This window comes from Arenibacter sp. F20364 (genome assembly GCF_023015905.1).
GTDB lineage: Bacteria > Bacteroidota > Bacteroidia > Flavobacteriales > Flavobacteriaceae > Arenibacter.
Genome location: NZ_JALKBD010000002.1, coordinates 57,672 through 115,342 on the forward strand (window position 1 = coordinate 57,672; position 57,671 = coordinate 115,342).

At 39.1% G+C, this 57,671-nt stretch carries 45 protein-coding genes (2 of these 45 cut by a window edge); 31 read left to right on the top strand and 14 right to left on the bottom strand.

The genetic code is table 11. The annotated features are described in order from the left end of the window. Both MWU84_RS01770 and MWU84_RS01775 read right to left on the bottom strand, forming a co-directional pair. Window positions 1-1,778 carry the 5' portion of a TonB-dependent receptor gene (locus tag MWU84_RS01770; protein ID WP_246897533.1) on the bottom strand. It extends 1,294 nt beyond the left edge of the window, so 1,778 of the gene's 3,072 nt are visible here — the first part of the coding sequence; its start codon is at window positions 1,776-1,778; its stop codon lies beyond the left edge, outside the window. Between the two features lie 453 nt (window positions 1,779-2,231). Continuing rightward, on the bottom strand, window positions 2,232-3,206 hold the full coding sequence (locus MWU84_RS01775; protein WP_246897535.1) for a nitronate monooxygenase: 975 nt from the start codon (window positions 3,204-3,206) through the stop codon (window positions 2,232-2,234). A 132-nt stretch (window positions 3,207-3,338) separates the two neighbouring features. On the opposite strand from MWU84_RS01775, the gene MWU84_RS01780 reads away from it, so the two are divergent. Further along, entirely contained in the window at window positions 3,339-3,815 is a 477-nt protein-coding gene (locus MWU84_RS01780; RefSeq protein WP_246897537.1) for an acyl-CoA thioesterase, read from the top strand. Here the strand turns inward: MWU84_RS01780 and MWU84_RS01785 are convergent. Together MWU84_RS01785 and MWU84_RS01790 are read right to left on the bottom strand one after the other, a co-directional pair. Then, on the bottom strand, window positions 3,799-4,692 hold the full coding sequence (locus tag MWU84_RS01785; RefSeq protein WP_246897539.1) for a DMT family transporter: 894 nt from the start codon (window positions 4,690-4,692) through the stop codon (window positions 3,799-3,801). The genes MWU84_RS01780 and MWU84_RS01785 overlap by 17 nt on opposite strands. Next, complete coding sequence (locus tag MWU84_RS01790) at window positions 4,689-5,042, bottom strand: ArsC/Spx/MgsR family protein (protein ID WP_246897541.1); 354 nt, start codon at window positions 5,040-5,042, stop codon at window positions 4,689-4,691. Before MWU84_RS01790 ends, MWU84_RS01785 begins: the two co-directional genes overlap by 4 nt. A 210-nt stretch (window positions 5,043-5,252) precedes the next feature. Here MWU84_RS01790 and MWU84_RS01795 point away from each other — a divergent pair, with 210 nt between their 5' ends. Further along, window positions 5,253-5,711 (top strand): DinB family protein, encoded by a 459-nt coding sequence (locus MWU84_RS01795; protein ID WP_246897543.1) that lies wholly within the window; start codon window positions 5,253-5,255, stop codon window positions 5,709-5,711. 9 nt (window positions 5,712-5,720) lie between these two features. On the opposite strand, the gene MWU84_RS01800 is transcribed toward MWU84_RS01795, so the two are convergent. Continuing rightward, a complete protein-coding gene (locus MWU84_RS01800) occupies window positions 5,721-6,464 on the bottom strand; it encodes a DUF3298 and DUF4163 domain-containing protein (protein ID WP_246897546.1) in 744 nt (247 codons plus the stop codon). A gap of 88 nt (window positions 6,465-6,552) precedes the next feature. Here MWU84_RS01800 and MWU84_RS01805 point away from each other — a divergent pair, with 88 nt between their 5' ends. The 4 genes from MWU84_RS01805 (at window position 6,553) to MWU84_RS01820 (ending at window position 12,420) form a co-directional block, all read left to right on the top strand. Next, the gene (locus tag MWU84_RS01805) at window positions 6,553-7,707 is read left to right on the top strand and encodes a cystathionine gamma-synthase (RefSeq protein ID WP_246897549.1); all 1,155 of its coding nucleotides are present in this window, start codon (window positions 6,553-6,555) and stop codon (window positions 7,705-7,707) included. A 104-nt stretch (window positions 7,708-7,811) separates the two neighbouring features. Next, window positions 7,812-9,155, top strand: coding sequence for an NADP-specific glutamate dehydrogenase (gene gdhA / locus MWU84_RS01810; RefSeq protein ID WP_246897552.1), 1,344 nt, complete (start codon window positions 7,812-7,814; stop codon window positions 9,153-9,155). 135 nt (window positions 9,156-9,290) lie between these two features. Beyond that, the gene (gene recO, locus MWU84_RS01815) at window positions 9,291-10,010 is read left to right on the top strand and encodes a DNA repair protein RecO (protein WP_246897555.1); all 720 of its coding nucleotides are present in this window, start codon (window positions 9,291-9,293) and stop codon (window positions 10,008-10,010) included. Between the two features lies 1 nt (window position 10,011). Continuing rightward, on the top strand, window positions 10,012-12,420 hold the full coding sequence (locus MWU84_RS01820) for a TonB-dependent receptor (protein WP_246897558.1): 2,409 nt from the start codon (window positions 10,012-10,014) through the stop codon (window positions 12,418-12,420). A gap of 56 nt (window positions 12,421-12,476) precedes the next feature. Here MWU84_RS01820 and MWU84_RS01825 read toward each other — a convergent pair whose 3' ends face one another. Further along, a complete protein-coding gene (locus MWU84_RS01825) occupies window positions 12,477-12,830 on the bottom strand; it encodes a hypothetical protein (protein WP_246897560.1) in 354 nt (117 codons plus the stop codon). Between the two features lie 296 nt (window positions 12,831-13,126). Here MWU84_RS01825 and MWU84_RS01830 point away from each other — a divergent pair, with 296 nt between their 5' ends. From MWU84_RS01830 to MWU84_RS01850, 5 genes are all read left to right on the top strand, one after another. Beyond that, a complete protein-coding gene (locus tag MWU84_RS01830) occupies window positions 13,127-14,074 on the top strand; it encodes a DUF4382 domain-containing protein (protein ID WP_246897562.1) in 948 nt (315 codons plus the stop codon). A 126-nt stretch (window positions 14,075-14,200) separates the two neighbouring features. Next, window positions 14,201-17,602 carry an isoleucine--tRNA ligase gene (ileS, locus tag MWU84_RS01835; protein WP_246897564.1) on the top strand — a complete coding sequence of 1,134 codons (3,402 nt, stop codon included), beginning with the start codon at window positions 14,201-14,203 and terminating at the stop codon, window positions 17,600-17,602. A gap of 4 nt (window positions 17,603-17,606) precedes the next feature. After that, window positions 17,607-17,990: a TraR/DksA C4-type zinc finger protein gene (locus MWU84_RS01840; RefSeq protein ID WP_031445713.1), complete on the top strand. Its 384-nt coding sequence runs from the start codon at window positions 17,607-17,609 to the stop codon at window positions 17,988-17,990. Window positions 17,991-18,026: 36 nt separating this feature from the next. Beyond that, entirely contained in the window at window positions 18,027-18,647 is a 621-nt protein-coding gene (locus tag MWU84_RS01845; RefSeq protein ID WP_246897566.1) for a hypothetical protein, read from the top strand. A 34-nt stretch (window positions 18,648-18,681) separates the two neighbouring features. Continuing rightward, entirely contained in the window at window positions 18,682-19,332 is a 651-nt protein-coding gene (locus MWU84_RS01850) for a lipoprotein signal peptidase (protein ID WP_246897569.1), read from the top strand. Here the strand turns inward: MWU84_RS01850 and MWU84_RS01855 are convergent. After that, on the bottom strand, window positions 19,304-19,864 hold the full coding sequence (locus MWU84_RS01855) for a 5-formyltetrahydrofolate cyclo-ligase (protein ID WP_246897571.1): 561 nt from the start codon (window positions 19,862-19,864) through the stop codon (window positions 19,304-19,306). The two genes, MWU84_RS01850 and MWU84_RS01855, sit on opposite strands and share 29 nt — an antisense overlap. Window positions 19,865-20,433: 569 nt before the next feature. Here MWU84_RS01855 and uvrC point away from each other — a divergent pair. The 10 genes from uvrC to MWU84_RS01905 all read left to right on the top strand — a co-directional run bounded on the left by uvrC (window position 20,434) and on the right by MWU84_RS01905 (window position 35,028). Further along, on the top strand, window positions 20,434-22,221 hold the full coding sequence (gene uvrC / locus MWU84_RS01860) for an excinuclease ABC subunit UvrC (RefSeq protein ID WP_246897573.1): 1,788 nt from the start codon (window positions 20,434-20,436) through the stop codon (window positions 22,219-22,221). A gap of 17 nt (window positions 22,222-22,238) precedes the next feature. Continuing rightward, complete coding sequence (locus MWU84_RS01865; RefSeq protein WP_246897576.1) at window positions 22,239-24,494, top strand: patatin-like phospholipase family protein; 2,256 nt, start codon at window positions 22,239-22,241, stop codon at window positions 24,492-24,494. Between the two features lie 259 nt (window positions 24,495-24,753). Beyond that, window positions 24,754-25,896 carry a 4-hydroxyphenylpyruvate dioxygenase gene (hppD, locus tag MWU84_RS01870; protein ID WP_246897579.1) on the top strand — a complete coding sequence of 381 codons (1,143 nt, stop codon included), beginning with the start codon at window positions 24,754-24,756 and terminating at the stop codon, window positions 25,894-25,896. Between the two features lie 425 nt (window positions 25,897-26,321). Continuing rightward, window positions 26,322-27,149, top strand: coding sequence for a DUF3108 domain-containing protein (locus tag MWU84_RS01875; RefSeq protein WP_246897582.1), 828 nt, complete (start codon window positions 26,322-26,324; stop codon window positions 27,147-27,149). Between the two features lies 1 nt (window position 27,150). Then, window positions 27,151-28,110: a tryptophan 2,3-dioxygenase family protein gene (locus tag MWU84_RS01880; protein ID WP_246897584.1), complete on the top strand. Its 960-nt coding sequence runs from the start codon at window positions 27,151-27,153 to the stop codon at window positions 28,108-28,110. Window positions 28,111-28,117: 7 nt separating this feature from the next. After that, complete coding sequence (locus MWU84_RS01885; protein WP_246897587.1) at window positions 28,118-29,386, top strand: peptidoglycan DD-metalloendopeptidase family protein; 1,269 nt, start codon at window positions 28,118-28,120, stop codon at window positions 29,384-29,386. A gap of 1 nt (window position 29,387) precedes the next feature. Next, complete coding sequence (gene pgi / locus MWU84_RS01890) at window positions 29,388-31,025, top strand: glucose-6-phosphate isomerase (RefSeq protein ID WP_246897589.1); 1,638 nt, start codon at window positions 29,388-29,390, stop codon at window positions 31,023-31,025. A gap of 172 nt (window positions 31,026-31,197) precedes the next feature. Continuing rightward, the gene (locus MWU84_RS01895; RefSeq protein WP_246897591.1) at window positions 31,198-33,768 is read left to right on the top strand and encodes a TonB-dependent receptor; all 2,571 of its coding nucleotides are present in this window, start codon (window positions 31,198-31,200) and stop codon (window positions 33,766-33,768) included. Between the two features lie 92 nt (window positions 33,769-33,860). Further along, the gene (locus tag MWU84_RS01900; protein WP_246897593.1) at window positions 33,861-34,319 is read left to right on the top strand and encodes a hypothetical protein; all 459 of its coding nucleotides are present in this window, start codon (window positions 33,861-33,863) and stop codon (window positions 34,317-34,319) included. A gap of 115 nt (window positions 34,320-34,434) precedes the next feature. Then, entirely contained in the window at window positions 34,435-35,028 is a 594-nt protein-coding gene (locus MWU84_RS01905; protein ID WP_246897595.1) for a DUF1080 domain-containing protein, read from the top strand. 4 nt (window positions 35,029-35,032) lie between these two features. Here the strand turns inward: MWU84_RS01905 and MWU84_RS01910 are convergent, their stop codons facing one another. Next, window positions 35,033-36,076, bottom strand: coding sequence for an endonuclease/exonuclease/phosphatase family protein (locus MWU84_RS01910; RefSeq protein WP_246897597.1), 1,044 nt, complete (start codon window positions 36,074-36,076; stop codon window positions 35,033-35,035). Window positions 36,077-36,198: 122 nt separating this feature from the next. Between MWU84_RS01910 and MWU84_RS01915 the strand changes: the two genes are divergently transcribed. Both MWU84_RS01915 and MWU84_RS01920 read left to right on the top strand, forming a co-directional pair. Further along, window positions 36,199-38,940, top strand: coding sequence for a TonB-dependent receptor (locus MWU84_RS01915; RefSeq protein ID WP_246897600.1), 2,742 nt, complete (start codon window positions 36,199-36,201; stop codon window positions 38,938-38,940). A 41-nt stretch (window positions 38,941-38,981) separates the two neighbouring features. Beyond that, the gene (locus MWU84_RS01920; protein ID WP_246897601.1) at window positions 38,982-40,352 is read left to right on the top strand and encodes a DUF5689 domain-containing protein; all 1,371 of its coding nucleotides are present in this window, start codon (window positions 38,982-38,984) and stop codon (window positions 40,350-40,352) included. Between the two features lie 7 nt (window positions 40,353-40,359). Here the strand turns inward: MWU84_RS01920 and MWU84_RS01925 are convergent, their stop codons facing one another. Together MWU84_RS01925 and MWU84_RS01930 are read right to left on the bottom strand one after the other, a co-directional pair. Further along, window positions 40,360-40,761 (bottom strand): response regulator, encoded by a 402-nt coding sequence (locus MWU84_RS01925; protein WP_246897603.1) that lies wholly within the window; start codon window positions 40,759-40,761, stop codon window positions 40,360-40,362. Window positions 40,762-40,793: 32 nt separating this feature from the next. Continuing rightward, entirely contained in the window at window positions 40,794-42,989 is a 2,196-nt protein-coding gene (locus MWU84_RS01930) for a PAS domain-containing sensor histidine kinase (RefSeq protein WP_246897605.1), read from the bottom strand. Between the two features lie 668 nt (window positions 42,990-43,657). Between MWU84_RS01930 and MWU84_RS01935 the strand changes: the two genes are divergently transcribed. Genes MWU84_RS01935 through MWU84_RS01945 form a run of 3 tightly spaced genes read left to right on the top strand, consistent with a single transcriptional unit; the run spans window position 43,658 to window position 45,546 of the window. Next, window positions 43,658-44,128, top strand: coding sequence for an ankyrin repeat domain-containing protein (locus tag MWU84_RS01935; protein ID WP_246897607.1), 471 nt, complete (start codon window positions 43,658-43,660; stop codon window positions 44,126-44,128). A 9-nt stretch (window positions 44,129-44,137) separates the two neighbouring features. Beyond that, complete coding sequence (locus MWU84_RS01940) at window positions 44,138-44,758, top strand: NUDIX hydrolase (protein ID WP_246897608.1); 621 nt, start codon at window positions 44,138-44,140, stop codon at window positions 44,756-44,758. A gap of 11 nt (window positions 44,759-44,769) precedes the next feature. After that, on the top strand, window positions 44,770-45,546 hold the full coding sequence (locus MWU84_RS01945; protein ID WP_246897610.1) for an amidohydrolase: 777 nt from the start codon (window positions 44,770-44,772) through the stop codon (window positions 45,544-45,546). Here MWU84_RS01945 and MWU84_RS01950 read toward each other — a convergent pair. After that, on the bottom strand, window positions 45,530-47,167 hold the full coding sequence (locus tag MWU84_RS01950; protein ID WP_348647826.1) for an Ig-like domain-containing protein: 1,638 nt from the start codon (window positions 47,165-47,167) through the stop codon (window positions 45,530-45,532). The genes MWU84_RS01945 and MWU84_RS01950 overlap by 17 nt on opposite strands. A 29-nt stretch (window positions 47,168-47,196) precedes the next feature. Beyond that, entirely contained in the window at window positions 47,197-47,850 is a 654-nt protein-coding gene (locus MWU84_RS01955) for a phosphoribosyltransferase family protein (RefSeq protein ID WP_246897612.1), read from the bottom strand. A gap of 93 nt (window positions 47,851-47,943) precedes the next feature. Between MWU84_RS01955 and MWU84_RS01960 the strand changes: the two genes are divergently transcribed. From MWU84_RS01960 to MWU84_RS01970, 3 genes are all read left to right on the top strand, one after another. Continuing rightward, window positions 47,944-48,840, top strand: a complete 897-nt coding sequence (locus MWU84_RS01960; RefSeq protein ID WP_246897614.1) for a hypothetical protein — start codon at window positions 47,944-47,946, stop codon at window positions 48,838-48,840. 37 nt (window positions 48,841-48,877) lie between these two features. After that, a complete protein-coding gene (locus MWU84_RS01965) occupies window positions 48,878-50,422 on the top strand; it encodes a glycine--tRNA ligase (protein WP_246897616.1) in 1,545 nt (514 codons plus the stop codon). 238 nt (window positions 50,423-50,660) lie between these two features. After that, complete coding sequence (locus MWU84_RS01970; protein WP_246897618.1) at window positions 50,661-52,313, top strand: S41 family peptidase; 1,653 nt, start codon at window positions 50,661-50,663, stop codon at window positions 52,311-52,313. Window positions 52,314-52,318: 5 nt separating this feature from the next. Here MWU84_RS01970 and MWU84_RS01975 read toward each other — a convergent pair whose 3' ends face one another. Continuing rightward, entirely contained in the window at window positions 52,319-54,400 is a 2,082-nt protein-coding gene (locus MWU84_RS01975; RefSeq protein ID WP_246897620.1) for a TonB-dependent receptor, read from the bottom strand. Between the two features lie 248 nt (window positions 54,401-54,648). Here MWU84_RS01975 and MWU84_RS01980 point away from each other — a divergent pair, with 248 nt between their 5' ends. Both MWU84_RS01980 and MWU84_RS01985 read left to right on the top strand, forming a co-directional pair. After that, window positions 54,649-55,410, top strand: a complete 762-nt coding sequence (locus MWU84_RS01980) for an exodeoxyribonuclease III (protein WP_246897622.1) — start codon at window positions 54,649-54,651, stop codon at window positions 55,408-55,410. A gap of 53 nt (window positions 55,411-55,463) precedes the next feature. Beyond that, window positions 55,464-56,504, top strand: coding sequence for an NADP(H)-dependent aldo-keto reductase (locus MWU84_RS01985; RefSeq protein WP_246897624.1), 1,041 nt, complete (start codon window positions 55,464-55,466; stop codon window positions 56,502-56,504). A gap of 130 nt (window positions 56,505-56,634) precedes the next feature. On the opposite strand, the gene radA is transcribed toward MWU84_RS01985, so the two are convergent. After that, window positions 56,635-57,671: the 3' portion of a DNA repair protein RadA gene (gene radA / locus MWU84_RS01990; RefSeq protein WP_246897626.1), read on the bottom strand. Its footprint extends 325 nt past the window's final position; 1,037 of the gene's 1,362 nt are visible here — the last part of the coding sequence; its start codon lies beyond the right edge, outside the window; it ends in the stop codon at window positions 56,635-56,637.

A 57,671-nucleotide genomic window follows, 5' to 3' on the forward strand; every position in this document is an offset into this window, starting at 1 on the left:
TAATTAATTCTCCCCATGAAGGAGTTCAAAGTCCATTCCGATAAGGAGGAATCTACAATACTGTTATCTGCAGATCCTAAATTATAAAAAGATTGTGACTCATAAGGTATACCTGTCACGGATGCAATAGAAAATTCTGATCGCGAATTTTGAGTACTCTGCAATAAGGTTACTTTCAAATTATGACTGTCTGTAATCGCCTTATCGAAGGTCAATAAATTTTCCAAGGTATATCCAAAAGTGTCAAAATGCGTAATTGAAGCATCTCCTGGGCCACCTCTGTTGTCATTGGTTAAACTACCCCTAAATTGTCCACGTCTTCCAAGACGAATATCAGGGCCAAAAGTGGTGGTCCAATTTAATCCTTCTGCAATATCTATATTTAAAAAGATGGGCGCAAAAATACGTGTAAACTTTCTTTCATCAATGTAGGCGCCATCCACAAGTTCGTTCAAGGGGTTGGTTCGTATCCCATCATTGGTGGGCAAGAATAATAGATTGCCCTCATCATCATAGGGAACTCCCAAAGGATTTATGGCCAAGGCTTCACCCATAGTGGCGTTGGAACCCCAATTCTGAACAGAATTTGAAATTAAAAATGATGCTCCAACTTTAAATATATCATTGATTCTGTGATCGATATTGATCCTACCGGAAAATCGCTCATAATCTTGGTTACTTATAATACCTTGCTCTTTAAAATAACCAATTGAAGAGTTGAAAGTGGTATTTTCTGATCCTCCGCTCACTCCTAATTGGTGATTGGTCTGATAACCATTGCCTACTACCAAATCAATCCAATCTGTTGATCTTCCTTCTTCGATGGACTTTAGTTCTACTGGATCAAAAAACACGTCTACATCTGCAGGGATGGTACCGTTCCAGGATGAACGTCTAGCTTCCCTTTTCATTTCCGCGTACTCTTGCCCGTTCATCATGTCTACCAGTCGGGCGGCCGAGGTAAGTCCAATCTGGCTACTGTAACGAACCTGTGTCTTACCTACTTTTCCACGGTTGGTAGAAACTAGTATAACACCGTTCGCCCCTCTAGACCCATAAACGGCTGTAGCCGCGGCATCCTTTAGAATTTGCATAGAAGCAATATCTTGGGGGTTGATATCCGACATTGATTCGGAACCATCAATTAATGGAATTCCATCTACCACATATAGCGGGTCATTGGAGGCGGTTATAGATCTTCTACCCCTAATCCGCACAGTTGAGGTTTGTCCTGGTCTTCCTCCCGAAGCCTGAATGTCTACCCCGGAAATTTGCCCTTTAACGGCATCAATACTGCTCGAGGTTTGGACAATGCCCAATTGTTCGGCATCCACAGAGGCAATTGCCGCTGTAACCTCGCCCTTCTTTTGGGTACCATAACCCACAACTACCACTTCATCCAATAAGCTGGAATCAATTTCCAAGGAAGCGTTAAGGGTGGTTTTGCCGTTTACGGCGATTTCTTTGGGCGTAAAGCCCACATAACTGAATACCAATACGCCATTGGAAGCAACATTAATGGTATAATTGCCATCAAAGTCGGCTACCGTACCAACGGTCGTTCCTTTAACCACAATACTTGCACCAGGCAAAGGTACGCCCGAATCATCGGTTACGGTACCACTGACCTGTTGTTGAACGGACAGGTCGGAGTCCGCAATTGCATAAGAGGTGCTGAACACACCTAAACACGCCAGCAAGGATAGCTGCAGAAAGATTTTCTTCCAAACAGGAACACCCCGTCGAGCATGAATTGCTTCATTCATTTGTTTTTTCATAATTAGAGTTTTGAAGAGTTAGTTAAACGTTAAATATTAAGTTTTTGTTCGTTAACGTTAACGAATATAGTAATATATTTTTACAAGAAAAGGGTTTTAATAAAATTACAATGTTAAATTTCATTTATACTTAACAAAAATCACATTATATTAATGTATTGATATTTTTTAACATAAATTAACGTAATGTTTTATTGGGGTGCTTTAGGCGTTCTTTTTATCAGGAATCTATAGCGTGTATGGGACTTTATTAAGAAATTATACCTAAGATGGGTATGAATTTTAGGGCAAATTAGCTTCCCCAAAAATTAAGATCAACAAATTTATATGTAAAAACTGCATTCCTTAATTTGGATTGGGAACGCTGCATTTATACAGACTCAGTTAAAAAATAAGGAATAGCCTTTAATTTAAATAAACAGAAGGAAAGAACGAATAATGCTGTAAAAATAATTATTTAGGATATATTTCCAGGATCTTGATCTGTTCTTCAATAGCTGACTTGAATTCAGATTTTAGGTTTGTTACCAATTCTGCTACGGATGCTACATTGTCAATGGTCGTAACTCCCTGTCCGGCAGACCAAATGGTTTTCCACGCTTTAGCTTCCGTATTCAATTCCTTTCCGAAATCTATCTTCCTGTCTTTTTTTAAATCTTCTTCCGTAATTCCTGCAGCCTCTAAGCTGGCTCCCAAAAAGTTGGCGTGTACGCCGGATATGGCCGCAGTGTAGACTACATCGCTCGCCCCGGCGTTTATAATCATTTTTCGATATTCCTCAGTTGCTTTACTTTCTTTGGTATTTATAAATCGAGTGCCCATATAGGCCAAATCTGCGCCCATTTGTAAGGCCGAGGCTATATCCCTGCCCGTGCTAATGCAGCCGGAAAGTAGTATGGTCTTATCGTAGAATTTCTTTACCTCTGCAATTAAGGACATAGGATTAATAGTCCCAGCATGTCCGCCTGCCCCAGCGGCAACCAGAATTAATCCATCTACCCCGGCATCGGCAGCTTTTTCCGCGTGTCTTTTTTTTATGATATCATGAAATACAAGGCCACCATAACTATGTATGGCATCAACGACTTGGGCCACAGCGCCCAAAGAGGTAATGATCAGGGGAACTTTATGTTTTATACAAACTTTTAAATCGGCTTCCAAACGTGGATTGGTAGGGTGAACAATAAGATTCACACCATAAGGAGCTGCTTTCTTTCCAGTTTCCTCTTCATATTTCCTTAATTCGGTTTTAATTTCTAACAACCATTCCTCAAAACCTTCCGTAGTGCGCTGATTTAGCGCAGGAAAGGTTCCGACTATCCCGTTTTTACAACATTCAATGACCAATTGCGGGCCAGATATCAGAAACATAGGTGCTGCTACCGCAGGTAGTGTTAGGTCTTTTATGAAAGCGGCTTTTTTGCTCATTTGGATTTTTTTAAGATAAAGAAATTCGTGGATTCCCTATAATTGGCAATTAAAATATTTATTTACTTACAAAAAATGGTACTTTTGAAATTATTATGCATGCATAATAATTTCAAAAGTACTAAAAAAACGATGTATATAAAAGAATTCGAAATTCGATGGAGCGATGTAGATGCCAATCGCCATATGGCCAATTCGGCCTATTTAAATTTTATGAGCCACACAAGGATGTCTTTCTTGTTGGAAATTGGCTTTAACCAAAAGACGATGTCACAGAACAATATTGGCCCCGTGGTATTCCATGAGCATGTCTATTATTTTAAGGAAGCGTTTTTAGGGAAACCTGTAAAGGTTTCCTTGGAGTTGGTGGGACTTAGTGAGGACGGTATGTTCTTTGAATTTCACCATAATTTTTACGATGGCAACGGAAAGAATTTTGCCCATTGCCAGATTATGGGTGCATGGATAGATTTAAAAGCAAGAACCCTTACCGGTTTGGGTCATGAGTTTCTTGGGGCTTTTAACAAGGTGCCAAAGGGAGACGGATTCAAGGTGCTTACCAAAGAGGATACCCGGAAGTTTTCGGTAAGGCCTAAGGACCTGGTCTAACTTTTTTGCTTACCAGATATACGCCTATCAGCACCAAGACTATTGCCAAAAACTTGACCAAAGTAAGATGATCCTTGCCCGTTACAATGGCAAATATGATGCCTATCAATGGTTGTAGGTACATAAAAACACCAACTGTTGAAGCCTTTAATTGGGTCAGGGCAAAAACATTGAACAAATAGGTCAAAAAGGTAGTCCCAATGATTACAAATGCAATGGCTCCAAGGGCTTCTACAGGGAGATGGCTCCATTGTATCTCTGTAAATTCTGTATATGTTATGGGCAGTGTTATGGTGAAGCCAATTCCAAACATCCATTTCATAAGGGTGAAAGGGTGGTATTTTTCCAGTAATTTCTTTACTAAAATAAGGTACAGCCCGTAGGAAGTGGCATTAACAATAAAAAGCATGTTGCCCAAAGGTATATTGGTAGCATCCTGTCTAATTTCAGCACCAAATAGAATTAATGCCAAGGCTCCTATCAAGCCCATAAAAACACCAATGCCCCGCTGAAGGGTAATTTTTTCCTTAATAAATAGTGCAGATAATATCACTACAAGGATTGGGGTAATCGTAATAAGCACGGCACTATTGATAGGGGTGGAAAGGTCCAATCCCTTAAAGAACGATAGCATATTAATACCCATTCCAAAAAAGGCGCAAACGAGTAATCTGCCCCAATCCCTCCGTTCCAGTTTTTCTTTGGGACCTAAAAAAGAAATGCCCCAAAATAACAGGGTTGCTCCGAAAAGTCGTAGGAAAATAAATCCAAATGGTTTTACGTAGGTAGGCATCACCCCCTTGGCAATGGTGTGGTTTATCCCATAAATGGTGGTCGCCCCCAAGGCGGCCAAGATAGCAAGGGTTCGTCTACTCACGAATTTATTCTTGCTTTGGCTTCAGCCACAACAGCCTTGCTATTACCTATAAAAATATCGTTGTCTATAATGATAACCGGGCGTTTTAAAAAAGTATAGTGCTCAAGGATAAGGGCCTTGTAGTCTTCTTCGGATAATTTTTGTTCCTTTAAATTTCGCTCTTTATAGAGTCGCGCCCGCTTGCTGAACAAGCTTTCGTAACTCCCTGATAATTGGGCCATGCTTTCCAGTTGGTCCGGTGTAATAGCCTCGTTTTTTATATCTTGAAGTATAAAATTGCTGGGTGGCTTCAATTCTTTTAAAATCCTTTGGCAGGTATCACAAGTACTCAGGTGAAATATTTTTTTCATTTTTTCATTTTTTTCAGTGGTCATTTCTATCCTTTTTTAATTGAGCCAATGATTCAATGCTAGAGGAAAAGATAATGTAATTCCTCAAGGGTTTATTTTTGTAAAGCTATTCCGTTAAATAATTATTGCCGTACAAAGAAACCCAATTACATTGAATTGTACTATTTTTAGCAGCAATTGTAAAAAATAGTCATAAATAACTACTGGATTTTGGAAAAAGCATTTGATATCACCCTTCAGAATAGAAAAATATTGTACAAATATCTAAAGGAGACGCCTAAAGAGGCTCTTCTGCAAATTCCCGATGGCTTCCGTAACAATATTTGGTGGAATATTGCCCATGTTGTGGTAACCCAACAACTCTTGGTGTACAAATTGAGTGGACAAACCATGCGGGTGAATGATTCATTGGTAGAAAAGTATAAAAAAGGAACTGTGCCTGATGGGACGGCTACAGACGAAGAATTAGAGCTTGTAAAGCGGCTTCTATTTTCCACCATGGAGGCCACCCAGCAGGATTATGAAAAAGGGATTTTTAAGAACTACAATGAATATACTACCAGCGCCAATGTCACCTTAAGATCGGTGGAGGATGCCATATTGTTCAATGTATTTCATGAAGGTCTTCATCTTGGGGCCATATTGTCACTGCAGAAAGCTATATCCTAAGCTACGTATTTATGGTTCCTTCTTAAATTTTAAATAGTGCTCTAATTCCTTATAGTTCAACGTTAAAATAATAGGGCCATCCGCATAGGAGGCCACCTCATACTGTTCGTAGAACAATTGTAGGCCTTCTTGGGTAAATCCAATATTTTGGGGAAGGTAAAATTCATCGTCTTCAAACATAAAGCCAGTGGCATTTATTGAGCCTGCAGCTGGAATTTTTTCTTGATTTCTAAATTTGCCCTCCGCAAATTTTTGAAATTCCAAGGGGTCTTTAAATAATTCCATGGTTTCCATTTCCAACCCTTTTGCCTTATCAAAATTTAAAAATCTAGTAGAGGAAAAACCGTGCGCCCCACCTGTATAGGAATAGGCATTGACCTGGATGGTCAGTATGTTTTTATCCTCATAGGTTACTTTGCCGTCAATATTGGCCTCCCAGCCTACTGGCTCATCGGGATACATTTCTTTTAGTTCCAAATATCCATTCTTAAAGGATAGGATGGCCTCCTCTATAGTGCTAGCTTCTATTTCATCATCATAAATGAGCAAGGATATTACCTCTTCCCGTACCGAATTGTTTATGACGCTGCTTATGGGCTTGTCATCCAAAGCTTTGGGTATGTGGATAGTGACCTTTGGGCAATGGCTGCAGTTTTCTGATATAAATTCAAGCGGTTCAAAAGTGAGCCGATTATCCTTTTCACAACTCCATAAAAATAAAACGATCAATAAATAGGCGAATCTAATCCTCATAAAAGCAATTGTATTGGAAAGATGCAAAGCTACAATATCATTGTATTCCCAAAAAGATAAAGGTACATTTGTGTATAGAAATTTAGATATGGGTAAAAAACAATTGAAATTCAATAGCAGGACAATTCATGGCGGACAGGTTCCCGATGCAGCCTATGGCGCGGTTATGCCCCCTATTTATCAGACTTCAACCTACGCTCAAAGTACACCGGGCGGTCATAAAGGATACGAGTATTCCAGAAGTGCCAATCCAACAAGGACGGCACTGGAAAATTCATTGGCCAGTATTGAAAACGGGAATTATGGTCTGGCTTTTGGTAGTGGATTGGCGGCTATTGATGCGGTTATGAAATTATTGAATCCTGGGGATGAGGTTATTTCCACCAGTGATCTTTATGGTGGTAGTTATCGGATTTTCAAAAAAATTTTTGAAAAGTTCGGTATCGTTTTCCATTTTGTTGGGATGCAGGATACTGGGGAGATTGGGAAACACATTAGTGCAAAAACCAAACTTATTTGGGTAGAGACCCCTACTAATCCAATGATGAATATCATTGATATTAAGTCGGTTTCCCAACTGGCCAAAAAACATAAAATCCTACTCGCCGTAGACAATACTTTTGCAACGCCTTATCTTCAACTTCCTTTGGAATTAGGGGCGGACATGGTAATGCACTCCGCCACCAAATATCTTGGCGGACATAGTGATGTAGTTCTGGGAGCACTCGTGGTTAAGGATAAGGAACTGGCGGACCAACTGTATTTTATTCAAAATGCAAGCGGTGCCGTGTGTGGACCTATGGACAGTTTTTTGGTGCTTAGGGGAATAAAAACCTTGCATGTTAGGATGCAGAGACACTGTGAAAATGGAAGGGCAGTGGCGGAATATCTGGCGAATCATCCCAAAATTGAAAAAGTGTATTGGCCAGGATTCCAAAATCACCCAAATCATGAAGTGGCGAAACGTCAGATGAAAGATTTTGGCGGAATGATTTCCTTTATTCCAAAGGGGGGTAATTACCAAGAAGCCATAAAGATTGTTGAAAAACTACAAATTTTTACACTGGCCGAATCGTTGGGCGGGGTAGAGAGTTTGGCAGGACATCCGGCCAGTATGACCCATGCCAGTATTCCTAAGCCTGAGAGGGAAAAAAGTGGTGTGGTCGACGCTCTTATCAGACTTAGCGTGGGCATAGAGGATAAGGATGATTTAATAGATGACTTGGGACAAGCGTTGGAATAAATATTTTATCAAATTTTGAAAAAAGTAGGGTTTAAATTATAGAAATACTATAATTTTGCCCTCAAACTCAATATTTATCAACAATTAGCAATTAATTAAATTTTATGGAAGACAAAATAAAAGCTTTTATGGACGAGGTTAAAGGGCGTAATAGCCACGAGCCGGAATTCATACAAGCAGTGCAGGAAGTTGCAGAAACGGTTATTCCCTACATTAGTAATAATGAAATTTATAATGGTAAGAATATTTTATTAAGGATGGTAGAGCCGGAAAGGTTAATTTCCTTTAGGGTTTCCTGGGTGGATGACGACGGTGAAATTCATGTAAATAGAGGGTATAGGATTCAAATGAATTCTGCCATTGGCCCATATAAAGGAGGGCTTAGGTTTCATCCTACCGTAAACGCAAGCGTTTTAAAATTCTTGGCCTTTGAACAAGTTTTTAAAAATAGCTTGACTACCCTGCCTATGGGTGGTGGTAAAGGGGGGTCCGATTTTGATCCAAAAGGCAAATCGGATGACGAAGTAATGCGTTTTTGCCATGCATTTATGACAGAACTTTGTAGGCATATTGGGCCTAATACGGACGTTCCGGCCGGTGATATAGGTGTTGGTGCAAGGGAAATAGGATTCCTGTTCGGAATGTATAAAAAGATTAGAAATGAGTTTACCGGGGTCTTAACCGGAAAGGGTCTTTCCTGGGGCGGGTCTAAAATACGGCCAGAAGCAACAGGATATGGTACGGTCTATTTTGCCCAAAATATGTTGCAATCCAAGAAGGAGGATGTTAAAGGTAAGACCGTGGTAATTTCCGGATCTGGAAACGTAGCCCAATACGCCGCCGAAAAAGTGCTTCAATTGGGTGGTAAGGTAGTCACACTTTCGGATTCCGGAGGTTATGTTTACGATAAGGAAGGCATTGATGAGGAAAAATTGGCCTTTGTTATGGAAATTAAAAACAAGAATCGCGGAAGAATTTCCGATTATCTGAACAAGTATAAATCAGCGGAATTCCATAAAGGAAAAACACCATGGGAGGTTCCATGTGAAATAGCTTTGCCTTGTGCAACCCAAAATGAGTTGGATGGGGAAGATGCCAAAACATTGCTAAAAAATGGATGTATCTGCGTGGCCGAAGGAGCCAATATGCCATCGACCCCAGAAGCCATACATGCCTTTCACGAGTCTAAAATACTCTTTGCCCCAGGAAAGGCGTCCAATGCCGGTGGGGTGGCGACCTCAGGTTTGGAGATGTCCCAAAATTCATTACGTATAAGTTGGACTAGGGAAGAAGTGGACGAGCGACTTAAAAAAATAATGAAAGATATTCATGATTCCTGTATAGAATACGGAATAGACGATGATGGCTATTGCAACTATGTTAAAGGAGCAAATATTGCCGGGTTCGTAAAAGTTGCCGACGCCATGTTGGCGCAGGGAGTAATTTAAGGTTTGATTCTTCTAAATTAAGTCGAGCCGTTTGTCGCTATTTATAATTCTATTCGAAGCAATTTTCGAGACCCTTGAGGTTTTCATAACCTTAAGGGTCTCTTTGTACTATCTTTGTTCCCAGATATATTTATAATGCAGGTTGCCACTAAGGGAATTGTTTTAACGTCTATTAAATACGGCGATACTAGTTTAATTGTTCGGATATTTACTTTTTCGGATGGTATAAAATCGTATCTGTTGAGAGGAATTCTTGCCTCAAAAAAAGGGAAGTTAAAAACGGCCTATTTTCAACCTTTGCTGCAATTGGATCTGATTGCCTCGCATAAGAACAAGGGAACCTTGGAAAGCATTACCGAAGCCAAGGTTAGTTATCATTATCAGTCGTTGCACACGGATATTGCCAAGAATGCCCTAACATTTTTTTTGGCTGAAATGTTGAGCAATAGTATCCACGAGGAGGAGTCCAATGAAAGTCTATTCAACTTTATCGAAGCGGCTTTGCAGTGGTTGGATACCCATGATGAATTTTCAAATTTTCACCTTTATTTTTTACTGTCTTTGACCAAATATTTCGGTTTTTACCCGGACACCAAAAATATGGATCTTATGTATTTTGACCTTCTGGAAGGGGAGTTTATTACTTCGCCATCATTAAACCCGATTATGGAGGGGGACAATTTAAAACACTTTAAAGAGCTCTTGGGCATAAATTTTGATGCAATACATTCTATTAAACTTAACAAAAGGAACCGTCAGGAGCTCTTGAAAAATCTTGTCCTTTATTATGAATTACATTTGCAGGGATTTAGAAAACCAAAGTCATTGGCCGTGTTAAATGAAGTTTTTAGCTGATATGCAAAAGATAGTTTTCATAGTTGTCCTTCTAATATTTAAGGGTTTAATGGGGCAGGAAATTGTTATTTTGGATGAGGAAGACCATCAGCCGATTCCCAATGTAATTGTCTATAATTCCGATAAATCCAGAACGGCCCTTTCCAATTTTGACGGTAAATGCGACCTTTCAAAATTTGATCAGGGCGAGCGCATTACTTTTACGCATATTGGCTATCAAAATTTTAGAAGTACTAAGGCCAATGTACTAAGAAAAGGAAAGCTCTATTTGGCATTAAATGCCGAAGAGTTGGAGGAAGTGGTTATGTCTATCTCCAAATGGGAGCAACAGAAAAAAGATATACCTCAGAAAATAGCGGTAATAAACGCTAAAACTATTGACTTTACGGCGTCCCAGACCTCCGCCGATCTCCTTCAAAATAGTGGAAAAGTATTTGTGCAGAAAAGTCAACTTGGAGGGGGGAGTCCCATGATAAGGGGCTTTGCAACAAATAGATTATTACTTTCCGTAGATGGAGTACGTATGAATAATGCAATATTTAGGGGTGGTAACATACAGAATGTAATTTCAATAGACCCCTTTTCCGTAAAAAGCACGGAAATAATATTTGGGCCCGGATCGGTAATCTATGGTTCCGATGCCATTGGTGGGGTTATGAATTTTTATACCAACAACCCGCAATTCTCCAAAACGGATAGTTTAAATTTTTATGGTAAAGGGAACTATAGGTACTCCACTGCCAATAACGAGAACACTTTTCATGTCGATTTCAATCTAGGCAAAAAGAAATGGGCGTTTTTAAGTAGTGTAACTTACAGCGATTTTGACGATCTAAAAATGGGGTCAAATGGCCCGGCATCCTATCTAAGAAATAGTTATGTTGTCACGGAAAACGGGCAGGATAGGCTCTTGGAAAATGAAAGTCCTGAAAAACAGCTGCCTTCTGGATACGATCAAATTAATTTAATGCAAAAAGTGGTTTTCAAGCCGAATAATAGCTGGAATATTAATTTGAGCACTTATTATTCCGAAACCTCGGATTACTCTAGATATGACAGGTTAATTAGGCCTTCCAGTGACGGACAGGGCCTTAGGTCGGCTGAATGGTTTTACGGACCGCAGAAGTGGTTTATGGGAAACCTTCAGTTTAATAAAAATGGTAAGGGAAAGTTTTATGACGGACTAAAAATAACTACGGCCTACCAAAATTTTGTGGAAAGTAGAAACGATAGAGGCTTTCAAGACCCCATTAGATATAGTACTGAGGAGAATGTAGATGCCATATCTGCGAACATCGATTTTGAAAACAAGCGTATTGGGAATCTTAGGTTATATTATGGCGGGGAATATGTATTTAATAGAATCGGCTCCAGTGGAAAGGAGTTTAATATACAGTCCTCGGCTTCATCCCCTTCCGCATCGAGGTATCCTGACGATTCCACTTGGCAAACGCTCGCGGGCTACATTAGTGGAGAACTAAGGGCCAAGCCCAACTTTACCTTTATGTCCGGGCTGCGATATAGCCATGTTTGGATCGATGCCGTTTTTGACCAAACTTTCTATTCTTTTCCCTTTACTGACGCCGATCTAAGTACAGGTGCCTTAACAGGAAGCTTGGGGTTCAGTTGGTTTCCAAAGGCGGATTTACAGCTGACCTTTAATGGATCTACTGGATTTAGAGCCCCCAATATAGATGATGTTGGCAAGATATTTGATTCCGAACCGGGTTCCGTAGTTGTGCCCAATCCAGATTTGGAACCGGAATATGCTTACAATATAGAGGTCGGCATCCAAAAGAATTTCAATGATAAATTAATGCTCAAGGGGGCCTCCTTTTATACTTATTTGGTAGATGCCCTGGTCAGAAGGGATTTTCAATTTAATGGGAGTAATGAAGTGGAGTATAATGGGGAGCTAAGTAAGGTCCAGGCCATACAGAATGCAGCAAAGGCTTATGTGTACGGTTTTGAATTTGGATTGGATGCGTTTGTTACGGAAAGCCTATCGATAAATGCTAACCTTACCCTTACCGAAGGTATTGAGGAAGAAGAGGATGGTACCGACACTCCAGGGAGACATGTGGCACCAACTTTTGGGGATTTTCACACAATTTGGAGGAATAATAAACTGAAAGCAGATTTATTCATCAACTTTAATGGCGAGATCAGCTATAGCGATATGTCCATGTCCGAAAAAACCAAAGACTATATTTACGCCTTGGACGCAGAAGGAAATCCCTATTCCCCGTCTTGGTATATATTAAACTTCAGATCCCAATATCAACTCTCCCGTGCCTTAATGGTTAACATGAACCTAGAAAATATCACCGATCAAAGGTATCGTTCCTATTCTTCGGGTATTGTTGCCCCTGGAGTAAATTTAATTTTAGGGGTTGCCTATACCTTTTAGACAAAAAAGCCCGGTTATGAATACCGAGCTTAAATTTTAAAGGAAAATAGCCATAGCTATTCCTCTACTTTTTCTTTTACATCCTTGGCGGTGGCCTTGGCCTTTTCTGCCGCTTTGGTGGCAGCATCCTTTACATCTTGGCCAACTTCTTTGGCAGCTTCCTTAGTTATCTTGGCAGCTTCACCGGCTTTATCCATTGCCTTATTACCGGCTTCTTTCATTTCATCTCCCATTTCTTTTGCTGCGTCTTTGGCTTCTTCGCCAACTTTTTTCATGTCCTCGCCAACCTCTTTCAAAGCTTCATTTGTTTCTTCCATGGCATCCTTGGCCTTATCCTTTGTTTCTCTACATGATACAAATGAAATACTCAGGGCAAGCATCAAAATAGCGCTTAAAATTACTTTTTTCATGTTTTTAGTTTTAGAGTTTAAATAGCTTTTAATACCGATATATACGAAAAAATGGGTGTTTTAGACTATTTGGGCCCTAACGGAAAAGTAGCGCTTAGTGACAAGCATAAATGGCAAAATGAATGACTGTTCTAATTTCTGTTGCTTAAAACGTGAAAAAAAATGTAGGAAAATTAATCGATTATAATTCTGGGAATCAGTAGTCTAGATGGTGATCTAAAGATATCGAAAATTTTTCGGGTAGGGTTATAATGGCTTTGATTGTTATAAAGGCAAATGTTTAAAACTAAATTATTATGAAGAATTATTTAAAGATTTCAGGATTGGCTTTTATAGCTTTAGTAGGGATGATGTCGTGTAATAAAGATGATGATTCTGTTATGGAGGGGGAATCGTATAATACATCTTTTGAAGTTACGGATGCACCAATAGATAATGCCGAAGTAGAGGCCGTTTTTGTTACTATTGCCAATGTTTCCGTTGACGGAAAGTCTTTGGAAGGGTTTAGTGCAACAACAGTAAATTTGGCAGCCTTGGTCAATGGAAAAACCGCCGCATTGGGGAATTTGGACCTTCAGGCAAAATCTTATTCGAGTATCGTTTTTGAAATGGATTTTGATAAGGATATTAATGGCGATGCCCCTGGGTGTTACGTGGAAAAGGCCAACGGGGAAAAAGATGCTTTGGTTGCCGCTTCCAACAAGATCACGATAAATGACAAGTTCGAGGTGCTTGCAAATGCGACCAATAAGATTGTAGTGGATTTCGATCTTAGAAAAACTATTAAAGAAGAGCAGGACGGTTTGTCCAGCGACTTTAATTTTGTGACCATGAGCGAGCTTGCCGCGGGCATCAGAACAGTTAATGCCGAGTTGACCGGCAAAATTTCTGGAACCGTTAACGATGGCAATAATACCTCCGACAAGATTATTGTTTATGCATATGAAAAAGGCACTTTCGATGCGGATGTTGAAACTAAGGGAAAAGGAGAGAGTGGAGTAACATTTGCGAATGCGGTAACCAGTGCTGAAGTAAAAGGCCTTAATGGTTCTTACAGTCTGGATTTCTTGGAAGAAGGGGAGTACGAATTAATTTTTGCCTCCTACAAGGAAAATGAAGGTAGTGGTTTCTCTTTCAACGCTTTGTTGAATGTGGAGTCGACCACAGGGCTTAATTTGGGAGCTATTAGCGTAAGCTCGGCCATCCAAATAAGTGCAAATGTTACCGTAACCGGAACAAAATAATTTCATCTAGTTGTAAAATTTCTAAAAAGCTCCTTTTTAAAGGGGCTTTTTGCTTTTAACGGAATATTTTTACACTAAAAATCATTACTTTTGCAAACTTAAAATGTAGCATTAGAAGCTGTTATTATGAAGTTTGCAGAATACAAGGGTTTAGATTTACCGAAAGTTGCTGAGGAGGTATTACACTATTGGAAAGAGAACAATGTTTTTGAGAAAAGTGTAACAAGTAGGGAGGGCAAGGATAGTTTTGTTTTCTACGAAGGACCACCTTCGGCCAATGGATTGCCTGGTATTCACCACGTAATGGCCCGTACCATCAAGGATATATTTCCTCGATATAAGACCATGAAAGGTTTTCAGGTTAAACGTAAAGCAGGTTGGGATACCCACGGACTCCCCATTGAATTGGGCGTTGAAAAGGAACTCGGAATTACAAAGGAAGACATAGGTGCCAAAATATCGGTGGAGGAATACAATGCGGCCTGTAAAAAGGCTGTAATGCGTTATACCGATGTTTGGAACTCCATGACCGAAAAAGTGGGGTATTGGGTAGATATGGAGGATCCTTATATAACCTACAAGTCCAAATATATAGAATCTGTATGGTGGTTGCTTAAACAGATTTATGATAAGGGATTGATATACAAAGGGTATACCATTCAACCCTATTCCCCAAAGGCAGGAACCGGATTAAGTTCGCATGAGCTAAATCAGCCGGGCACTTACCAAGATGTAACGGATACTACTGTAGTGGCACAGTTTAAGGCAATTAAAGCAACCTTGCCACAGAATTTGGAGGAATTAAGTGGTGATGTATTCTTTCTGGCATGGACGACCACTCCATGGACCTTGCCATCCAATACGGCATTGACAGTAGGGCCTAAGATTGATTATGTTGTTGTGAAAACCTTCAACCAATACACCTTTGAGCCTATGCATGTTGTTTTGGCCAAATCTTTAGTGGGAAAACAATTTGGTAGTAAGTTTTATGTAGCGGAAAGCGATGCCGATTTTGAAAAATATACATCCAAGGACAAAAAAATACCTTATCAAATTATTGCCGAAGCAAAAGGACAGGACCTAGTAGGGGCTAAATATGAACAACTTTTGAATTATGTGCTGCCCTATCAGAATCCCGAAAATGCCTTTAGGGTAATTGCCGGGGATTTCGTTACTACGGAAGACGGTACGGGTATTGTACATACAGCACCAACTTTTGGTGCAGATGATGCCATGGTTGCAAAATTGGCGGAACCGGAAGTACCGCCCATGTTGGTTTTGGATGAAAATAACAATCCAGTTCCCTTGGTGGACCTGCAGGGAAGATTTAGACCTGAAATGGGAGAGTATGCCGGCAAGTACGTAAAGAACGAATACTATGTGGATGGGGAAGCTCCAGAGCGGTCTGTAGATGTTGAAATTGCGATAAAATTAAAGGAAGAAAACAGGGCCTTTAAGGTGGAAAAATATGTTCACAGCTATCCCAACTGTTGGCGTACGGATAAACCTATTCTCTATTATCCATTGGATTCATGGTTTATTAAGGTTACGGATGTAAAAGATAGGATGTTTCAATTAAACCAATCTATCAATTGGAAACCAAAGGCAACAGGGGAAGGAAGATTTGGAAATTGGTTGGCCAATGCCAATGATTGGAATCTATCCCGTTCCCGTTATTGGGGAATTCCGTTGCCAATATGGCGTACTGAGGATGGCAAGGAAGAGTTAATGATAGGTTCTGTTGCTGAACTCAAGGAAGAAATGAAAAAGGCGGTGGCAGCAGGTATGTTGGGAGAGGATATCTTTTCAGACTTCGTTGTTGGAGATATGAGTGAGGACAATTATGACAAAATAGATCTGCATAAAAATATTGTGGATCAAATAATTCTGGTGTCTGCCTCTGGAAAACCAATGAAGCGTGAGAGCGATCTTATAGATGTTTGGTTCGATAGTGGTTCCATGCCATACGCCCAATGGCACTACCCTTTTGAGAATAAGGATTTGATAGATGAAGGAAAAACCTTCCCGGCAGATTTTATAGCTGAGGGAGTTGATCAGACCCGCGGCTGGTTTTATACTTTGCACGCCATAGCAACTATGGTATTCGATTCGGTGGCTTATAAAAATGTTGTTTCCAATGGTTTGGTGTTGGACAAGGAGGGTAAGAAAATGTCCAAGCGTCTAGGCAATGCCGCAGATCCTTTTGAGACCATGGATGAATTTGGCGCGGATGCCACCCGGTGGTACATGATATCCAATGCAAATCCCTGGGATAATTTAAAGTTTGATGTAGAAGGTATCGCTGAGGTAAAACGAAAGTTTTTTGGCACTTTGTACAACACCTACTCATTCTTTGCCCTGTATACCAACATAGACGGTTTTGATTATTCGGAAGAGGATATTCCTTTAAATGAAAGACCGGAAATAGACCAATGGATTTTGTCGGAATTACATTCCTTGATCAAAACAGTGGATCAGGCCTATGAAGATTACGAACCCACCAAGGCAACAAGGGCCATATCGGACTATGTACAGGAGAATCTAAGCAATTGGTATGTGCGTTTAAGTAGAAGGCGTTTTTGGAAGGGAGATTATCAAAAGGATAAGATATCGGCATACCAAACGCTGTATACGTGTTTAACCACGGTTGCAAAGCTTTCGGCCCCGGTAGCACCATTTTATATGGATAGACTGTACAAAGATTTAACAATTACAACACAGAGAGAGCCTTTTGAAAGTGTACATTTGGCCGATTTCCCAAAATACGATGTGTCGTTGGTGAATAAGGAATTGGAAAGTAAAATGGCAAAGGCCCAGACCATTTCATCCCTAGTTCTGTCCATTCGTCAAAAGGAGAAGATTAAAGTTCGCCAGCCTTTGCAAAAGATAATGATTCCGGTATTGGATAATAAGCAAAGGTCGGAAATTGAAGCTGTGGCCGGTTTAATTAAATCTGAAGTGAACGTAAAGGAGATAGAATTGCTGGATGACGCTTCAGGCATCTTGGTGAAGCAGATAAAGCCAAACTTTAAAACTTTAGGGCCAAAGTTCGGGAAGGATATGAAGTTGATTGCCAGTGCTGTAGCGCAGTTAAATCAAAATGATATCCAGAAAATTGAACAGGAAGGCGAAATTTTACTGCATTTTGATAATAAAAGTATTAATTTACAGTTACAAGATGTAGAAATTTCCTCCCAAGATATAGAGGGTTGGTTGGTAGCAAGTTCAGGTCCAATAACGGTGGCCTTGGATATTTCTATTAATGAGGACCTTAGAAAGGAAGGTATTGCTAGGGAACTAGTCAATAGAATTCAGAACCTGAGAAAAGAATCCGGTTTTGAAGTGACAGATAAAATAGATATTAAATTATTGAAAAATGGATTTGTCCAGGAGGCGGTAGAAAGTAATATTGCATATATTAAAACCGAGACCTTGGCAGCAGAACTTAATTTTGAAGAGAGCTTGGACATGGGAATTGAAATAGCTTTTGACGAAGTTAATACTAGATTGTTTATAGTAAAACACTAAGATTATGGCCGAAGAATTAAAAGTAAGGTATGCGGATAAGGATTTAAACGAGTTTAAAGTCCTGATCGAGGAAAAAATTGAAAAAGCAAAAAGTCACTTGGAACTTTTAAAGAGTTCGTATATGAATGATGGCAACAACGGAACGGATGATACATCGCCAACGTTTAAGGCTTTTGAAGAAGGCTCAGAAACAATGAGCAAGGAAGCAAATACCCAATTGGCCATTCGTCAGGAGAAATTTATTAGGGATTTAAAGAACGCTTTGTTGCGCATTGAGAATAAAACCTATGGCATTTGCAGAGTTACGGGGAAGCTGATCAGTAAAGAACGACTTAAGCTAGTGCCGCATGCAACGCTGAGTATTGAAGCAAAGAATATGCAATCCTAAAATTTGAAAACGCCTTTTAAGGCGTTTTTTTATTAAATGAGACTAGTTGTAGTTGTTATATTCCTAATGGGCAGTTGTGTTTTACAGGCTCAAAAAATGGTCGTCAAAACCATTGACAATCCCAATACCTCCTATATTCAGATCGATGGCAAAAATTGTTTTTCCCTATCTCTGGAGACTGTGGAAATTCCTAGGATAACAGTAGCGGCATCAATAGATGGCGAGTATTTGCAAGATTTATTGTTAAATGTAAAACAAGAGGGAACAAGGGTTCTGGTCAGTGCTGGTTTTCAACCCAATTTTGTTTTCCCCAACGATAAATTAAGTGCTCACAAGGTTGTTTCCATTTCCTTAAAAATATCAATTCCCCAGAACCTAAATGTTACCGTATACGGTACCAGTACCAATGTTGGTGCTGCAGGGGATTATGCCAACCTAAAAATTAGTTTGTCCGATGGCAATTGCACCTTAAATGGTAGGGGAGGAAATGTGGGTATCAATACCCAAAGCGGAAATATTGGGTTAATTACAACAAGTGGTCAAATAAACGCCACTACTAAATATGGCAAAATTAAAAGGGAAGTGTTGGCCTGGGGAGATGATCATTTTACCTTGAATTCGGTAACAGGAAATATCAGCATAAGGAAAACCGAATAATATGTTTATTTTTGCCGAATCTATTTTTTAAATAATGAGTTTAAAGAAATCCCTAATAATCATAATAGCAATTCTTGCTATAGACCAGATAAGCAAAGTATATATTAAGACAAACTTTGTTTTGGGCGAGTCTGTAGATGTCTTTAGTTGGTTCAAGATTTTATTTATAGAAAACGAAGGTGCCGCTTGGGGAACTAAGCTAAGTGACTTACTGCCAATATCGGATGTAGCAGGGAAACTGATACTCACCATATTTCGATTGTTTGCCATTGTTGGGATAGGATATTGGTTGTACGATACCATAAGAAAGAACTCTTCCAAAACCTTAATACTGGCTGTATCCCTTATATTCGCCGGAGCATTGGGTAACATACTGGATTCCGTTTTTTATGGAATGATCTTTAATGATAGCTATTCTCAAGTAGCTACGGCTTTTTCTTCGGAACCTTATGGTAGCATGTTTCACGGAAAGGTGGTAGATATGCTTTACTTTCCTATGATAGACTCCGTTTGGCCAGATTGGGTACCAGTGGTTGGGGGGAATAATTTTCGTTTTTTCGAACCCGTTTTTAATATTGCGGACACCGCAATTAGTACTGGGGTAGGGATACTAATAGTTTTTAATAAGAGGGCTTTTGGGGAGAGTTCCGAAGAAATTAAAACGAATAAATCCGATCAGGAGTAACGCAATAGTTCAAGGGTATATCGTGGGTATCGATATCCACTATTTTTTCTTCCGCCTTAAAGAGGGAGAGTCCAACCTTTATAACATCTGGTCTACACTTGCTTAGTAGTACATCATAAAAACCCTTTCCGTAACCTACTCTGTGTCCTTTTTCATCAAAGGCCATTAACGGCAGGAAAACAACATCTATTTTTTTGGCAGACACTTCAATGCCATCGACTGGTTCAGGTATGTTCCAGCTATTTTTTTTAATAAGGGTACTATCGGTAAGTAAATAATTGACAAGATTTAGGTCATCCAACATCTTAGGAAGAAGGATGTTTTTGTCTTTACCCTGTAAAATGGACATTATAAAACTGGTATCGACTTCCTTTTTATCCGTAATGGAAAGGAATAAATGGTAAAAAGAATAATCCCAAATGGGTAATTGAAGTAGCCGGTTGGCTATCAGTAAACTTGAATCTAAGATGGATTGCGAGGTAAGATTTTCACGGCGCTTAGAGTAGATCAAACGCAAATCTTTTTTCAACATAGGTTAACTTGAGACTTTTGGGGGCAGGGGGTTAATAAGGAGAACTATTCCTTGGAGGCCACTGCGTAGTAAATTTTGAAAAAAAGCATAAGAATTAAATATGTGCCCAAGGTTATTATATAGTTGTCCATTTGTTAAATGTTTTAATTTTTTAAATATAACTAAAAAAATATAGAATCCTCCACAAAGGGTATCGTTTTATCGATGAAATACATCATTTTTAACAAATATTTTGGATTATGAATTATTTGTTAAAGCTATTTGGCTGTCCGTTTTTTGTAAAGTACTGAAAATCAATAATTTGAAAAATAGTGTACGTCAACGATAAATTTTGGCAAGGCTGCACTTAATCGATATTTTTTTTGGACTTATCGAATTTTATTGGATTTGATGTTAATTTTAGACCTGGGAAGTGTCCTTTTTTGTCCTTTTGTGAATAGCTGTAAAATGGTTGGTTTACAAGATTTCATGGTAAGGATCTTAACAAGCGAGTTAAAAAACTATAAACTTTGTGTCTTTTGACAAAAACACAGTAATTTTCCTTGGTAAAGAAAAATTTACCTGAATACATGTCCCAAATACCTATTGAAGTACAGTTAAGTTCACTGCCTACCACTCCTGGGGTATATCAGTTCTATGATCTGGAGGACAAAATTTTATATGTGGGCAAGGCCAAGAATTTAAAAAAAAGGGTCAGCTCCTATTTTAACAAAACTCACGAGCAGGGAAAGACCCGTGTTCTGGTAAAGAAAATTAAAAGCATTAAACATATAGTGGTGCCCACCGAGTCCGATGCGCTATTGTTGGAGAATAATCTAATTAAAAAATACCGTCCTAGGTACAATGTTTTACTTAAGGACGATAAGACATATCCGTGGATTTGCATTAAAAAAGAAAAGTTCCCAAGAATTTTTCCTACTAGGAAATTTATCAAGGATGGGTCGGAGTATTTTGGTCCGTATACAAGCATGAAAACCATTCACACCTTATTGGATCTGATTAAAAGTGTATATCCTTTGCGCACCTGCAACTATGATCTTGCACAAGATAAAGTATCGGCAGGGAAATATAAGGTTTGTTTGGAGTATCATTTGGGAAATTGCAAAGGTCCTTGTGAAGGGTATCAACAGGAGGAAGATTACAATCGTCAAATACAAGAGATCAGGGAAATTATCAAGGGTAATTTTAAGTCCTCTCTGCACTATTTTAAAAGTCGAATGAAATTACTGGCCCAGGATATGAAGTTTGAGGAGGCACAGCTTATTAAGGACAAGATAGATGTTTTGGAAAACTATCAGGTTAAGACCACTATTGTAAATCCCAAGATCAATAATGTGGATGTTTTCACCATAATTTCTGATGAGGTTTTTGCCTATGTTAATTTTCTGCAATTGTCCCATGGCTCCATCATACGTTCCCATACCATGGAAATCAAGAAAAAATTGGATGAAACGGACGAGGATTTGCTTCAATTGGCAATCATTGAAATTAGACAGCGCTTTAATTCCCAGTCGACCGAGATATATGTTCCCTATGAGGTTGCCCTGGAGCCGCACCTAAAAGTGGTCGTTCCCAAGTTGGGGGATAAAAAAAAGATATTGGAGCTTTCGGAACGCAATGCCAAATTCTTTAGGCAGGATAGGTTTAAACAAATAAAGATTATAGATCCGGACAGGCATACCAATAGAATAATGGGGCAAATGAAAAAGGATTTACGGCTATCCCTGGAACCAAGGCATATTGAGTGTTTTGATAATTCCAACATTCAAGGAAGCAATCCTGTGGCGGCCTGTGTGGTTTTCAAGGATGGAAAACCTTCAAAAAAGGAATATAGGCATTACAATATTAAGACCGTTGAAGGTCCCGATGACTTTGCCTCGATGGAGGAGGTTGTTTTTAGGCGCTATAAGCGCCTTTTGGAGGAGGGGGAGGCATTGCCCCAACTTATAGTTATTGATGGCGGTAAGGGCCAGCTGTCATCTGCTCTTAAAAGTCTTGATGCACTGGAATTAAGGGGTAAAATAGCTATTATAGGTATAGCTAAAAGATTGGAGGAAATATACTTTCCGGAAGATCCGATTCCTTTATATTTGGATAAAAAGTCCGAATCCTTGAAAATAATTCAACAATTGCGAAATGAAGCCCATAGATTTGGGATAACCTTTCACAGAAACAAGAGAAGTAAGGCGGCCATCAATTCGGAATTGGAAAGTATAGAGGGTATAGGGGAAAAAACCGTGGAAGAGTTGTTGAAAAACTATAAATCCGTAAAAAGGATCAAAGAGGCCAGTTTGGAAAATTTGGCCCAAACCGTTGGAATGTCCAAAGCCAAGAAAATTTATGAAACCTTTCATTAAACCGCTATATTAACTTTATGCTAAAGTCGCTTCTCATATATTGTCTGCTAATTTTTCCGCAATTGATCCTTGCACAGGAACAGTTGGAAAATAAGGATGTAAAGGTCGGGCTTGTCCTGAGTGGGGGTGGTGCCAAAGGCTTGGCACATATTGGAGCCCTAAAGGTGATTGAAGAGGCTGGGGTCAAAATTGACTATATAACCGGTACTAGTATGGGCGCCATTGTTGGGGCACTCTATGCTTCGGGATATTCCGCCAAGGAATTGGACTCCATTTTTAAAAGTACAGATTTTGAGTCATTGATTCAGGACAATGTTCCCAGAAGTGCCAAAACATTTTATGAGAAGGAAGATTCTGAAAGATATGCCCTTACCCTTCCGTTCAACAAGTTTAAAATTTCCATTCCCCAGGCCATATCGGGGGGACAAAGTATTTACAACGAGTTCGTTAGATTATTGTACCACGTTAAGGATGTTAGCGATTTTAATAAACTGCAAATCCCTTTTTTATGTGTTGCCACAGATGTGGAAACGGGGGATCAAATACTGCTGGAAAGAGGCTATTTGCCAGAGGCAATTTTGGCCAGTGGTACCTTTCCCTCACTTTTTAGACCCGTTGAGATCAATGGGAGAATACTTATTGATGGCGGGGTGGTAAATAATTATCCCATAGGCGAATTAAAGAAAATGGGCGCCGATATAGTAATAGGTGTGGATGTACAGCACGGGCTGTCCGATAGGGAATCTCTGTTGAGCGCCACGGAAATACTACTACAGATCAATAATTACAGAACAGTAAGGGATATGGAAAAGAAATCGGCCCAAACCGATATTTATATCACTCCTGATATCAAGGATTACTCGGTGATCGATTTTGATATGGGAAAATCCATAATAGAAAAGGGGGAGGAAGCGGCGAGATTGCATATGGGGGAATTATTGAAAATTGCCAAAGCCCCTATCCTTAAAAGGCCCAAGATCTTGGCTGCCGGAATAAAGGATACGTTGTTGATCAATGAATTGATGATTCAAGGGAATTACAATTATTCCAGGGCATATATCAAGGGTAAATTAAGATTTAACGTAGATGATAATATAACTTTTGAAAAATTACAGCAGGGGATCAACAATTTGTCCGCTACTGGTAATTTTAGATCCATTAAATATGAATTGCTCAATAATGGGGACGGGGTGGGTCTGCTTTTGAATGTTAAGGAGAATCCGGACAAAATGTTTATTCGTCTAGGGGTTCACTTCGATGATCTCTACAAAAGTGCTGGAATCGTAAATCTGACTAGGAAAAATGTTTTAATGGATGATGATGTTGCCTCCATAGATTTTGTCATTGGGGACAACCTAAGGTACAATTTTGAATATTATGTAGACAAGGGTTTTTATTGGAGTTTTGGAATAAATTCCAGGTTCGACGATTTTAATAAGGAAATAAATTTCGATCTCATAAAATCCAATTTTGATGTCGATAACAGTTCCAATGTTAGAAAAATAAACCTTAGTTCCTCAGATCTAACGAATCAGGTGTACCTACAAACAGTTATAGAGGAAGAGTTTGCCTTTACCCTTGGGTTGGAACATAAATTGCTGAAATATAGTACTAAGACATTAGGGCAGTTAGATACTATTAGTCCGTCTACCACGGCAAATAAGAGAACCTATTTTGAAAACAGTAACTATTACAGTACCTATGGGCAGCTTACTTTTGATACTTATGATGATGTTTATTTCCCTACCAAAGGTCTATTCTTTGACGGCGACTTTCATTTTTATGTACTCTCATCGGATTTTAACGATAATTTCAAGGAATTTTCAATAGGAAAGGCTAGGATGGGTGGAGCTTTTTCCTTGGCTAGAAACCTTTATCTCAACCTGGAAACGGAAGGAGGCTTTAAATGGGGTATATCTCCTGTTACCTCTCTCGATTTTGTAATGGGGGGATATGGTAACCATTTGGTAAACAACTTAGTCCCTTTTTACGGATATGATTTTTTAAGTTTGGTGGGGAACAGCTATGTAAAGGCTTATGCCAGATTGGATTTTGAGTTTGTTCCCAAGAACCATGTGTTGTTGGCAGCAAATTTTGCCAATGTGGGAGATGATCTTTTTAGAACGGCAGATTGGTTTGAGGCTCCGGAGTTTTCCGGTTATGCACTTGGTTATGGGTTTGAATCCTTTATTGGTCCTATTCAAGTGATTTATTCCTATTCCCCCGAAATTAAGGAAAACCACTTCTTTTTTAGTATTGGTTATTGGTTTTAAGTATTGCTAATAGAAGGTTTTTTTGAATCAAAATGACAGCTATTAACACTTTAAGCCAACATTTATTGCGATATTTGTTAGACAGGATTTTGATCATGCTACAATTTAGGATTGATGTTACTGCCCATCTTAGGGCTATGTGGTAATTTATCACAGTTTGCAAGTTGTCCAGACATAGACTTATGGGATATGGGCGGCTTTGATACGCGAGTAAGAATTTGGCTACATATGTATTAAATCAATTCAAAAATCTATTACTATGGCATCAACCGATAAAACATCTTTAAAATTAACAAAGGAAAATTTGGAAGCTCAGGATTTTCTGCCACTTCTGGGTACGGATTATGTAGAACTTTACGTGGGCAACGCAAAACAGGCGGCACATTACTATATGTCGGCATGGGGTTTTCAACCCGTAGCGTATTCAGGACTGGAAACCGGATCAAAAGATAGGGTTTCCTATGTGGTACAACAGGACAAGATTAGATTGGTATTAACTTCACCGTTAAAATCGGGAGGAGATATCAATAGGCATATTGATGCCCATGGTGATGGCGTTAAGGTCATTGCATTGTGGGTAGATGATGCCAGGGAAAGTTACGTGGAAACCATGAAACGTGGAGCAGAGAGTTATTTTGAGCCCAGGGCCAAAAGGGATAAAGACGGGGAGGTGGTTACATCCGGTATCCATACTTATGGGGAAACGGTGCATGTTTTTGTGGAACGCAAGAATTATAAGGGGGCATTTATGCCGGGATTTAGGCCTTGGGATCCGTTTTATAAACCTTCGGATGTTGGGTTGAAGTATATAGACCATATAGTAGGCAATGTGGGGTGGAACGAAATGAACAAATGGTGTCAGTTCTACGCTAAAGTAATGGGATTTGCCCAATTGGTATCCTTTGATGATAAGGATATTTCAACGGAGTATACGGCATTAATGAGCAAGGTGATGAGCAATGGGAACGGGCGTATTAAATTTCCTATAAATGAGCCGGCGGACGGCAGAAAGAAATCGCAAATTGAGGAATATATTGAGTTTTATAATGGCGCTGGGGTGCAGCATGTGGCACTGGCCACCGACAATATTATTGAGACAGTAACCGCTCTCAAAAATAGAGGGGTTGAGTTCTTGACCGTTCCTTCCAGTTATTATGAAGATGTTTTGGATAGAGTGGGTACAATAGACGAAGATTTAGCGCCTTTAAGCGAACTTGGGATACTTATAGATCGAGATGATGAGGGCTACTTGTTGCAGATTTTTACCAAGCCTATTTTGGATAGGCCTACCATGTTCATTGAAATTATTCAGAGGAAGGGTGCGAAATCTTTTGGGAAGGGGAATTTTAAGGCATTGTTCGAAGCGATAGAGCGGGAACAAGAGTCTCGGGGAACATTATAATATGACCCCTTTTCTTAACTTATTGCCAATTTTAGGCACCCAATTATTAAATAGTGTTAATAGAATCGTTAAAGTAAGTTAAATCTTATTTTTAAAGGTAATCTTGTATTAAATTTGTACTCGTAAGGGGTGGTTCCCTTACAACTTTAAGTATTGGTTTTTCATAATTTAAAGTTTGGTTGGTTATTTAGGAAAAGCCCAGTTTTGCGACTGGGCTTTTTTTGTGGGCCAAATTCTGGAACAAATTTTGTTTAAGTATTATCAAATAAAAGAAAAGTAAAATCGTTTTTATTAATTTTACAGGAGTAAAGAGGTGTTATTTAGACTATTGTGATTGATCGGCATAATCCTCAACATCAATTTGGCCTATACGGGTGATGGGCGTAAAGTACATTTACCTACTGTAATTATATATAATTGAACAGATGAAAAAAATTTGCGTTGTACTGGTTTTAATTTTTGGATTTACTATCAATTCCCAGGTTCAAGAACTGGAAAATGAAGGTGGGGTTCATATGCCTGAAAACACCGGAAATGCGTCTGCTTTTGATATAGGGGAGTGGTTAAAGTTTAGGATTCATTACGGATTTCTAAATGCTAGTTACGCTACACTACAGGTAAATTCCCATAATTTGGATGGAGTTCCGGTCTATCATGTAGTTGGTAATGGTAAAACAACGGGTTTCGCAAGTATATTTTTTAAGGTGGACGACACCTACGAAAGTTATTTTGATAAAAAGGATGGCAAACCCTATAAATTTATCAGAAAAATAGATGAAGGCGGATATACCAAGGATATCGAGGTAAATTTTGATCACAAAAAGGATATTGCGGTATTAAACGATAAAAAAAAGGATAAAAAGTTTAATTTTACCATTCAAGAGGGTATTCAGGATTTGGTTTCGGCCTTTTATTACCTCCGTAATAACTACAAGGTAGAAGATCTGGTTGAAGGGGAATCCATTGAATTAAATCTCCTGTATGACGATGATGGGGTTTTTCGGTTTAAGCTTAAATACCTTGGGATGGAGGTTTTAAGAACAAAATACGGTAAGGTAGAATGTCTGAAATTTAGACCTTATGTGCAATCCGGACGAGTATTCAAGGAGCAGGAAAGTTTGTCACTTTGGGTATCCAATGACAATAATAGAATTCCCATAAGGATACAGGCCGACTTGAGTGTTGGGTCCATAAAAGCTGATTTGGACGGATACAACGGACTCAAGCATCAATTTAAAATAATAATGGATTAAAATGAATAAAGAGCATATCGATTCCCAGATTTCCAAACTAGAAGAAAAATACAAGGATTCTGGACAAGACTTAAGCTCTTATTTGGATGGTCTTTTATATCAGCGATATCTCACTTATTGGGATTATATCCATCTAGATACCTTGCTCAGTATCCAAGTGCCCAGGACACATTTTCCGGACGAGGAAATATTTATAATGTACCATCAGATTACCGAATTGTATTTTAAGCTTATCCTTCACGAGCAAAAGCAAATTGTGGATGATAAGACCCAAGATGTAGAATTTTTTATTGAAAAGGCAAATCGCATCAATAGTTATTACCAGGTCTTGATCTCTTCATTTAGTGTTATGATCAAGGGGATGCAACGGGAGCAGTTTATGCAATATAGAATGGCCTTGCTGCCGGCCAGTGGATTTCAGTCCGCACAATACAGAATGATAGAGCTTTACGCCACCCCCTTGGAGAATTTGGTGCAATTTTCTGAAAGACATAATTTCTCCTCAAAAAACACTATTGAGGAATTATACGAACACATATATTGGAAAAAAGGGGCTACCGATCTGGTTACAGGCGAGAAAACACTTACCTTAAAGCAATTTGAGTACCGTTATACGCCGAGATTGATACGAATAGCCAATCAAGTGAACAACAGCACCATATATCATAAATACCAACAATTACCACAGAAAAGTAAGGATAATAAAACCTTGGTTGAAGCGTTAAAGGCTTTAGACGTTAATGCCAACATAAATTGGCCATTGATGCACATGGGGTCGGCATATCGTTATTTGACCAAAGACAATGCACAAATTGATGCTACTGGTGGAACAAATTGGAAGGAATATCTGCCTCCAAGTTTTCAAAAAGTTGTATTTTTTCCGGAATTGTATACAAAACAAGAGTTAAATAATTGGGGGAAACAGTGGGTAGACCATATCTTTAACCCAGAAAAAGTTTAGAAGAACAATGCAAAAATATTGGGGCCTAGTTTTTAGTTTGGTATTTATAATTTCCTGTAAGGACGATAAACCTGTTAAGGAGGAAATAGCGGAAGTGGTAACTATAGAAAAACCTGTAGTGGTAAAAGAGTTTGGATTTAATCTGGACGACTTTGAAGTCTTGCGAGATACCGTTAAAAATGGGGACAGCTTTGGCGAGCTGATGTTAAGGAATAGCGTGGAATACCCCAAAATTGCCAGAGTTTCGGAACACTTTAGGGATACCTTTGACGTCCGAAAAATAGTGGTAGGTAAACCTTACCTAATTCTAAAATCTAAGGACACTATTAATAATGCCCAGGTTTTTATATATCAAAATGACCCTATCAACTATACAGTGGTAGATTTTAGGGACAGCGTCTTGGCCTACAAGAAAAAGCAAAAGGTAAAATATGTGGAGCGCGAAGCTTCCGGTATTATTGAATCTTCTTTGTCCGAAGCAATATTAAAGCAAGGTATAGATTATAATATTACCAATAGTTTATCCGAAATCTACGCATGGACTATCGATTTCTTTAGACTTCAGAAGGGGGATAGGTTCAAGGTAATCTACAAGGAAAAGTATATCAACGATACTATTTATGCGGGTGCCAGTGGTATTGAGGCTGCCTATTTTGAGCACAATGGAGAACCTTTTTACGCCTTTAACTATGTGGCGGACTCCACAAAGAATATTAATGATTATTATGATGATCAAGCCAAAAATCTTAGACGGACCTTTTTAAGGTCACCGGTGCAGTTTAGTAGAATTTCATCTAGGTACAATTTAAATAGAAGAATAGCTTATTACGGTTATAAGGTAAGGCCTCATAAGGGTACCGATTATGCCGCGCCAATTGGCACCCCTATCCTAGCTACCGCCAATGGTACCGTTACGGAATCTACAAGAAGAGGAGGCAATGGCAAATACGTCAAAATTCAACATAACGGCACTTACAGTACCCAGTATCTCCATATGAAAAATCAAAAAGTGAAGAAAGGTGATTTTGTGAAGCAGGGCGATGTTATAGGATGGATAGGAATGACAGGTAATACAGGAGGCCCGCACGTATGTTATCGTTTTTGGAAAAATGGGAGACAAGTAGATCCGTTAAGGGAAAAATTACCGGCTGCCGAACCCATAGCGGATAGCCTTAAAACGGATTATTTGGATTTTGTAGGCCCTAAGAAAAGTCAATTGGACTGTATTGAATATATAGAATTACCAGAAGAAGATTTGCTAACACTCAATGAATAAAATGGCCTTACAAAGTACTGACCCGACCAAAACAGAAGCTTGGAAAAAACTTTCACAACATTATAAAGGGAATACCCATAAAACTATAAAGGAGTTGTTTGCCCAGGACTCCGATCGGGCAAAAAAACACAGTATACATTGGAACGACTTTCTGGTAGATTTTTCAAAGAATAGGATTACCCAAGAAACATTACAGCTTCTTGTACAATTGGCGGATGAGGTTGGATTAAAGGACGCTATTCAAAAGCAATTTGAAGGAGAAATAATAAATATAACCGAAGGCAGGGCAGTACTTCACACAGCCTTAAGGGCAAAAGAGTCCGATATAATTAAAGTTGAGGGTGAAAACATTGTACCCGAAATTTATGAGGTAAAACAAAAATTAAAATCTTTTACGGATTCGGTAATATCAGGATCTAAAAAAGGTTATACCGGTAAGACATTTACCGATGTGGTCAATATAGGTATCGGGGGATCCGATCTTGGTCCTGCCATGGTTGTGGAAGCTTTGAAATTTTACGGCAACCATTTAAAAATGCATTTTGTGAGCAATGTAGATGGCGATCATGTCTACGAAACCCTGAAAGGTTTAGATCCCGAAACAACACTGTTCGTAGTGGTTTCCAAGACTTTTACTACACAGGAAACCTTGAGCAATGCCACTACCATAAAGAAATGGTTCTTAAAGACTGCTGCCCAAAAAGATGTGGCCAAACATTTCGTTGCGGTATCTACCAATACGGAGAAAATATCGGAATTTGGAATTGCGCCCGAAAACGTATTCCCTATGTGGGATTGGGTCGGCGGTAGGTTTTCACTGTGGAGTGCCGTTGGACTTTCTATTGCATTGGCAGTAGGTTACGAGAATTTTGATAGTATGTTGACAGGGGCCAATGAAATGGATCAGCATTTTAAGACGGCCAGTTTTTCGGAGAATATACCTGTAATTTTGGCTTTGATAAGTATTTGGTACAATAATTTTCACGGGGCCGAGACAGAAGCCATTATTCCCTATACCCAATATTTAAGTAGGTTTTCTGCATATCTACAACAGGGAATCATGGAAAGTAATGGAAAAAGCATGGACCGAAACGGAAATAAGGTAAACTATGAAACGGGAACCATTATATGGGGAGAGCCCGGAACAAATTCCCAACATGCCTTTTTTCAATTGATCCATCAAGGTACCAAATTAATTCCTACAGATTTTATCGGTTTTAAGGAATCCCTACATGGCGACAAAGACCACCATAATAAATTAATGGCCAATTTCTTTGCCCAAACCGAGGCATTGATGAACGGAAAGACCGCTGAGGAGGTTAGAACGGAATTACAGGCCAAAAAAGTGTCTGAAAACGAAATAGCGGAAATATTGCCATTTAAGGTTTTTGAGGGTAACAAACCTACCAATACCTTTTTATTGGATAAACTAACACCTAAGAGCCTAGGGTCTCTTATAGCCATGTACGAACATAAAATATTTGTTCAAGGGATAGTTTGGAATATATATAGTTATGATCAATGGGGTGTGGAATTGGGCAAGCAATTGGCTACTGCCATATTGAATGATATTCAAGGGTCCACAATTGCGAATCATGATGCTTCTACGTTAAATCTTTTAAATTTATTTAAGAAATAATTGGCAATTTTGCCAATTCCTAATAAACAGTATTAACTTGCTGTATTTCAGGAGTTATTAAGGTTTTTAATGTTAAATTTGCACCTACTAATTTAACATTATAGTAATGTATTGTTGTAAAAAAAATACTCACTTTTGCAGCCATTATTAAAACTAATTAACTCTTAGAAATATGAAAAAAATGTACTTTGCTGTTGCCGCATTTTTGTTAACGGCAATAGGGTTTTCCCAAGGAACCATTACTGGTTCTGTAGTAGATGGTGATTTTGGCGATCCCTTACCGGGAGCAAATATTTTGGTTCAGGGAACCACAAATGGGGTTGCAGCAGATTTTGATGGTAACTTTTCTATTGAAGTATCCCAAAGTTCAGGAACTTTGGTAATTTCCTATATCGGATTTATTAGCAAGAAAGTAAATTTTACAACATTCGGTAACATCGGTACCATATCCCTAAATCCGGACGCACAGGAATTGGAAGGGGTGGTTATTGTGGGCTCTGGAATTATAGATTTGGCCGAAGATAGACAAACGCCCATAGCAGTTTCTACAATTAAGGCCAGGGAAATTAGGGAGAAAACAGGAAACTGGGATTTACCAGAATTATTAAAGTCCACTCCTTCAGTTCAGAACGTTAAGGGAGGTGGATTTGGAGATGGTCAAATGTTCTTAAGGGGGTTTGATCAGACCAACACGGCATTCCTGTTAAACGGACAGCCTATCAACGGGATGGAAGATGGAAAAATGTACTGGTCCAACTGGTCTGGAGTATTGGATATTGCCAATGCGGTACAGGTGCAGAGGGGATTGGGATCCTCTAAATTGGCCATTTCATCTGTAGGAGGTACGGTAAACATTGTGACCAAAACCTTGGACAAGCGTGAAGGAGGTTTTTTTCAATCTATGCTTGGCAATGATAATTATATTAAGACCACCGGATATTACTCGACCGGGATAATGGAAAATGGCTTGTCCGTTGCTGCGATGTTGGGACATTGGCAAGGAGATGGTTATGTTAATAATACCGGAGGTCAAGGTCAAACCTATTTCTTGTCCTTTGGTTATGTTCCCAATGAAAATAACATCTTCAACTTTTTGATAACAGGTGCTCCACAATGGCATGCTGCCGCAGGGTCTGACGATCTTAGGACTTTTTTGGATAATGGAAGAAAATACAATTCTTGGAATACTCCAAATGTTAACAGTCCTAACACCTTAAATGGTGGCGCCTACCCTGGAGGTAGAAATATTTACCACAAACCGGTAGCCAACCTAAGCTGGGACTTAACCTTTAACGATACGGCCTCTTTGTCTACCGTATTGTACGGTTCAATAGGAAGGGGAAGTTTTGCTCAATTAATTACAGATAGAAATACAGGGGAGGCGCTCTATGCCAGAGGTTCCAACAACAACCATAACTGGGGAGGTTTGGTAACCAACTTTAATAAGCAAATTAATGAAAACCTAAATTTCAATTTTGGTGCCGATGTCCGTTTGTATAACGGAATCCACTTTAGGGATGTAAGGGAGTTCATTGGGGTTAATTCTGTTTCAGCTTCCAGTAATTACAACGGAGGTGCCTACGAACTTACCAATGCGTATGGCGGTATTAATCCTTGGAATATAACTTTTAACCCTAATGATGACCACTCCCAAAGATTTGGTTATGATTATGAGGAAAGGATAAACTACGCAGGGGTCTTTGGACAATTGGAGTATTCCAAGGGTGCTTTTTCTACCTTCTTTCAAGGGTCTGCCTCTACCCAATCCCATATCAGGGAGGAATTTTTGAATGCAGCCAATGAAGGGCAATCCGAAGAATCGGAAAAAGTAAACAACCCAGGATTTAACGTTAAGGCAGGTGTGGCCTATAACCTATCCGAGCAAAACGCAATATTTGCCAATGCAGGTTACTACTCGCGTCAGCCCTATCACAGTGATTTGTATATAGACGATAGAAATTCAAATGATTTGAATCCTTTGGCAACCGAAAATCAGAAGATTACAGGATTGGAAGGTGGATATAAATTTATGGGAGATATTTTATCTGCCAACCTGAACGTGTATTACACTATTTGGGATAATAGGATACAATATAGTTCTGATGATACCAATAATGACAATATCGTGGACGAGTTCACTCAGACGAGTCCTTTAAAGCAGGTACACTCCGGGGTGGAATTGGAAGTGTTTGCACGCCCTACGGACGGGTTGAATTTTCAGGGATTTGTATCTATTGGTAATTGGGAGTATGACGGTAATGTTACTACCACCACCTCTGATGAAAACGGAAATATACTTTCTACGGGAGACCCAAGTTATATAGATGGTGTAAAAATAGGTCAGGCTGCGCAGTTTACTGCCGGTATTAGTGGAGACTACGAAATATTGCCAAGACTTAAATTGGATGCCAACTGGAATCTTTATGACAATTTATACGGGTCTACCCTTTTTGGGGATTCCGAATTTTCAACTGCCAACAACAGAGGTGCTATTAAATTGCCATCTTATGACACCATGGATGCTGGTCTTTCTTACCGCATGTTGGTCGGAAAGGAGAACAACAAATCCATTCAGTTCCGTTTAAACATTAACAATGTCTTTGATGAGGTATATTTGGAAAGCTCTAGTGATAACACACATGTTGAACCAGGAGATGACGTTTGGAATGGCGTAAATACTGATAACCGGGTTAGGTTTGGTTACGGTAGGACCTGGAATGTTAGTTTGCGTTACAACTTCTAAGTACCAATAAAAGTAAAAAATGATGACCCCGCTATTTAGCGGGGTTTTTTTATTCCTAAAAATCCTTACATTTATAAATTAAAATAAAAACTATGGAAGATTACGGATTAGCACATCAATGGATTCTCGCCTTACATTCTTATTTTGCCTATGTGGTATTGGCTGTTTTATTTTTAGCCGTTGCCAATGGTATTTTGGGGTGGACAGGAAATAAGGATTTCACTCTGAAAAAGGATTTTAGAATTAGCCTGTTTGCGCTCATTTTATCACATCTGCAACTCTTGGTGGGGCTGGTACTCTTTTTTGTTTCTTCCAATGGGTTGAATGCCATTAAAACCTTGGGCATGGGCGGCTTGAACTCCGCATCCCGCTTATTGGCGGTAGAACATCCCTTTATCAATATAATTGCGATAGTGTTTATTACTGTTGGCTGGTCCAAACACAAGAAAGTAATGGAAGGAAAAAGAAAGTTCAAGACCATCACTATTTTCTATGGTTTGGGATTGATTCTTATCCTTAGTAGAATTCCTTGGGCACAATGGCTTAATTAAGTAATTCTAGTGGGAATGGTTAAGCATCTTTTGCTACAGGCTGAACTATTTACAACTGTATCCAACTGTGCGAATTAAAAACAATAATCAATCATAAACCTTATTTGTGTACAAAATGAAAAATCTATTAGTTGTTTTTCTGGCCCTTTTGGCCTTGCCTGCGGTATCTCAGGAATTATCTTTGTTTAACGGAAAAGACCTGAGTGGTTGGACAGTCTACGGTACTGAAAAATGGTACGTGGAAGACGGCCTACTAGTGTCTGAAAGTGGTCCTGATAAGCAATATGGCTATCTGGCCACCGATAAATATTACGATGATTTTGAACTTACCTTGGAGTTTAAACAGGAAGCCAATGGTAACAGTGGTGTATTTGTTAGATCTACAGTAGATGGCACCAAGGTTAGTGGCTGGCAGGTAGAGGTTGCACCCCCGGGCCATGATACTGGAGGTGTTTACGAATCCTATGGCAGAGGATGGCTAATTAAGCCCGATCCTGAAAAGGATAAGGTGCTTAAGGAAGGGGAGTGGAATACTATGAAAATAAGGCTCTCCGGTAATAAATTAACTTCTTGGCTAAATGGGACCGAAATGGTGTCTATTACCGATGATAAAATTGGTGAAGGTAAAGGCTCCATTGCCCTTCAGATACATGACGGTGGCGGTATTAAGGTAAAGTGGAGAAATATCAATATTGTTCTTCCGCAATAATTGTCTAGTTTACAGCCTTAATTAGGTGGATATATACGGGAAAATGGTCGCTGTAACCTCCAATATAGTTTCCACCTGCATAGGTACGTAAGGGATATCCTTTGTATTGGCCCTTTTTATCAATTAGGTAAGACGGATTATATACTCCGGCCTTCCAGAAGTGGTATTGGTCCGGGGTTTTGTGAATAATGTTGGCAGTAAAATATATTTGATCAAATAGATTCCATTGGTCCCTATAGGCTAAGGACCCTACACCTTTTTTGTGGAGCATTTCCATAGGATTATATAGGTCGCTTGGTTCCAAATCTGCCATCTTTCCTTTCGTTTTCAATATTTTTTTTAAGCTGTCATCTATTGGGTCGTCATTGAGATCGCCCATGCTAATTATTTTTGCTTCCGGGCTCAACTTTGAAATGGAATCTATGATCCTCTTGTTTAATCGGGCCGCCTTTATTCTATTAGGTTTGCTTCTGGCTTCCCCTCCACTTCTGGAAGGCCAATGGTTAACAATGAAATGCACTTCCTCTCCGTCTAAAAGTCCGCCTACCACCAATTGGTCCCTTGTATAATCACGGAAATCTTCCTCATTAGTGAGCAATAGTCTCATACTGGCAAATGAAGTAGGCAGAAAAACAGTCTTTTTATATATAAGGGCTACGTCTATACCCCGCTCATCTGGGGAGTCAAAATGAATTATTCCGTAGTCTTTCTCCCTTAGATTGGGATGGTTAATAAGGTCTTCAATTACCTGTCTATTTTCCAATTCGCAAAGTCCAATAATGTCAGGTGAGGTTTGGGCATCGGGGCTGCCAATTTCGGACAACACTTTGGACATGTTATTTATTTTTCGGCCATAACGCTCAAGGGTCCATTTGTCCTTTCCGGTCGGGGTTCTATCGTCGTCCAAAGTAAGGGAGTCATTAACGGTATCAAATAGGTTTTCCAAATTGTAAAAGGCCACGGTTCTTATTTTATACGTCTTAGTCTCCTGTGCTTTGGCACCGCTAATTATAAAATAGAATACTAATAATTTGTAAGCTATACCCATGGATTACATAAATACTTTAATAGTGTAAGTCGAAATACTAACTTTTCTTGGAATAAATTAAGAATAAACTGTTAATTATTAATATCTTATAACCAAATTGTTAAAATATTTCATCTTGATCAATGAAAAATGGTTTGGCAATATCCTTTTTACTACTGCAGTGCATCTGGGGATATGCACAGGAAAACTATCATATATCGGGTGTTTTAAAAGATATGGTTACCCAAGAAACCATAGCATTTGCTGAAATTGAAATTATAGGGTCTGCAGTCGTAGAACCTGATCCTGCCGATGGAAAATTTTTAATTTCACTAAGACGGTCCGGCGATTATATACTATCGATTACTGCCCAAGATTACCTACGCAAAAGAATGCCCATTTCCGTAGAGGATAAGCAGTTGGATTTGGGAATTATTTTTTTGGATCGGGATATCGCCCAGGAGAAGACGGACAACTTAATTACATTAACGGATTCAGACCTGTTAGAAGATGAGAGTGTTTCAATGACCTCTGGGATGTTGCAGGCTACCAAGGATATTTTTCTAAATAGGGCGGCTTTCGATTTTGGCCAGGCATTTTTTCGCACACGGGGCTATGGATCGGAAAATGGTGTAATTCTTGTAAACGGAATTCCAATGAATAAATTGATGGACGGGCGTCCTCAATGGAATAACTGGGGCGGCCTTAACGATGTAACAAGAAATCAGGAATTCACCCATGGGTTACAGGCATCGGATTATTCTTTCGGAGGCATTTTGGGAACCACCAACATTAATACAAGACCTTCCACTTTTAGGAAAGGTCTGCGCTTATCTACCTCGGCCTCCAATAGAACTTATGCTGGGCGACTAATGGCCACCTACTCCTCGGGGGTGCCACAGAAGGGTATCAATTATAGTGTTTCTGCCTCGAGGAGATGGGCAAAGGAGGGTTATATTGATGGAACTTTATACGATGCTTATTCTTTTTTTGGTGCTTTTGAATATCAATTGGATGACAAAAATAGTATTGCTCTAACAAGTATTTGGGCTTCTAACCGCAGAGGAAGGTCTTCCGCCATAACCGAAGAAGTTTTTCAATTGGCCGGGAATAGATATAACCCTTATTGGGGCAATCAAAATGGCAAAATTAGGAACTCAAGGGGAAGAAAAATTGCAGAGCCTATTTTTATGCTGAATCACTATTACAATTCCAAAAGCTTTACTCTGAACACCGGAGTTTCCCATCAATTTGGAACAAATTCGAAAGCTAGGTTGGGATATTATAATGCGCCCAATCCAGACCCGACCTACTATAGGTATTTGCCAAGTTTTTATATCAATAGTCCAATTGGCGCCAATTTTATAGGGGCTAATATGGCTAAAGAGGGATTTTTGAAAAACCCCCAGTTAAACTGGAACAACCTATACCAAGCAAATTCCAGTTTGTCTATGCAGGGCAAAGCAGCTTATATTGCTTATGAAGATATATCTGAGGATCAGCAGTTTAATGTGGTATCCATTGGCAATTACGTTGTAAGCGACCACTTCAAAATTGATTTTGGTGGCCTTTATACCAGTTTGGATTCGGATAATTACGCAAAAATAGACGATTTGTTGGGCGCTGATTATCATGAGGATATAGACCCATTTTCCAACACTAATAACGATTTGGATGGAAATCTCAATAAAACAACGGCCAATCTATTCAACTATTTTTATAATATCAGAGCTGGAGTCGGTAATGCCTTTGTCCAATGGAGTTTGACATATCCTAAATGGGATGCGTTCTTGGGGGCTAATTATACTTCCACGAACTACCAAAGGGATGGTAAATTTAGGAACGAGCGATTTTTGAATACTTCCTTCGGGAAGGGTGAAAGGGTTGAATTTTCCAATTACGGTGCTAAAGGAGGTTTTACCTATAAATTTAGCGGTAGGCATTGGGTGGTATTGAATGGTGCATATTTAACCAAACCCCCGGTTTATCAGAATGTATTTATAAACCCAAGGGAGAATAATCAGTTAGTAAATAATATCCAAAGTGAAAAAATTACAACTACAGATATTAACTATTATATAAGACTACCAAATTTAACGGGACGTGTATCTGGCTATTACACACGCTTTCAGAATATTACCGATATCAATTTTTTCTTTGTGGATGCAGGGGTGGGCAGCGATTTTGTGCAGGAAGTCCTTACGGATTTGGACAAACTTCATTTGGGAACGGAACTAGGATTGGAGTATCAGCTTTCATCGGCCGTGAAATTATCCCTAGTGGCCGCCGTGGGTAAATTTCTTTATGCCAGTGATCCTTTTGTCAGTATAAATTTTGATACGGCCGGCGCTGAGGAAGATATCATTAATCCTGAAGGCAATATAGATCTGGGGATAGCCAAAGTAAAAGATTACAAACTGGCTCAAGGTCCACAAAAGGCTTTTGCCCTAGGGATGGAATATAGGGATCCCAAGTATTGGTGGATCGGTGCCACTGCCAATTATTTGGGGAATAATTATGCCGGTATTTCTACCATAACCAGAACGCATAGTTTTTATTTGGATCCCGATACCGGATTGGAGTTTCCAGATGCCACTGATGAAAATGTAAATAGCCTATTGTCCCAGAATAGATTGGACAATTTTTATTTGTTGAATATGGTAGGGGGTAAATCATGGTTGAAAAAGGGAAAGTATATCAGTGTATTTGCGAGTATTAATAATGTTTTTGATGCCGTTTTTAGAACTGGTGGCTATGAACAGAGTAGAAATGGCAATTTTGGACAGTTGCAACAGGATAATTTAAGTGGTAACCCATCTTTTGCTCCCAAGTATTGGTATGGCTATGGGCGGACGTATTTTATAAATTTTGCTTTTAGCTTTTAAATAGTCTCTTTGTTATGGAACCGGGGATAAATAATGGAACAATGAATTTTAGGATCAAAAAGAAGAAATGCGTTGTTGCCCTCTTAGGGATATACCTTGTAATGTCCTGTGTTAAGGACAAAAATTTTGAGGCTCCCAAAACCAATTGTAGCTCGGATCTTTCGGCCAATATGACAATAGGGGAATTAAAAGGACTTTACGTTGACGAGTTGTTGCAGATTCAGGAAGATTGGATCATAGAGGGCTATGTTATATCCTCCGATCTGGCAGGAAATTTTTTTGGGACCCTGCACATTCAGGACAATCTAACGAACCCTACGCAAGGCCTGCAAATGGAAATTGACCTAAGGGACTCGCATTTGTTTTATGAAATGGGATCAAAAATTCTTGTAAAAACTAAGGGGCTATATCTGGGTATGAGTAAAGGGGCAATTAAATTAGGCAGCGTTTTTAGTGCTTTTGGAAACCTTTCCGTTGGCCGTTTACCTGCTGCCGTGGTTGGAGAGCATTTATTCAGTTCGTGCGATTCGACTGGTTCGCTTCAGCCTAAAAATGTGGGGATTAATCAGTTGGACGATTCCATGATAAGCACCCTTGTTCAGTTTAGCAATATGGAAATTTCGGTGGATGAATTAAGACAAACCTTTGCTGTAAAGGAGGAAGAAACCATAAGGACCCTGACCAATTGTGAAGATTTGGAACTTGAACTACTGAACAGTGGGTATTCAGATTTTCAAGCTAGCCTTATGCCGGAAGGAAACGGAACCATAACTGGGGTTTTAATAAAGGACAACAAGGACTATCAATTGGTGATTAGGGACCCCTCGGATATTGTTTTTACTGCTATACGTTGTGAGGATTTGGTAGATGAATTTACCTCATCAAAAATTTTCATTTCCGAATTGGCAGATCCGGATAACAATGCTGGGGCAAGGTTCGTAGAGCTTTATAATTCAGATTCCCAATGGCTTAGTTTAAAGGGATGGACGTTGAGAAGATACACCAATGATAATACTGAAGTTAGTTCCATCATTGATTTGTCAGGATTTGTGATTGAGGGCAATAGTACCTTTGTTATTTCGCCAAATGCTTCAGAATTCGAATTGGTTTACGGCTTCCCTCCCAGCCAAAGTGTTTCCACCAATAGTCCGGCAGATTCCAACGGAGATGATAATTTGGAATTGGTGGATCCTTTTGGGACTGTAATAGATAGTTTTGGAGTTGTGGGAGAGGATGGGTCCGGCACCAACCACGAATTTGAGGATGGCAGGGCCCTACGGAGCATAAATGTCACCGAAGCTAATCCCAAGTATGCTTTTAATGAATGGATAATATATAATGACTCTGGACAAGGGGGTACCTTAAATCAACCACAAAATGCCCCAGAAGATTTTAATCCCGGAATACGCTAATTCATAATTACGCCATATCGGATAAAAGTTTAACCAAATCCTTTTTAAAAATGGGTTTAAGAATGTAATTATTGACCACACTAAAGCTTTTCGCCTTTATAAAATCTCGGGGGTCTATGGAGGAACTGATTATGAAAATCGTGACCTCATCTGTATTGGAATTTGGAATTTTGACAAAATCTTCCAAAAACTCCCAGCCATCCATAACAGGCATATTAATGTCCAAAAGAATTATGGAAGGTAATTTTCTACCCTCTTCTACAGTTTTTGTCAAACCTTCCAAAGCCTGCTGTCCGTTGGTATATACTACAACATTGTCACAAAAGTCGATATCCCTCATAGATTTCTGGATCCCAAATACAGATATAGGATCATCATCTATAATACAACCATTTTTAAACTTCCCCATCTTCCTATAGTTTTATTTGTCCATTTATTTTTTCATTCCGAAGCAAGTGTAACCCTAAATGTGGTTCCTTTGTCAACAGTGCTTTCAACTTCAATTTTTCCGTCCATGGCTTCAATTTGGTTTTTGGTAATGAACAAGCCAATACCCTTGGCATCGTTGTGCTCATGAAAGGTTTTATACATTCCAAAAAGTTTTTCCCCATGCCTTTCAAGATTAATCCCCAATCCGTTATCCTTAAAATCCAAAACAATGCTCTTCCCTTTTTTCTTGGAAGAAATGGTAATTTTTGGTCGCCTTTCTGGACTACTGTATTTTATACTATTTGTAAAAAGATTCAAAAAAATACTATCAAGATAGGCTGGTACGGCTTTTACGTTAAAGGTGGGATCTATGGCGATATCACACTCAACATTTTTTTCATTGAGTAAGGCAGTTATATTTTTTTCTACCGTCTTTATAGTGTTGCTTAAATTTACTTTTTTTAATTGCTCTTTGGCACTAGTATTTATTTGTACAACTTCATTTAAGTGTGAAACGGTCTCATTAAGACTTTCCGAGGCATCCTTAATCATTTTTTCAATGACTTTCCTTTCGTTTTCCTCTTCCTCTTGTATCAAATAATTGGATAGCATGGTGAGATTGGATGAATGGGAACGAAGGTTGTGGGAAACTATGTGGGCAAAGTTTAATAGACTATTGTTTTGATTTTTGGTTATCGCCAACAATTCTTCGGATTTTTTTCTAGCTTCTATTCTGCTTGATATATCCATTACCTGGGAGATAAAATGGGAAAGATTGCCTTCTATATCCTTAACCGCAGTAACCGTTAATACCACGTACACGATGTGACCTTCTTTGTGAAAATATCTTTTCTCCATTTGGTAACTATCGCCATTGCCATCCAATAAGATTTGTAAATGGTCCAAGTCCTTGTCCAAATCCTCTGGATGTGTAATATCCTGAAAGGTAAGTTTTAATAGTTCTTTTCGGGTATATCCCAAACTAATGCACAGGCTGTCATTTACGTCTATCCAAGCACCGTTAGTTGCAACCAAAGCCATTCCTACGGCCGAGGATTCAAATGAACCTTTGAAGGATTCTTCGCTTTGATCCAATTTTAACTGGGTTTTTAGCTGCTCCGTTACATCCCAATTGGTCCCGATCATTTTCACAATTTGCCCCTGCTCATTCATAAATACTCCGCCATTGGCCTTAAGGTGTCTAATGTCACCATTGGGCTGGACGGCTCTAAATTCGGTTTTAAAATCTTTTATTCCGGCCAGGGCCATTTCCACTTCTTGCTGGAATCTTACTTGGTCATCGGGGTGCAAGCGGGCTTTCCACGCATCATAAACCCCTTTAAAATCTTCTTGCTTTATACCATATATGGCATACATCTCGTTGTTCCATTCCAAAGTGTTGCGTGTGAAATCCAACTCCCATATGCCAATGTGGGTAATGGCAGTGGCCATGTCCAATCTTTCCTTGATTTTGGCATTCTTGATCTCTGCCTTTTTTTTCTCGTCTATATCCTGAAAAATTCCATAAAGTCGAACACACTTGCCATTGACAAATTCGGGCATGCCTTTGGCACGTACCCATAGTTCATTGCCCTTTGCGGTTAAAATCTGCAATTCTGTATCCCAAGCTTGCCCATGAGTTATGGCTTTTTGGATTAAACTGGTAATATTTTTCCTATGTTCACCCTCCTTATAGAAATTTACTGCGGTCTCCATAGTGGGGACATAATCCGAGGGGACTTCATGTATCTCCTTCGTAATTTGCGACCAATGTATGGTGTTGGTTATCATGTCCAAATCCCAACCTCCCATTTTGGCCACATTTTCGGCGGCTATCAAAAGCTCTTGAACCCGTTTTGTTCTTGTTATATTGTTACAGGTAATTATTAACCCACCATTGCTTTCATCTTGCTGTTTCCAAGGTTTAATGGTCCATTGGTACCATATGCTGCTTCCATCATCCAATATATGCTTATGATCATTGACTAGTGTGCCTGCAATTTCACAACCATTTTCAAGGACTTTTCTCAATTCTATTGGACCGTGTGGAACTACGTCAAAAAAAGATTTCCCAACGATATCTTCATTGGAAATCCCAAATTCTTGGGACCAATTGGAAGAGCAACTTATAAAATGTAGATCACAATCCAAGACCGAAAGTGAAATTGGAGCTTCTTCTATTGTTATGGTGGGTATTAGTGTTTCCAAGATTTATACTATTGTCAATGTCATCATCAATTATGCAATGGGATTTTATAAGAGTGCAAAGCAATTATTGGCGGAGGTGCAAAGTTAAATAAATATGAACCGACAAATTTAAACTACTGTCGTTTAAGAGTAATTATCATTTGATTATTGATAAATTCAATTTCTTCTTAGATCCAAAACCAACTTTACAGCCCCAAGAATACACCTCACATATCCCCACAATACCTAAAAATAAGAAAAACGATTAACAATGTCTAAGGATAAGCCCGTTACAAACGATGAAAGACCTTAAATTGAGGTTAAAGTGTTACTGTGCCATTAAAGGATTGTGTTATTTCAATAATTGCCACTACAACCAAGGAGGCAACTACCTCTAACAAAGATAAGACAATTCTTTTCCATTATTTTCAAAGTCCATGATCTCTGGGATTAGGATACTTTTAAAAGTATCTAGGGAATAATGCTTGTATTGCAAATAATGATAAAAGTGCTAGCCATAACAATTTTGGAAAAGTCCTTGGAGTGTGATATAAATACCTATGCAATTATACTTAAGTACTTTCTGCAGCGTGAATGGACTTTGAAAAGGGATGTTTTATCCAAAAACAATTCTCTCGATGTATAGGGATGGCTGTTTTTTTTATACATTTAACTAATGGTAATGAACTATGAACGAATTCTTTTTTAACGAGATTAGAAACGGTAACTTTGATGAGGTAAGGGCCATGTTAAAGAAGAATCCCTTGCTCTTGGACAGTAAGGACCAAAGGGGATCCACTCCCCTTATACTTTCTACCTATTACGACGAAGAGGAGATAACTGATCTTTTATTGGAAAGCGGCGCTAAAATAGATGCCAAGGATGCCTCGGGTAATACGGCTTTGATGGGTGTCTGCTTTAAAGGCTTTACCGATGTGGCCAAAAAGCTTATAGACAAGGGAGCCGGTATAAACGAACGTAATACCATGGGAGCTACCTGTCTTATCTATGCTGCTACCTTTAACAGGGAAGAGATAGCCAGAATGTTGTTGGCCAAGGGTGCGGATACTACCATTAAAGATGTTCGGGGCAATACTGCTTTAGATCATGCCAAAATGCAAGGAGCTCCATCTTTAATTGCTTTGTTGGAGACGGCCTAAATTGGATCTATGGATTTAAGGGAACAATTGGTTCTAATTAAAAGGGTAAAGGCACTGGCCGATACCGGGTTGGTCTATTCCGAGGACGACTTCAATAGAGAACGCTACAATGAATTAAGGGAAATAAGTTTAGAATTATTAAGCCTAATAAGCGATGTTCCACTGCAATCATGGCAAGAATTTCTAATGCCGGTAAAAGAGTATCCAACTCCCAAGGTGGATGTAAGGGGATTTGTTCTGAATAAAAAAAACCAAATTTTAATGGCTAGGGAAAGTGCAGATGGTAATTGGGCCATACCAGGTGGTTGGGCCGATATTGGCTTTACTCCTACAGAAATGGTGGTCAGGGAAATTGAAGAGGAAACAGGATTGACGACTGCCGTAGAAAGGCTATTGGCCATATATGACAAGAAGTGTCATCCCCATCCCCCACAGCCCTTTTATGTTTATAAACTAGTGTTTCTTTGTAGAATTGAAAATGGAAATATACAACATGGTTTCGATATGGAAGGAGCTGCTTTTTTTGATGTCGACAGTCTGCCCATGATTTCGAGTGATAGGATCCTGGAATCACAAATAGAACAACTTTACAAACTGGCCAAGGAAGATCATCCAGTATATTTTGATTAGAGCAATAGCATATGGAAAAAGAACTCAAAGTGGCAATTATTCAATCCTCCCTTGTTTGGGAAAACCCAGAAAAGAACCGGGAAATATTTTCAAACAAATTGGATTCCATAAGTTCTGATGTCGATTTGGTAATACTTCCAGAAATGTTTACCACTGCCTTTACCATGACACCTGGTAATATAGCTATGGAAGAAGGGGACAAAACGGTTAAATGGATGCAAAAGGAAGCGAAGGGAAAAGACATGGCCTTAACCGGTAGTATGGTCTATTTTTCGGATGGTCATTATTATAACCGACTTTGGTTTGTGGAGCCAAACGGAAAATCGACCTTTTACGATAAGCGACACACGTTCACCCTGGCCGGTGAGGATAAGGTCTATAACCGAGGGAAGGAAAGAATAATGATTGATTTTAAGGGATTTAGGATTTGTCCACTTATTTGTTACGACCTTCGCTTTCCAGTTTGGGCCAGGAATACGGAGAACTATGATGTGCTTATTTATGTTGCCAATTGGCCGCAACCAAGAATTAGTGCTTGGGACGCTTTATTAAAAGCGCGTTCCATTGAAAATATGGCTTACGTAATCGGGGTTAATCGGACAGGAAAGGATATCAACGGCCATAATTATCCGGGTCATTCAACCATAAATGATGCTCTGGGCAATTCCTTGGTTTTTTCTAGGGAGGAAACCATTCTTTATGCCACCTTGAACAAGAAACACATTTCCGAAGCTAGGGATAAATTGAAGTTTCTGGACGATCGCGACCATTTTAGTTTGAAAGGGTAAAGGTTTGCTCCAATTCCCAATTTGCCCTTACTTCCAATACATTTGGGTAATAGACTACTCTTTCTGGCTGAATTTTTTGAAGATAATTTCCGGTATCCCATTTCTGGTTACCATTATTATCAAAAATGACCCGAATGAGATATTTGGCCGGCTTAATATTGGTGAATTCAAAGGTCTGAGGCTTGGTGGCGAACAATTCTTTTGCGGTAACCCCTTTTTCGTCTGTTAACTGTACCACCAAGGGGTAGGTAACCGTTCCGTCCAGCGTAAGGCTCAAGTTCCCAAAATCTGCATAACTTTTGGTAGACAGTTTAAGGGATATGGTATCATTTTCGGTTTCAAAAAAATCTACTATCGCCCCTGGGAGCAGTTCCAGGGCGTAATTTTCGTTGGGCTCCACTTCAAAATCAAAATCAATTTTATTGCTTACAGTATCCAACTCCGTCATGAATTTTACCAGGGTTGAATCCTTCCGTGCCAAACTGATCTTTGAACTGTCTATAAGGGAAATGGGAGTATTGGCCCCAATATAAAAAGGTGTTCCAAACTCTAGCGATCCTCTTTGGTTTGGCTGCACTATAAGGGTGTCCATACCTACTTTTTTAGTTTTAACGGTAAAGGTGTCTATTAGCCTTTCTTTCTCATTGGCAACTGTAAAAACCAAGGAATCTGCTGCGAATGGGGTAAACCAAAAGTTTAAGGTATCCTTTTCCCGCTCCTTGGTAATTTTGGTTTTAACCGTGTCGGGAATAGTACTTAATGCATTAATAACGATGTCATCTCCATTGCCCTGATATCCAAAAATAATTTTGTTTTTCGCAGCAAAATTGGGAACGGAAACACTATAGTCTGACACTTCCTTAAACATGGTCAACAAATACACGGAATCCGTTGGGAGGTTTACCGTGTCTTTTATAAAGGCAATTTTATCTACTTTTTGATTAAAGACGTTGTTTTTAGCTTCATCTTTTACCCCGAACATGGTATATTTTCCCTTTTTTAGATTTTTTAAATGAAAAATGGGAGTACTATCCAGGGTGTTGGTGATATAATTTGGGGGTTGTCTATATATGGTAGAATCGGTGTATGCGCTGTCTATTTCATAAAGCATAATACTGATAAAAGTGTCCGCGTTCTTGTTAAATGCATCCTTGACCACCCCGGAGACTTTTAGGGAATCTATATAATCTCCTGTTGAAAATACATAAGTTAAGTAACTAGAAGGATTGCCCTCGTTATTATCAATAATACTTTGGCCAAAGTTGAAAGTATAGGTAGTATTCTCTTTTAGGGTATCCTTTAGGATAATCTCAACATATTTATTGGCCGATCCCTGAGGTGTGATCACAGGGGTATTTTTCAAAGGTGGGGATACAATTAGTTGCTTATCAATATCCTTAAGTTTAACATATTCGTCAAAATATAATCGGATTTTGTTGGCCTTAAAGTTTATGGACATGTTCTCGGGCTCTGCCTTGATCAACTTCGGGGGAGTAGTATCCTTATCACCTCCGGTAGGCGCACCTCTACGGGCACAATGTACTAGTGCCGATACGGTTAATAACAGAAATAAAAACCCTAAAATGCGTTGGATCATAGTAGTCTTGAAAATGTTCAACAAAGAAACAACTAATTTGTAGAATTCTAAAATTATGGTACTACGGCCATGGAGGCAACAAATATATTAACTCCCTTCGTGTTGGATAATGCTGTGGCACAGGCCTCTATGGTAGCCCCTGTAGTTATTACATCGTCCAATAATAGTACTTTTTTATTTCTTAATATTTCCTGGTCCGTTAATACGTATAAGGCCTGTTTGTTTTGCCACCTAAGTATTCTCGATTTTTTGGTTTGGGTCCTGGTATTGGCAGTTTTAATGAGTATGTCCTCTAGGTATTGTGCGCCTATGTGATCCGCAATTGTTTTGGCGAAGAGAGCAACTTGGTTATAACCTCTTTTTCTTAACTTTTTTCGGTGCAGGGGAACGGGAACTACGTAGTCAATGTTGTTCAGAAAATTATTTTCCTTCAATATGTGGCCATACCAATTCCCTAAAAATAAACCTATTTGCTCTTGGTTTTTATATTTTAGATAGTGTATCAGACTCTTGACTATTCCTTTTTCGGTGAAAAATAGAAAAGAACTGGCCTTAATTATGTTAATTCTTCCATAAAAAATACGGTCAACAGGGTTTTCCGCGTTAAATGTATATTCGGTGAGTGGTAATTGATTTCGACAAACGGTACAGACATGTTCTTCTCCTCTATATAATGGTGCATTACATCCAAAACATAGTATTGGCACAAGGATTGTGTTGATATCGTTTAGTATATTTGAAATCTTGGAATACACACAAATCTAAATTACTATTAACCTACTTAATACGCATGCTTTTAGATGGATATTGAAGATAATAAATTTAATTATAAGATAATACTTGCCGCTTTGGCAGCTATTATACTAGGTATTCTTATTGCCTTCTACTATAGTTATGCCCAATCCAAAAGTCGTATAAGTTTTTTGGAGCAAGAGAAAGAGTTGTTGGTAAAGGACCTTACTTTGATGAAATCTGATGTGGATCGACTTTCTGCTCTTAATGAGGTGAACGAGATAGAGTTGCAGGATTCCAAGTATAGGGTACAGCAATTATTGGATTCCGTGGGACGTTTAAACTTTACCGTTGAAAAATTAAAGGAATACAAAACCGAACTTAGAAAGCTAGAGGCCAAAAATGACAGCCTTAAGCTTAAAAACAATTTCCTAAAATATAACAACATGCTCCTTGGGGACAAATATGAGGAAACCAAGAAGATGATCGAGGAACTTAGAGGAAAGAGCAGCTCGTTGGCAGAGGCCGAAGCCTTGCTTAGGAGAAAAAACAAAGAACTTAGTCAGGAACTTAAGACCAAGAGCTATCTTAAACTGGAAAACTCTGAAGGTAGTGGTTTTAGGTTTCGATCCGGGAAACATATAAAGACCAATAAAGCCAATATTATATCCAAACTAAGGGGTTGTGTTACGGTTATGGGGAATCCCAATTCCAAAAATGAGGAGAGGGTAATTTACTTTCAGTTCTTGGGCCCCAATATGGGTGTGATAGAGGATAACGCCAATACCATTTCCGTAAATGGTAATATTTATAGCAAGCGTGTAGAACTGATTTTTATGGGACAGGAGTTTAGCGTTTGCGATGCTATTTCAGTACCGGAAGGATCTTTGGACGAAGGAACTTATACCCTTAATGTTTTCGAGAATGAAAAATTATTGGCGACTTCGGAATTTCAATTGAAATAAATCTCTTCATTTTCTACTAATATTATATTTTTGCCAAATGGTGAAACAAGAAGACGATTTTAAAAAAGTAATCTCGCATGCAAAGGAGTACGGATACGTTTTCCAATCCAGCGAAATTTATGACGGACTAAGTGCCGTATATGACTATGCCCAAAATGGTGCCGAGTTAAAAAAGAATATCCGTGAATACTGGTGGAAGGCCATGGTTCAGATGAACGATAATATTGTGGGGCTCGATTCCGCAATATTCATGCACCCAACGGTATGGAAGGCATCCGGACACGTAGATGCCTTTAACGATCCATTGATAGATAACAAAGATTCCAAGAAAAGATATAGGGCCGATGTTTTGGTGGAGGATTATACTGCTAAAATTGAGTCTAAAATAAATAAGGAAGTAGCCAAGGCCGAAAAGCGATTTGGCGAAGCGTTTGATAAAAAGCAATTTTTGGAAACCAATCCAAGAGTCGTAGGTTACCAAGAACAGATCAATACTATTCTGAAGCGTTTGGGCAAATCCTTGGAGAACGAGGATTTGGTAGATGTAAAAAACCTGATCGAAGAATTGGAAATTGCCTGTCCGCTGTCCGGATCAAGGAATTGGACCGATGTTAAGCAATTTAATTTAATGTTCGGCACCAAATTGGGTGCCTCTGCCGATAGCGCCATGGACCTTTATCTAAGGCCCGAAACTGCACAAGGTATTTTTGTAAACTTTCTTAATGTCCAAAAAAGCGGAAGAATGAAGATTCCTTTCGGGATTGCCCAGGTGGGGAAGGCGTTTAGGAACGAGATCGTTGCAAGACAGTTTATCTTCCGTCAAAGGGAGTTTGAACAAATGGAAATGCAATTTTTTATTCGTCCCGGATCTCAAAAGGAATGGTATGAGACTTGGAAGGAAAAAAGGATGGCCTGGCATTTGTCCTTAGGTCTAGGGGCAGAGAACTACAGATTTCACGATCATGAAAAATTGGCTCATTACGCAGATGCCGCCGCCGATATAGAATTTAAATTTCCATTTGGATTTAAAGAATTGGAAGGGATTCACTCCAGAACCGATTTTGACCTTAGTAGCCACGAAAAATACTCAGGTAAAAAATTACAATATTTTGATCCTGAACTCAATGAAAGTTATGTGCCTTACGTGGTTGAAACTTCCATAGGATTGGATCGTATGTTTTTGGCTATTTTTTCAAATTCCTTGGTAGAGGAGGAATTGGATAACAACACCACCAGAACCGTACTTAAACTACCAGCTGTTTTGGCGCCAATGAAGGCCGCTGTATTGCCATTGGTAAAAAAGGACTGTTTGCCCGAATTGGCCCAGGAAATCATAGACGACCTCAAATGGGACTTTAATGTGGTATACGACGAAAAAGATGCCGTAGGCCGTCGTTACAGAAGGCAGGATGCCAATGGTACGCCTTTTTGCATAACCGTTGACCATCAGACTTTGGAAGATAAAACAGTGACCATACGACACAGGGACACCATGGAACAGCAACGTGTAGCCATCACAGATGTTAAAGCAATTATCCACAAGGAAGTGGATATGAAAACTTGGCTACAGCGAATGGCTTAATACTTTAACTAACCATGTAGACGAAAAAGGTCCAATATATTATGATATTGGATCTTTTTTCATTTTATCAAAGAATCCCAGAATGGGTTAATGTTGTAATTAGATATACATAGGTATCAATCTTCGATTTTGTTTTTAAATTTTTGGTTTAGTTTAACTATTGCTTCAATTAGTGACCGGATATTCTTTTCTATTTTTGAAATAACTTCCCCTTGTTTACTAATGTTAAACCATTCGAATGAATCTAGTTAAACGATTTATATTGCTGTTTTTTTGTGGAACGAATTTTCTTTTGGCACAGAGATCGATATCCTATAACGACAAGTTATTTGCTACGGCCAAAGTTTGGGGTTTCTTGAAATACTATCATCCAAATGTCGCCAATGGTAAATTTGACTGGGATAAGCAATTATTTGAGATTTTACCACTAATAGAAAAGGCAAACACAAAAGATGAATTTTCAAAAATATGTATTGCTTGGATTGAATCCTTGGGTAAAGTCAATAATTGTAGTAAATGCCTAAAGTTATCCAAGCGGGATTATTTCGACAAAAATTTTGATTTATCCTGGATGCAAGATGGTCTTCTGATTTCAGACGAATTGCATGCAAAACTTAAATTTATTGAAGAGAATAGGGCGTTGGGCAAGCAATTCTATGCTAGTATTGATAAGGGTGCCCAAAATATAAAATTTGAAAATGAGAAAGTTTATGAGGATTTTACCTGGGATAATAGGAATTTAAGAATACTGACACTGTTTAGTTATTGGAATAACATTGAATATTTTTTTCCGTATAAATACCAAATGGAAGAAGATTGGGACGAAGTTCTGAAGGAGATGATACCTAAATTCTTGAATGTTAATTCCGAGTTGGACTATCATTTATCCCTTTTGGAGCTTGTGGTTAAGATTGATGATAGCCATGCTGGCTTTTTTACAGAAATCACCAAGGAATATTTTGGCAAAAAATATATAGCGGCTTATTACAAGATAATAGATGATAGGGCTGTAGTATTAGGCTTTTATAACGATTCATTGGCCCTACTGAATGATATTCAAGTTGGAGACGTGTTTACAAAAGTAAATGGAAAAAGTATCTATAGAATAATCAATGATAATGATAAATATATCCATGGGTCAAATCAAACTACAAAATTGAGAAACAATAGTTATTCAATTTTTAATGGTTCAACAGACTCTGTGCAAGTTGAATATCTTAGAAATAACAAATTGCAGTCAAAAAAAGTTGGTCGGTATTTTTTTGAAGATTTCAATTATAAGAGGCCTGTAAAGGATAAATGGCGTATTCTGGAGAACAATATTGGTTACGTTCATATGGGTTTTCTTGAGCGTGATGACGTTTCTGGAATGATGGACAGTTTAATAAATACAAAAGCGATTATCTTTGATATTAGAAATTATCCTAAAAACACCTTGTATTCTATTGTATCATATTTGAATTCGGAACCCAAGGAATTTGTAAATTTTACGCGGCCAGTATTAAACTATCCTGGCAGGTATACCTATGAGAAATATATGAAGGTTGGTAACCCGAAAGGATTTAAATATACCAATAGAATTGTCTTATTGGTAAATGAATTCACCCAAAGTTTTGGAGAATTTACAGCTATGTGTTTACAGACTGGTGATCAGGTCACCACTATTGGGAGTCAAACTGCTGGAGCTGACGGCAATGTTAGTAAAATGGAACTGCCAGGAGGACTATCAACTTGGATATCAGGAATAGGGGTTTTCTATCCGGATGGAACCGAAACTCAGCGAAATGGGATAAGACTGAATTATGAGGTGAAACCTACAATTTCGGGAATTTTGGAAGGAAGGGATGAGGTGCTAGAAATGGCAATACAGCACATTGAAGCTGGTAATTAAATTATTTACAAGCTATACCCCAACCTCAAGCTTCCATAGTAATTCCTGTCGTTTCCGGGATAGTAGTACCTGGGCTCGGCCCCGCCAAATCCTGTTGTGTTGATAAGTACGGATTGGGCATAGTTGACATCGAAGATATTGTTGATCCCAAAGGCTATGTCCATCGATAGCCTTTTTCCCAACTGATTTTTATACCCCACTTTACTGTTCACTACATTAAAGGCTTCACTGTAGAGACTATTGGCATCCGTCATAGGAATTTCCCCTACATATTGATGGGTGGAATACCAATAAAATTTATTGTTGAGTTGAGCTTGTAGGCCAGAATTTAACCTGTTTTTGGGTACCCCTGTCAATGGATTTCCAGAATAATTGTTGTCCTCGTCTACAAAGGTCACAAAACTGTGATCGTTGTAAGTATAGCTAATAAAAGGGGTTACCCTTAGCTTGGAGGTAATATCCCAATTATATTCCATATCCAACTCCAGCCCTTGATGTTTGGTCTTGCCCGCATTCTTGCCAATATATTGATCTTCGCCCACCCTTTGGGCTACCAGTAAATTTTTGATATCCATCCTGTAAATGGCCATATTTAGATTTAATCTTTGATCTAGTAGGCGAAATCTAGTGCCTATTTCATAGTTAGTACCCGTTTCTTGGGCAATATCAGGGTTAATTACCCCGTCCGGAGTTAGGGTTTCCTCCACCGTGGGATTGGAAAATCCTCTACTTATATTGGCGTAGATTGAATTTACTGCTGAAAAACTATAGTTGAGGTTTAGGCTGGGTAGCACAATAGCGTTAAAATCCCTTTCCGCACTTTTATTGTCCACCCCTTGATTGAATTCGTCCCTGAAATCGTAATAGGTTTTGTTCACGTTTAGCCCAATTTGGGAGGAAAAAGCCTTCCCAAAAGGGATAAGTAGATTCCCAAAAGCATTGAACTGTCGCCTAAATTCTTTGTTGTCGGCAAATTGATCGCCCTGTAAACTTCCTTGTCCGTTGTTATCTTGATATAGATTTTCAAATTCGCTCCATTGGTATTCATCCTTGTATAATTCTGCACCAAAATTGTAGTCGATCTTGGATTCATTGGTAGTCCAAGTACCGGCGAACTTTGTCCGGAAACCATAACCGTGGGTGTATTCTTCCAAAATCCCAAATGGTCTGGGCTCGTAGTGACCCAAATAGGAATAGAAAATACTGCTGGTGTTTTTCAATTTATCTGAAAAGGCGTGATTTAATGTAAGGCCTGCCAGAGTATATTTGTTATCCTCGTACCCCTTGGCAGATTTCCAAGTAAAAGCGGCCTTGGTGGGATTTTCCTTAAAATCGGTCTCTCCCAAAGAACTAGGTATCTGGGCGTTGTAATCAACATGGTTGAAAAGAAGGCCAATGTTGGTTTTGGGATTTATTTGATAATTCAAATCCAGGAGTAGACCTTCGCGTTTAAATTTGTTGTTTTCCCTATAGCCATCGGTCTCCAAATAGCCATAATGTAGGTTTAGAGCCATCTTGTTCTCTTTAAGGCTAAACTGGAGATTGTTCTTTAAAAGATTGTAGGAGCCTATGGTAAAGTTGTTTCTGAAGTAGGTAGACCCTATATTGGACTGTTTGGAATTCAATAAAATTGCCCCACCTAAATTTGCACCATAATTAGTAGCTTTTGGGCCCTTGATCACCTCCACAGCACTTAGATTTTCCAAATCGAAAGATTCAATGGTAGAGAAACCCGAACCATTTGTTATGGGGATATCATTATAGTAAAGTCTTAATTTGTCGGTTCCGAACAATGTTCTTGCACCTACACCCCTTATGGTGATCCTATTGGTGTTTAGAGCCCCGGACAATATATAAACTCCGGATATTTGATTGATTGCCGAAACCATATCTACGGGACTATAGTTCTGAAATACCTTGGGGCCAATAATTTTAGTAGCTATAATGCCATTATCTGTGGCCGATTGAAGGGAATCCAAAAGGATTACTTCGTCCAGTTCAGTGATGCTATCTCTTTGTATAGGTTCCTGTGCATTTGATACAAATAGAAAAATTATGGCAAATAGAAATTTTAAGGAGGATTTCATGCATTTAATTTAAGTCTCAAACTTAAGGAATATTATCTGATTTTTTTCTACTGAAACTAAAAGGGATCATGGATTGGGTACTTAAAAATAAGTTTAAATGTCAACTATTTTGCTCCGTCTTTTCGGTTACAAAAAACATTGGCTATTTTTAGCCATATTTTTAGGAGAAATTGATATTGAAGTAAATTAAAGAACACGAGCTTTCCTTTGGAATTTAGGAAAGCTAGGTGTGGTATAAATAAATTTAAATGAAAATTGTTTCTTATAACGTAAATGGGATCAGGGCCGCAGTAAACAAAGGATTTTTGGATTGGCTAAAAAGCGTTAATCCCGATGTGGTCTGTTTGCAAGAAATCAAGGCTAATAAAGATCAATTGGACCTTGCAGTTTTTGAGGCCTTGGGCTACCACTATCACTACTGGTACAGTGCCCAAAAGAAAGGGTACAGTGGTGTGGCCATTCTTGCCAAAACAGAACCCGACCATGTGGAATACGGAACAGGCATAGACTATATGGATTTTGAGGGGCGCAATCTTAGGGCCGATTTTAACGGAGTCTCGGTCATGAGCCTTTATTTGCCCTCGGGCACCAATATAGCCCGTTTGGAGCATAAACTGCAGTATATGGCCGATTTCCAAGACTATGTCGATGAGCTAAAAAAGGAGAAACCAAATCTTGTTATTTGCGGGGATTACAACATTTGTCACGAAGCAATAGATATTCATGATCCGGTCAGAAACAAAAATGTTTCCGGTTTTTTACCTGTTGAAAGGGAATGGATCGGAAATTTTATGGACAAGGGGTTTGTAGATAGCTTCAGGCATTTTAACAAGGAACCCGATAATTATACCTGGTGGAGCTATAGGGCCAACTCCCGTGCCAATAATAAGGGGTGGAGGCTTGATTATGGGTTGGTCAGCAGACCCTTGGTGAGTCGTTTAAAACGTTCCGTAATTTTGTCCCAGGCCGTTCATAGTGATCATTGTCCTATTTTGGTTGAATTGGATTAGAACTGATTACCTTTCCTGTAAATAAATTGATAATAACAAAGCAATAGCAAAATATGAAGTACACCAATCTCCCCCATACCGATATTGAAGTAAGTAAAATATGTCTAGGTACCATGACCTGGGGCCGACAGAATACAGAAGAAGAAGGTCACGAGCAGATGGATTATGCCTTGGAACAGGGAATCAATTTTTTTGATACGGCAGAATTGTATCCCATTCCTGCTACAAAGGAACGGTATGCGGACACCGAAAGAATTATAGGCAATTGGTTTAAAAAGAAAAGAAATCGCGACAAGGTAATTTTGGCGTCTAAAATTGTAGGAAAGGGGGAAATGACGAAGTTCATTAGAACCACGGGGATTAACCGCGAAACCATAAAATCGGCAGTAGAAGGAAGTTTAAAACGGTTGCAGACAGATTATCTGGATCTTTACCAGCTGCATTGGCCTGATAGAACTACCAATTTTTTTGGAAAAAGGGGATACAGGCATAGTATTTCTGATCATTGGGAAGACAATATTCATCAGATATTGGAAGCTCTAAGAGACCTTGTAAGAGAGGGGAAAATAAGACATGTGGGCATTTCCAATGAAACCCCGTGGGGTGCTATGAGGTATTTGGAAGAAAGTAAGGTGCATTCCAGTTTACCAAGAATCATTACCATTCAGAACCCTTATAGTCTTCTGAATAGGCTTTTTGAAGTTGGATTGGCAGAAATAGCGCATCGTGAAAATTTAGGCTTGTTGGCCTATTCGCCTTTGGGGTTTGGCACCTTGAGTGGCAAGTACTTGGGGAATAGGAAGCCCGAGAACACAAGGGTTACGCTTTTTCCCAATTACAATAGATATAGTAGTGAAACAGCTGTTAGGGCTACCCAAAAATATTATGAATTGGCTCAGGCCAACGATTTGTCATTGGCTCAGATGGCGCTTGCCTTTGTAAATTCAAGACCATTTCTGACCTCCAATATCATTGGCGCCACAACTATGGATCAGCTCAAGGAAAATATTGGGAGTATAGAGGTGCAATTAAGCGAGGAAGTGCTTAAGGGTATTGAGGCGATACATAACGAAATTCCAAACCCAGCTCCCTGAGGATATGATGGCGATAAATTTTTTAAAAGTAGGTTTCTGGCAACTAGGCTTAATTGTAGTGGTCGTGGTTCTGATGATGGTTTTGGCAAGGATGTTCAATTCAAAAAAATAGCAAATACTTAAGCGGGCATTAGGAGAATAGACTATTGGCTACATCTTCGATTTTGGAGGCCAATTGTATTTGTATTTGGGTATTTTTTAAGGTTATCTTGTTGTTTTTGGAAACATAGATAGTGCTGAAACCCAGTTTTTCTGCCTCCAAAATACGTTGATCTATACGTTGTACCGGTCTAATTTCACCAGCGAGACCTACCTCGGCAGCAAAACACACCCCCTTTTCTATGGGAATGTCCTCGTTACTGGAGAGGATGGCCGCAATAACAGCTAGATCAATGGCGGGGTCATCAACGGAAATACCCCCGGTGATATTGAGAAAAACATCTTTTGCTGCCAATTTAAATCCGGCTCTTTTTTCCAGAACGGCCAAAAGCATGTTCAATCGCTTAGCATTGTAACCTGTGGTAGAACGCTGTGGCGTGCCATACACGGCGGTGCTTACCAAGGCTTGTATTTCTATCATCAGTGGGCGCATGCCCTCTACGGTAGAAGCAATGGATGTACCGCTTAATCCTTCATCGTTCTTGGAAATTAGTATTTCGGACGGATTGTTGACCTCTCTCAAACCACTTCCCTGCATTTCATATATTCCTAATTCGGAGGTGGACCCAAAACGGTTTTTTAGTGATCTTAGGATACGGTAAACGTAATTTCTATCGCCCTCAAACTGCAGTACGGTATCTACCATATGCTCCAATATTTTGGGACCGGCAATAGTGCCGTCTTTTGTGATATGTCCAATGAGGATTACAGGGGTATTGGTTTCCTTGGCAAATTTGATGAGTTCTGCGGTGCATTCCCGTATCTGGGAAATACTGCCTGCGGTAGACTCAATATAATCTGTATGAAGGGTCTGTATGGAATCTATGACCACAATATCGGGCTCTGTGGCCTCGATCTGTTGAAAGATATTTTGGGTTTTGGTCTCTGTAAGGATAAAACAGGTTTCGCTATTCGGGTGAATGCGATCGGCACGCATTTTAATTTGTTTTTGACTCTCTTCCCCGGAAACATATAAGGTTTTGTATGGAAGTTTAAGGGCTATCTGCA

What these genes read in the sequence shown, in the direction of transcription:
- MWU84_RS01775 (WP_246897535.1), bottom strand. Translation starts at nt 3,206, where the DNA reads ATGAGCAAAAAAGCCGCTTTCATAAAAGACCTAACACTACCTGCGGTA.
- MWU84_RS01780 (WP_246897537.1), top strand. Translation starts at nt 3,339, where the DNA reads ATGTATATAAAAGAATTCGAAATTCGATGGAGCGATGTAGATGCCAAT.
- MWU84_RS01790 (WP_246897541.1), bottom strand. Translation starts at nt 5,042, where the DNA reads ATGAAAAAAATATTTCACCTGAGTACTTGTGATACCTGCCAAAGGATT.
- MWU84_RS01800 (WP_246897546.1), bottom strand. Translation starts at nt 6,464, where the DNA reads ATGAGGATTAGATTCGCCTATTTATTGATCGTTTTATTTTTATGGAGT.
- MWU84_RS01805 (WP_246897549.1), top strand. Translation starts at nt 6,553, where the DNA reads ATGGGTAAAAAACAATTGAAATTCAATAGCAGGACAATTCATGGCGGA.
- gdhA (WP_246897552.1), top strand. Translation starts at nt 7,812, where the DNA reads ATGGAAGACAAAATAAAAGCTTTTATGGACGAGGTTAAAGGGCGTAAT.
- recO (WP_246897555.1), top strand. Translation starts at nt 9,291, where the DNA reads ATGCAGGTTGCCACTAAGGGAATTGTTTTAACGTCTATTAAATACGGC.
- MWU84_RS01820 (WP_246897558.1), top strand. Translation starts at nt 10,012, where the DNA reads ATGCAAAAGATAGTTTTCATAGTTGTCCTTCTAATATTTAAGGGTTTA.
- MWU84_RS01825 (WP_246897560.1), bottom strand. Translation starts at nt 12,830, where the DNA reads ATGAAAAAAGTAATTTTAAGCGCTATTTTGATGCTTGCCCTGAGTATT.
- MWU84_RS01830 (WP_246897562.1), top strand. Translation starts at nt 13,127, where the DNA reads ATGAAGAATTATTTAAAGATTTCAGGATTGGCTTTTATAGCTTTAGTA.
- ileS (WP_246897564.1), top strand. Translation starts at nt 14,201, where the DNA reads ATGAAGTTTGCAGAATACAAGGGTTTAGATTTACCGAAAGTTGCTGAG.
- MWU84_RS01840 (WP_031445713.1), top strand. Translation starts at nt 17,607, where the DNA reads ATGGCCGAAGAATTAAAAGTAAGGTATGCGGATAAGGATTTAAACGAG.
- MWU84_RS01845 (WP_246897566.1), top strand. Translation starts at nt 18,027, where the DNA reads ATGAGACTAGTTGTAGTTGTTATATTCCTAATGGGCAGTTGTGTTTTA.
- MWU84_RS01850 (WP_246897569.1), top strand. Translation starts at nt 18,682, where the DNA reads ATGAGTTTAAAGAAATCCCTAATAATCATAATAGCAATTCTTGCTATA.
- MWU84_RS01855 (WP_246897571.1), bottom strand. Translation starts at nt 19,864, where the DNA reads ATGTTGAAAAAAGATTTGCGTTTGATCTACTCTAAGCGCCGTGAAAAT.
- uvrC (WP_246897573.1), top strand. Translation starts at nt 20,434, where the DNA reads ATGTCCCAAATACCTATTGAAGTACAGTTAAGTTCACTGCCTACCACT.
- MWU84_RS01865 (WP_246897576.1), top strand. Translation starts at nt 22,239, where the DNA reads ATGCTAAAGTCGCTTCTCATATATTGTCTGCTAATTTTTCCGCAATTG.
- hppD (WP_246897579.1), top strand. Translation starts at nt 24,754, where the DNA reads ATGGCATCAACCGATAAAACATCTTTAAAATTAACAAAGGAAAATTTG.
- MWU84_RS01875 (WP_246897582.1), top strand. Translation starts at nt 26,322, where the DNA reads ATGAAAAAAATTTGCGTTGTACTGGTTTTAATTTTTGGATTTACTATC.
- MWU84_RS01880 (WP_246897584.1), top strand. Translation starts at nt 27,151, where the DNA reads ATGAATAAAGAGCATATCGATTCCCAGATTTCCAAACTAGAAGAAAAA.
- MWU84_RS01885 (WP_246897587.1), top strand. Translation starts at nt 28,118, where the DNA reads ATGCAAAAATATTGGGGCCTAGTTTTTAGTTTGGTATTTATAATTTCC.
- pgi (WP_246897589.1), top strand. Translation starts at nt 29,388, where the DNA reads ATGGCCTTACAAAGTACTGACCCGACCAAAACAGAAGCTTGGAAAAAA.
- MWU84_RS01895 (WP_246897591.1), top strand. Translation starts at nt 31,198, where the DNA reads ATGAAAAAAATGTACTTTGCTGTTGCCGCATTTTTGTTAACGGCAATA.
- MWU84_RS01900 (WP_246897593.1), top strand. Translation starts at nt 33,861, where the DNA reads ATGGAAGATTACGGATTAGCACATCAATGGATTCTCGCCTTACATTCT.
- MWU84_RS01905 (WP_246897595.1), top strand. Translation starts at nt 34,435, where the DNA reads ATGAAAAATCTATTAGTTGTTTTTCTGGCCCTTTTGGCCTTGCCTGCG.
- MWU84_RS01910 (WP_246897597.1), bottom strand. Translation starts at nt 36,076, where the DNA reads ATGGGTATAGCTTACAAATTATTAGTATTCTATTTTATAATTAGCGGT.
- MWU84_RS01915 (WP_246897600.1), top strand. Translation starts at nt 36,199, where the DNA reads ATGAAAAATGGTTTGGCAATATCCTTTTTACTACTGCAGTGCATCTGG.
- MWU84_RS01920 (WP_246897601.1), top strand. Translation starts at nt 38,982, where the DNA reads ATGAATTTTAGGATCAAAAAGAAGAAATGCGTTGTTGCCCTCTTAGGG.
- MWU84_RS01925 (WP_246897603.1), bottom strand. Translation starts at nt 40,761, where the DNA reads ATGGGGAAGTTTAAAAATGGTTGTATTATAGATGATGATCCTATATCT.
- MWU84_RS01935 (WP_246897607.1), top strand. Translation starts at nt 43,658, where the DNA reads ATGAACGAATTCTTTTTTAACGAGATTAGAAACGGTAACTTTGATGAG.
- MWU84_RS01940 (WP_246897608.1), top strand. Translation starts at nt 44,138, where the DNA reads ATGGATTTAAGGGAACAATTGGTTCTAATTAAAAGGGTAAAGGCACTG.
- MWU84_RS01945 (WP_246897610.1), top strand. Translation starts at nt 44,770, where the DNA reads ATGGAAAAAGAACTCAAAGTGGCAATTATTCAATCCTCCCTTGTTTGG.
- MWU84_RS01960 (WP_246897614.1), top strand. Translation starts at nt 47,944, where the DNA reads ATGGATATTGAAGATAATAAATTTAATTATAAGATAATACTTGCCGCT.
- MWU84_RS01965 (WP_246897616.1), top strand. Translation starts at nt 48,878, where the DNA reads ATGGTGAAACAAGAAGACGATTTTAAAAAAGTAATCTCGCATGCAAAG.
- MWU84_RS01970 (WP_246897618.1), top strand. Translation starts at nt 50,661, where the DNA reads ATGAATCTAGTTAAACGATTTATATTGCTGTTTTTTTGTGGAACGAAT.
- MWU84_RS01975 (WP_246897620.1), bottom strand. Translation starts at nt 54,400, where the DNA reads ATGAAATCCTCCTTAAAATTTCTATTTGCCATAATTTTTCTATTTGTA.
- MWU84_RS01980 (WP_246897622.1), top strand. Translation starts at nt 54,649, where the DNA reads ATGAAAATTGTTTCTTATAACGTAAATGGGATCAGGGCCGCAGTAAAC.
- MWU84_RS01985 (WP_246897624.1), top strand. Translation starts at nt 55,464, where the DNA reads ATGAAGTACACCAATCTCCCCCATACCGATATTGAAGTAAGTAAAATA.